The organism is Kitasatospora sp. NPDC008050 (assembly GCF_042957465.1).
Classification (GTDB): Bacteria; Actinomycetota; Actinomycetes; order Streptomycetales; family Streptomycetaceae; genus Kitasatospora.
In genome coordinates this window covers 112,054-169,724 of sequence record NZ_JBIBIJ010000006.1, presented here as the reverse complement: position 1 = coordinate 169,724, position 57,671 = coordinate 112,054, and the positions used below count along the sequence as shown (strand labels likewise).

The 57,671-nt window shown below is 69.8% G+C and carries 45 protein-coding genes and 4 pseudogenes (2 of these 49 only partly in view); 23 read left to right on the top strand and 26 right to left on the bottom strand.

Translation table 11 applies throughout. From position 1 onward, the window contains the following. Positions 1 to 871, bottom strand: the beginning of a protein-coding gene (gene uvrB, locus ACFZB9_RS14575; RefSeq protein ID WP_391446993.1) for an excinuclease ABC subunit UvrB. The gene continues 1,220 nt to the left of window position 1, outside the view; the window shows 871 of its 2,091 coding nt (coding positions 1-871); it begins with the start codon at positions 869 to 871; its stop codon lies off the left edge, out of view. A gap of 71 nt (positions 872 to 942) precedes the next feature. After that, positions 943 to 2,052 (bottom strand): cell division protein ZapE, encoded by a 1,110-nt coding sequence (zapE, locus tag ACFZB9_RS14570; protein ID WP_391446991.1) that lies wholly within the window; start codon positions 2,050 to 2,052, stop codon positions 943 to 945. Here zapE and ACFZB9_RS14565 point away from each other — a divergent pair. From ACFZB9_RS14565 to ACFZB9_RS14535, 7 genes are all read left to right on the top strand, one after another. After that, the gene (locus ACFZB9_RS14565) at positions 2,051 to 2,863 is read left to right on the top strand and encodes a dihydrofolate reductase family protein (RefSeq protein WP_391446989.1); all 813 of its coding nucleotides are present in this window, start codon (positions 2,051 to 2,053) and stop codon (positions 2,861 to 2,863) included. The two genes, zapE and ACFZB9_RS14565, sit on opposite strands and share 2 nt — an antisense overlap. A 174-nt stretch (positions 2,864 to 3,037) precedes the next feature. After that, entirely contained in the window at positions 3,038 to 3,496 is a 459-nt protein-coding gene (locus tag ACFZB9_RS14560) for an indole-3-glycerol phosphate synthase (RefSeq protein WP_391446987.1), read from the top strand. A 127-nt stretch (positions 3,497 to 3,623) separates the two neighbouring features. Further along, on the top strand, positions 3,624 to 5,021 hold the full coding sequence (gene murC, locus ACFZB9_RS14555) for a UDP-N-acetylmuramate--L-alanine ligase (RefSeq protein ID WP_391446985.1): 1,398 nt from the start codon (positions 3,624 to 3,626) through the stop codon (positions 5,019 to 5,021). Between the two features lie 46 nt (positions 5,022 to 5,067). Then, positions 5,068 to 5,475 carry a peptide-methionine (R)-S-oxide reductase MsrB gene (gene msrB, locus ACFZB9_RS14550; RefSeq protein ID WP_391446984.1) on the top strand — a complete coding sequence of 136 codons (408 nt, stop codon included), beginning with the start codon at positions 5,068 to 5,070 and terminating at the stop codon, positions 5,473 to 5,475. A 130-nt stretch (positions 5,476 to 5,605) separates the two neighbouring features. Further along, on the top strand, positions 5,606 to 6,400 hold the full coding sequence (locus ACFZB9_RS14545) for a hypothetical protein (protein WP_391446982.1): 795 nt from the start codon (positions 5,606 to 5,608) through the stop codon (positions 6,398 to 6,400). 91 nt (positions 6,401 to 6,491) lie between these two features. Continuing rightward, complete coding sequence (locus ACFZB9_RS14540; RefSeq protein ID WP_391446980.1) at positions 6,492 to 7,055, top strand: SigE family RNA polymerase sigma factor; 564 nt, start codon at positions 6,492 to 6,494, stop codon at positions 7,053 to 7,055. 80 nt (positions 7,056 to 7,135) lie between these two features. Beyond that, positions 7,136 to 7,906 (top strand): TIGR04222 domain-containing membrane protein, encoded by a 771-nt coding sequence (locus ACFZB9_RS14535; RefSeq protein WP_391446978.1) that lies wholly within the window; start codon positions 7,136 to 7,138, stop codon positions 7,904 to 7,906. A gap of 58 nt (positions 7,907 to 7,964) precedes the next feature. Here the strand turns inward: ACFZB9_RS14535 and hemQ are convergent, their stop codons facing one another. Genes hemQ through hemE form a run of 3 tightly spaced genes read right to left on the bottom strand, consistent with a single transcriptional unit; the run spans position 7,965 to position 11,242 of the window. Next, a complete protein-coding gene (gene hemQ / locus ACFZB9_RS14530) occupies positions 7,965 to 8,678 on the bottom strand; it encodes a hydrogen peroxide-dependent heme synthase (protein ID WP_391446976.1) in 714 nt (237 codons plus the stop codon). Beyond that, positions 8,675 to 10,117, bottom strand: a complete 1,443-nt coding sequence (hemG, locus tag ACFZB9_RS14525) for a protoporphyrinogen oxidase (protein ID WP_391446975.1) — start codon at positions 10,115 to 10,117, stop codon at positions 8,675 to 8,677. Before hemG ends, hemQ begins: the two co-directional genes overlap by 4 nt. A 54-nt stretch (positions 10,118 to 10,171) precedes the next feature. Further along, entirely contained in the window at positions 10,172 to 11,242 is a 1,071-nt protein-coding gene (gene hemE / locus ACFZB9_RS14520) for a uroporphyrinogen decarboxylase (protein WP_391447391.1), read from the bottom strand. A gap of 181 nt (positions 11,243 to 11,423) precedes the next feature. On the opposite strand from hemE, the gene ACFZB9_RS14515 reads away from it, so the two are divergent. The 6 genes from ACFZB9_RS14515 (at position 11,424) to ACFZB9_RS14490 (ending at position 18,708) form a co-directional block, all read left to right on the top strand. Next, entirely contained in the window at positions 11,424 to 12,074 is a 651-nt protein-coding gene (locus tag ACFZB9_RS14515) for a DUF3000 domain-containing protein (RefSeq protein ID WP_391446973.1), read from the top strand. A gap of 344 nt (positions 12,075 to 12,418) precedes the next feature. Next, a complete protein-coding gene (locus ACFZB9_RS14510) occupies positions 12,419 to 13,135 on the top strand; it encodes a response regulator transcription factor (protein WP_327066716.1) in 717 nt (238 codons plus the stop codon). 114 nt (positions 13,136 to 13,249) lie between these two features. Continuing rightward, positions 13,250 to 14,497, top strand: a complete 1,248-nt coding sequence (locus ACFZB9_RS14505; protein WP_391446970.1) for an HRDC domain-containing protein — start codon at positions 13,250 to 13,252, stop codon at positions 14,495 to 14,497. 190 nt (positions 14,498 to 14,687) lie between these two features. Further along, on the top strand, positions 14,688 to 15,905 hold the full coding sequence (locus ACFZB9_RS14500; protein ID WP_391446968.1) for a thiolase family protein: 1,218 nt from the start codon (positions 14,688 to 14,690) through the stop codon (positions 15,903 to 15,905). A gap of 2 nt (positions 15,906 to 15,907) precedes the next feature. After that, complete coding sequence (locus ACFZB9_RS14495) at positions 15,908 to 18,055, top strand: 3-hydroxyacyl-CoA dehydrogenase NAD-binding domain-containing protein (RefSeq protein ID WP_391446966.1); 2,148 nt, start codon at positions 15,908 to 15,910, stop codon at positions 18,053 to 18,055. Positions 18,056 to 18,258: 203 nt separating this feature from the next. Next, positions 18,259 to 18,708, top strand: a complete 450-nt coding sequence (locus tag ACFZB9_RS14490; protein ID WP_327066720.1) for an SPW repeat protein — start codon at positions 18,259 to 18,261, stop codon at positions 18,706 to 18,708. A 24-nt stretch (positions 18,709 to 18,732) separates the two neighbouring features. Here ACFZB9_RS14490 and ACFZB9_RS14485 read toward each other — a convergent pair whose 3' ends face one another. The 6 genes and pseudogenes from ACFZB9_RS14485 to ACFZB9_RS14460 form a co-directional block, all read right to left on the bottom strand. Continuing rightward, positions 18,733 to 20,244 (bottom strand): ArnT family glycosyltransferase, encoded by a 1,512-nt coding sequence (locus tag ACFZB9_RS14485; protein WP_391446964.1) that lies wholly within the window; start codon positions 20,242 to 20,244, stop codon positions 18,733 to 18,735. 130 nt (positions 20,245 to 20,374) lie between these two features. Then, positions 20,375 to 22,306, bottom strand: coding sequence for a 1-deoxy-D-xylulose-5-phosphate synthase (gene dxs / locus ACFZB9_RS14480; protein ID WP_391446962.1), 1,932 nt, complete (start codon positions 22,304 to 22,306; stop codon positions 20,375 to 20,377). A 207-nt stretch (positions 22,307 to 22,513) separates the two neighbouring features. Beyond that, complete coding sequence (locus ACFZB9_RS14475) at positions 22,514 to 23,764, bottom strand: sugar ABC transporter permease (RefSeq protein ID WP_391446960.1); 1,251 nt, start codon at positions 23,762 to 23,764, stop codon at positions 22,514 to 22,516. Positions 23,765 to 23,877: 113 nt separating this feature from the next. Continuing rightward, a pseudogene (locus ACFZB9_RS14470) lies at positions 23,878 to 24,654 on the bottom strand (ATP-binding cassette domain-containing protein); the annotation flags it as partial. 117 nt (positions 24,655 to 24,771) lie between these two features. Further along, positions 24,772 to 25,866: a sugar ABC transporter substrate-binding protein gene (locus ACFZB9_RS14465; RefSeq protein ID WP_391446958.1), complete on the bottom strand. Its 1,095-nt coding sequence runs from the start codon at positions 25,864 to 25,866 to the stop codon at positions 24,772 to 24,774. Positions 25,867 to 26,075: 209 nt separating this feature from the next. Next, positions 26,076 to 27,272, bottom strand: coding sequence for an ROK family protein (locus tag ACFZB9_RS14460; protein ID WP_391447389.1), 1,197 nt, complete (start codon positions 27,270 to 27,272; stop codon positions 26,076 to 26,078). Positions 27,273 to 27,790: 518 nt separating this feature from the next. Between ACFZB9_RS14460 and ACFZB9_RS14455 the strand changes: the two genes are divergently transcribed. Together ACFZB9_RS14455 and pepN are read left to right on the top strand one after the other, a co-directional pair. Continuing rightward, entirely contained in the window at positions 27,791 to 29,563 is a 1,773-nt protein-coding gene (locus ACFZB9_RS14455; RefSeq protein ID WP_391446956.1) for a PQQ-binding-like beta-propeller repeat protein, read from the top strand. 306 nt (positions 29,564 to 29,869) lie between these two features. Next, entirely contained in the window at positions 29,870 to 32,443 is a 2,574-nt protein-coding gene (gene pepN / locus ACFZB9_RS14450; protein WP_391446954.1) for an aminopeptidase N, read from the top strand. A 622-nt stretch (positions 32,444 to 33,065) separates the two neighbouring features. On the opposite strand, the gene ACFZB9_RS14445 is transcribed toward pepN, so the two are convergent. From ACFZB9_RS14445 to ACFZB9_RS14405, 9 genes and pseudogenes are all read right to left on the bottom strand, one after another. Then, positions 33,066 to 33,209, bottom strand: a complete 144-nt coding sequence (locus tag ACFZB9_RS14445; RefSeq protein WP_391446953.1) for a hypothetical protein — start codon at positions 33,207 to 33,209, stop codon at positions 33,066 to 33,068. Positions 33,210 to 33,463: 254 nt separating this feature from the next. After that, positions 33,464 to 33,856 carry a hypothetical protein gene (locus tag ACFZB9_RS14440; protein WP_391446951.1) on the bottom strand — a complete coding sequence of 131 codons (393 nt, stop codon included), beginning with the start codon at positions 33,854 to 33,856 and terminating at the stop codon, positions 33,464 to 33,466. Between the two features lie 113 nt (positions 33,857 to 33,969). Further along, positions 33,970 to 34,668 (bottom strand): polymorphic toxin-type HINT domain-containing protein, encoded by a 699-nt coding sequence (locus ACFZB9_RS14435; RefSeq protein ID WP_391446949.1) that lies wholly within the window; start codon positions 34,666 to 34,668, stop codon positions 33,970 to 33,972. Between the two features lie 12 nt (positions 34,669 to 34,680). After that, a pseudogene (locus ACFZB9_RS14430) lies at positions 34,681 to 35,121 on the bottom strand (IS30 family transposase); the annotation flags it as partial. Positions 35,122 to 35,194: 73 nt separating this feature from the next. After that, positions 35,195 to 35,899, bottom strand: a complete 705-nt coding sequence (locus tag ACFZB9_RS14425) for a group II intron maturase-specific domain-containing protein (RefSeq protein ID WP_391447387.1) — start codon at positions 35,897 to 35,899, stop codon at positions 35,195 to 35,197. 306 nt (positions 35,900 to 36,205) lie between these two features. After that, positions 36,206 to 37,195, bottom strand: a complete 990-nt coding sequence (locus tag ACFZB9_RS14420) for a tyrosine-type recombinase/integrase (RefSeq protein WP_391446947.1) — start codon at positions 37,193 to 37,195, stop codon at positions 36,206 to 36,208. Next, positions 37,192 to 38,121: a tyrosine-type recombinase/integrase gene (locus ACFZB9_RS14415; protein WP_391446945.1), complete on the bottom strand. Its 930-nt coding sequence runs from the start codon at positions 38,119 to 38,121 to the stop codon at positions 37,192 to 37,194. The genes ACFZB9_RS14420 and ACFZB9_RS14415 overlap by 4 nt, the downstream gene beginning before the upstream one ends. After that, a complete protein-coding gene (locus tag ACFZB9_RS14410; RefSeq protein ID WP_391446944.1) occupies positions 38,118 to 39,347 on the bottom strand; it encodes a tyrosine-type recombinase/integrase in 1,230 nt (409 codons plus the stop codon). The genes ACFZB9_RS14415 and ACFZB9_RS14410 overlap by 4 nt, the downstream gene beginning before the upstream one ends. A 173-nt stretch (positions 39,348 to 39,520) precedes the next feature. Next, positions 39,521 to 40,327 (bottom strand): annotated as a pseudogene (locus tag ACFZB9_RS14405) (reverse transcriptase domain-containing protein); the annotation flags it as partial. Positions 40,328 to 40,990: 663 nt separating this feature from the next. On the opposite strand from ACFZB9_RS14405, the pseudogene ACFZB9_RS14400 reads away from it, so the two are divergent. Further along, a pseudogene (locus ACFZB9_RS14400) lies at positions 40,991 to 41,239 on the top strand (tyrosine-type recombinase/integrase); the annotation flags it as partial. Between the two features lie 302 nt (positions 41,240 to 41,541). Here ACFZB9_RS14400 and ACFZB9_RS14395 read toward each other — a convergent pair. The 5 genes from ACFZB9_RS14395 to ACFZB9_RS14375 all read right to left on the bottom strand — a co-directional run bounded on the left by ACFZB9_RS14395 (position 41,542) and on the right by ACFZB9_RS14375 (position 45,952). Next, positions 41,542 to 41,835, bottom strand: coding sequence for a hypothetical protein (locus ACFZB9_RS14395; protein ID WP_391446942.1), 294 nt, complete (start codon positions 41,833 to 41,835; stop codon positions 41,542 to 41,544). A gap of 570 nt (positions 41,836 to 42,405) precedes the next feature. Further along, positions 42,406 to 42,657: a hypothetical protein gene (locus ACFZB9_RS14390; protein ID WP_391446940.1), complete on the bottom strand. Its 252-nt coding sequence runs from the start codon at positions 42,655 to 42,657 to the stop codon at positions 42,406 to 42,408. Positions 42,658 to 42,747: 90 nt separating this feature from the next. Continuing rightward, the gene (locus tag ACFZB9_RS14385) at positions 42,748 to 43,110 is read right to left on the bottom strand and encodes a hypothetical protein (RefSeq protein ID WP_391447385.1); all 363 of its coding nucleotides are present in this window, start codon (positions 43,108 to 43,110) and stop codon (positions 42,748 to 42,750) included. A gap of 134 nt (positions 43,111 to 43,244) precedes the next feature. Beyond that, positions 43,245 to 44,492 (bottom strand): helix-turn-helix domain-containing protein, encoded by a 1,248-nt coding sequence (locus tag ACFZB9_RS14380; RefSeq protein ID WP_391446938.1) that lies wholly within the window; start codon positions 44,490 to 44,492, stop codon positions 43,245 to 43,247. A gap of 617 nt (positions 44,493 to 45,109) precedes the next feature. Next, positions 45,110 to 45,952: a GntR family transcriptional regulator gene (locus tag ACFZB9_RS14375; RefSeq protein ID WP_391446936.1), complete on the bottom strand. Its 843-nt coding sequence runs from the start codon at positions 45,950 to 45,952 to the stop codon at positions 45,110 to 45,112. 220 nt (positions 45,953 to 46,172) lie between these two features. On the opposite strand from ACFZB9_RS14375, the gene ACFZB9_RS14370 reads away from it, so the two are divergent. The 7 genes from ACFZB9_RS14370 (at position 46,173) to ACFZB9_RS14340 (ending at position 51,985) form a co-directional block, all read left to right on the top strand. Beyond that, positions 46,173 to 46,463, top strand: coding sequence for a hypothetical protein (locus tag ACFZB9_RS14370; RefSeq protein WP_391446935.1), 291 nt, complete (start codon positions 46,173 to 46,175; stop codon positions 46,461 to 46,463). Beyond that, a complete protein-coding gene (locus tag ACFZB9_RS14365) occupies positions 46,460 to 46,657 on the top strand; it encodes a hypothetical protein (RefSeq protein ID WP_391446933.1) in 198 nt (65 codons plus the stop codon). The genes ACFZB9_RS14370 and ACFZB9_RS14365 overlap by 4 nt, the downstream gene beginning before the upstream one ends. After that, entirely contained in the window at positions 46,654 to 48,057 is a 1,404-nt protein-coding gene (locus tag ACFZB9_RS14360; protein ID WP_391446931.1) for a cell division protein FtsK, read from the top strand. The genes ACFZB9_RS14365 and ACFZB9_RS14360 overlap by 4 nt, the downstream gene beginning before the upstream one ends. 40 nt (positions 48,058 to 48,097) lie before the next feature. Continuing rightward, positions 48,098 to 48,880, top strand: a complete 783-nt coding sequence (locus ACFZB9_RS14355; protein ID WP_391446929.1) for a DUF2637 domain-containing protein — start codon at positions 48,098 to 48,100, stop codon at positions 48,878 to 48,880. Between the two features lie 137 nt (positions 48,881 to 49,017). Next, complete coding sequence (locus tag ACFZB9_RS14350) at positions 49,018 to 50,466, top strand: replication initiator (RefSeq protein ID WP_391446927.1); 1,449 nt, start codon at positions 49,018 to 49,020, stop codon at positions 50,464 to 50,466. Beyond that, positions 50,463 to 50,657, top strand: coding sequence for a helix-turn-helix domain-containing protein (locus ACFZB9_RS14345; RefSeq protein ID WP_391446926.1), 195 nt, complete (start codon positions 50,463 to 50,465; stop codon positions 50,655 to 50,657). Before ACFZB9_RS14350 ends, ACFZB9_RS14345 begins: the two co-directional genes overlap by 4 nt. Beyond that, on the top strand, positions 50,657 to 51,985 hold the full coding sequence (locus ACFZB9_RS14340) for a tyrosine-type recombinase/integrase (RefSeq protein WP_391446924.1): 1,329 nt from the start codon (positions 50,657 to 50,659) through the stop codon (positions 51,983 to 51,985). Before ACFZB9_RS14345 ends, ACFZB9_RS14340 begins: the two co-directional genes overlap by 1 nt. Before the next feature lie 582 nt (positions 51,986 to 52,567). On the opposite strand, the gene ACFZB9_RS14335 is transcribed toward ACFZB9_RS14340, so the two are convergent. Continuing rightward, positions 52,568 to 57,671, bottom strand: partial view of a polymorphic toxin-type HINT domain-containing protein gene (locus ACFZB9_RS14335; protein ID WP_391446922.1) — the 3' portion only. It continues 2,438 nt past the right edge of the window; only the last 5,104 of its 7,542 coding nucleotides appear in the window; its start codon lies off the right edge, out of view — the gene reads right to left on this strand; its stop codon occupies positions 52,568 to 52,570.

Here is a 57,671-nt window from a genome sequence, read left to right as displayed (position 1 = left end):
CCTCCAGCAGCTTGCCCTGCTTCTCCAGCACGGCCAGCCGCTCCGCCAGCTCCTGCTCGATGCCGTTGACCGCGCGCTCCATCCGCTCCGGACCCGCGACGTAGTGGGTGGCGGGGAAGACGTGGATCGACTCGTGCTGGCTGATGATCTCACCGGTGAGCGGGTGCAGCGTGTAGAGCGACTCGATCTCGTCGCCGAACATCTCGATCCGCAGCGCCAGTTCCTCGTAGACCGGGAAGATCTCCACGGTGTCGCCGCGCACCCGGAAGGTGCCGCGGGTGAAGGCCAGGTCGTTGCGGGTGTACTGGATGTCGACGAAGCGGCGCAGCAGGGCGTCCCGGTCGATCTCCTCGCCGACGCTCAGCCGCACCATCCGGTCCACGTACTCCTGCGGGGTACCGAGGCCGTAGATGCAGGAGACCGAGGCGACCACGATCACGTCACGCCGGGTGAGCAGCGAGTTGGTGGCCGAGTGGCGCAGCCGCTCGACCTCCTCGTTGATCGAGGAGTCCTTCTCGATGTAGGTGTCCGTCTGCGGGACGTACGCCTCGGGCTGGTAGTAGTCGTAGTACGAGACGAAGTACTCGACCGCGTTGTTGGGCAGCAACTCGCGGAACTCGTTGGCGAGCTGGGCGGCCAGCGTCTTGTTCGGCGCCATCACCAGCGTGGGCCGCTGAAGCTTCTCGATCATCCACGCGGTGGTGGCCGACTTGCCGGTGCCGGTGGCGCCGAGCAGGACGACGTCCTTCTCGCCCGCGCGGACGCGGCGCTCCAGCTCGGCGATGGCCGCCGGCTGGTCGCCGTTGGGCTGGTAGGGGCTGACGACCTCGAAGGGCGCCGTGGTCCGCTCAATGTTCGTGATGGGTCGCACGAGACCACCGTACGACCCGGCACCGACAAAGCAGGGACGGTCCCGACGAGCGGTCGCCTGCCGGGCAGGCCCTACCGCGCGGAATCCCGGGCCAGCGCCACCAGGCGGGAGATCGCCCGCAGGTACTTCTTGCGGTAGCCGCCGGTCAGCATCTCCTCGGAGAAGACCTGGTCGAACGGGATGCCGGAGGCCGTGATCGGCAGCTCCCGGTCGTACATCCGGTCGGCCAGCACCACCAGGCGCAGCGCGGTGGACTGGTCGGTCACCGGGCAGACCCCGCGCAGGAAGACGGCGTGCACATCGTCGAGCAGCGCGCCGTAGCGGCTGGGGTGGACCACCGAGAGGTGCGCGAGCAGGGCGCCGAAGTCGTCCAGCGCGGCGCCCGGGGTGCCGGCGGCACGCTCGGCCACCTGCTCGTCGGTGTACGGCGGCGGGGCGGCCGGCAGCCCGCGGTGGCGGTAGTCCTGCCCGTCGATCCGCACCGGGTGGAAGTGCGCGGAGAGCCCCTGGATCTCGCGCAGGAAGTCGGCGGCCGCGAACCGGCCCTCGCCGAGCTTCTCGGGCAGCGTGTTCGAGGTGGCGGCCAGCTTGACCCCGGCCTCCACCAGGCGCGAGAGCAGGGTGGAGACCAGCACGGTGTCACCCGGGTCGTCCAGCTCGAACTCGTCGATGCAGAGCAGCTTGTGCTCGGAGAGGGTCCGCACCGCCTGCTGGAAGCCGAGCGCGCCCACCAGGTTGGTCAGCTCCACGAAGGTGCCGAAGGCCTTGGGGCCGGGCGCCGCGTGCCAGAGCGAGGCCAGCAGGTGGGTCTTGCCCACGCCGTAGCCGCCGTCCAGGTAGACCCCGGCCGGGCCGGTGGGGGCCGCCGCCTTGCGGAACCAGCCGCGCTTGGGGGCCGTCGTCGCGTTCAGAGCGGTCGCGAACTCCTCCAGCACCCGCACCGCCTCCAGCTGGCTGGGCTGGGTGGTGTCCGGCAGGTAGGAGCCGAAGCTGACGCCGGCGAACCGCGGCGGCGGGACCATCTCCGCCACCAGCCGCTGCGCCGGGACCACCGGGCGGCGCTCGGTCAGCGCGATGGGGGCGCCGGTGACCGTAGCGGTCGCTCCGGTCGCTATGGCATCAGGGTGGGAGGCTGCGGACACGGTAATAAAGCCTACTGGCCGTGGAAGACTGCCTGGCATGCGCCAGCTGATCCGTCCGTCACACTCCCCGGTCGACCAGGCCGACCAGGCCGACCCGGCCGACGCGGCCGACGCGGCCGACGCGGGTCTCGACTCGCTCGCCGCCCTGGCCGAGGTCTACGCCTACCCCGATTCGGTGTGGGCGGGACGGCCCTGGCTGCGCGCCAACATGGTCGGCTCGCTGGACGGGGCGGCTCGGCTGGCCGGCCTCTCCGAGGGCCTGTCCAGCGAGGCCGACAAGCGGATCTTCGGCGTGCTGCGCGCGCTGTGCGACGTGGTGATCGTGGGCGCCGAGACGGTCCGTGCCGAGGGCTACCGCCCGGCCCGGGCCCGGGCCGACTTCGCCGCCGCCCGCGCCGCCGCGGGACAGGCACCGGCCCCGGTCATCGCGGTGGTCAGCCGGAGCCTGGCGCTCGACCTGAGCGCCCCGCTCTTCACCGAGCCGCTGGTGCGCACCGTGGTGATCGCGCCGGTGGACGCGCCGGCCGAGGCCCGCGCCGCCGTCGCCGAGGTGGCCGACCTGATCACGGTGGGCCACGGCGCGGTCGACCTCGTGGCGGCCCGGGCCGCGCTGACCGCCCGCGGCTGGACCCGCCAGCTCACCGAGGGCGGCCCGCGCCTGCTGGGCCAGCTGGCCGCCGCCGGCCTGCTGGACGAGCTCTGCCTCTCGCTGGCACCACTGCTGACGGCGGGCGAGGCGCCACGGATCATGCACGGTGCGGAAATGGCAGACGCGCAGCAGATGCGGCTGGTCTCATTGATCGAGCAGAAAGGTTTCCTCTTCACCCGCTACTGCCGTACCCCCGAGTAACCATCCCTTGAACCGCCGCTGAACCGCCAGGGAACGCACCGGCGTCAGCGGCCCGATTCGGCGATCACTCCCCCGTGGCCCGAGTGCCGCGTGTGCCGCGTGAGGAAAGCTTCCTCCGGGCACTATGGGAGGGGACACCGGACCCCGGGGGCCTGCAACACGGAAGGGACTCTTGTGTTCAAGACCGTACTGATGATCGAAAAGGCACTCTCCGACGCGGACGTGGAGCTGGTCACCACCCTCCACGGCGAGGAGAAGGTCTCTTTCGTCGTCCTGATGCAACCCCGCGGCAAGCAGGACGAGCTGCTGCGCGCCCTTGACGACGTGGCCCTCGGACACCTCGACAAGGTGGCGCACGAGCACGAGGAGGCGAACGGTCCGGCCGTGGCGGCCGAGTCGCTGGAGCACAGCCTGCGGCACCTGCGCCAGGCCGGCGCGGAGGCGGTGGGCCGGGTGGTGGAGACGGACCCGCTGGACAACCTGCGCTCGGTGGTCGAGGAGACCTCGGCGGACGAGGTGCTGGTGCTCACCGCGCCGCACTTCGTCGAGGAGTTCTTCCACCGCGACTGGGCCTCCAAGGCCCGGCACAAGGTCGGCGTCCCGGTGCTCAAGCTCTTCGCCAGCGAGGCCTAGACCGAACCGCCCCCGCGCCCGCGTGGTGCAGAATCGTCCTTGCGGTCCCAGGTGGCCATCTGGGCACTCCCGGGTCGGCCCCGGGCTCCGCGAGGACGATTCGCCTTCCCAGCTACGGAGAACTCCCTTGAACGACGCCGCCCACGACCTGCACGCCCCGCACTTCATCGGAATCGGCGGGGCCGGCATGTCCGGTCTGGCGAAGATCCTCGCGGTCCGCGGCGCCAAGGTCTCCGGCAGTGACGCCAAGGAGTCCGAGACGGTGCTGGCGCTGCGCGAGATGGGCGCGGCCGTGCGGATCGGCCACGCGGCCGAGAACGTGCCGGCCGGGGCCAGCAGCATCGTGGTCTCCAGCGCGATCCGCGCCGACAACCCGGAGCTGGTCGCCGCCCGCGAGCGCGGCATCCCGGTGGTGCACCGCTCGGACGCGCTCGCCGCGCTGATGGGCGGCCGGCGCGCGCTGGCGGTGGCCGGCACGCACGGCAAGACCACCACCACCAGCATGCTGGCCGTCGCGCTCGACACCCTGGGCCTGGACCCCTCCTACGCGATCGGCGGCGACCTGGACGCGCCGGGCAGCAACGCGCACCACGGCACCGGCGAGATCTTCGTGGCCGAGGCGGACGAGAGCGACCGCAGCTTCCACAAGTACGCCCCCGAGGTGGCGATCATCCTCAACGTGGAGCTGGACCACCACGCCAACTACGCGTCGATGGACGAGATCTACGACTCCTTCGAGACCTTCGTGCACCGCGTCCAGCCCGGCGGCACCCTGGTGGTCTCCGCCGACCACCCCGGCGCCCGCGAGCTGACCGCCAAGGTGGCGGGGCGCGAGGGCCTGCGCGTGGTCACCGTCGGCGCCGCCGACGACGCCACCGTCCGGGTGGTCTCGGTGGTCCCGCGCGGCATGACCAGCGAGGTGACCGTCGAGCTGGACGGCGCCCCACTGACCTTCACGGTCTCGGTGCCCGGGCGGCACTACGCGCACAACGCGGTCGCCGCGCTGGCGGCCGGTGTCGCGCTCGGCGTCCCAGCGGAGCAGCTGGCCAAGGCGCTCGGCTCGTACACCGGCGTGCGCCGGCGCCTGCAGCTCAAGGGCGAGGCCCGGGGCGTGCAGGTGATCGACTCCTACGCGCACCACCCCACCGAGATGACCGCCGACCTGGAGGCCATCCGGGAGGCGACCGGCGGCCGGGTGCTGGTGGTCTTCCAGCCGCACCTGTTCAGCCGCACCCAGCAGCTGGCCGAGGAGATGGGCCAGGCGCTGGCGCTGGCCGACGCCTCGGTGGTGCTGGACATCTACCCGGCCCGCGAGGACCCGATCCCGGGCGTGACCAGCGAGCTGATCATCGACGCGGCGCGGCGCGCGGGCGCCGAGGTCACCGCCGAGCACGTGTTCGCTGCCGCCCCCGCGCTGGTGGCCGACCTGGCCCGGCCGGGCGACCTGGTGCTCACCATGGGCGCCGGCGACGTCACCAACCTGGGGCCGGAAATTCTTTCCCGGCTCGCCGCTGTTGCTGTCTGAGCGCGGTTCGCGCCCAGGAGGGCCCAGGAGGCCTAGGAGGAATGGCATGAGCTACGAGATCGAGAAGTCCGAGGCCGAGTGGCGTGCCCAGCTCAGCCCCGCCGAGTACCAGGTACTGCGCGAGGCCGGCACCGAGCGCCCGTTCGTCGGCGAGTACACCGACACCAAGACGGTGGGCGTCTACAGCTGCCGGGCGTGCGGGAGCGAGCTGTTCAGCTCGGAGACCAAGTTCGAGAGCCACTGCGGCTGGCCCTCCTACTACGCGCCGCTGGCCGAGGACCGGGTCGAGTACATCGAGGACTCCACCCTCGGCATGCGCCGGGTCGAGGTCCGCTGCGCGCGCTGCGGCGGCCACCTGGGCCACGTCTTCGACGGCGAGGGCTACCCGACGCCGACCGACCAGCGGTACTGCATCAACAGCATCTCGCTGACCCTGCGTCCGGCCGAGGGCTGACCTGGTGGAACAGTGGTTCGGCAGCGCAGTGCGACCGAACCGGCACTCCAGCACGTCTAGCTGAGCAGAGCCCCGCGCAAGTGCGGGTCCGCATGGCCGGCGTGCGGGTGACCTTAGAGGAACCATCCGAATGAACGACGAGTTCGAAGAACTCCCCGACGACGAGTTCCGCTTCACCCTCAGTACCGAGCTGGCCGCACTCACCCCGCCGCCGCTGGGCGACCTGGTCGCCCAGGCAACCCATCGCGGTCGACGAGCGCGGCGGCGGCGCACCATCGCCGCGGTCGCTGGCTCGGTCACCGCGGTGGCCGGCATCGCCGCGCTGCTGGCCGGGACGATGGCGGGCAGCGGCCCGGGCAGGCCGGTCCAGAACCAGGTGGCCGCGGCCCCGAGTTCACCCCAACCCGACACCTCACCGAGTACCGGCGACACCACGCTGGTACCGGCCGACGGACCCGCACTGCTGGCCGCCGCGCTGAACGCGCTGCCGATCGGCGGTGACAGCAGCGGCTACTACGCCAGTTCCGGGGCCAACGATCTGACGACCAGGTTCAACCTGACCACCAGGCAGGGCTCCGGTCTGGTCCAGGTCAGCCTCAGCTCGGGTTCGCTCAACTGCACGAGCACCGGCAGGACCTGCGGGACCTCCCCCGACGGCGAGCGCTACCAGATCACCAACGGGGGCAACTGCATCGAGTCGGTCCTCGTCAAGGTGCAGCGCCAGGACAACCTCCTGGTGACCGTCCAGCTCGGCACCTGCCTGTCCTGGGACCCGCAGCAGGGAACCAATCCGCCCGGCATCCAGGTCCTGACCGAGGAGCAGGCCATCGCCATGGCCCAGGCACCCGGGCTCAGCACCAAAATGCCGGCCGGCTTCGTCCAGGCGGCCGACGCCAAGTATCCGAACCTGCCCGTCGTCGCCTGATCTTCCGTCAGTCGCCGCGACCCCGCCAGCCAGGCGGGGCCGCGGCTTCCTCGCTCCCGACCCCGCCCTCTTCCTGACCAGGAGCCCGACGGTGCGCAACGAAGCCGACTTCACCTCCTTCGCCGAGGCGAACGCGATCCGCCTGCGACAGATCGCCTACCTGATGTGCCGGGACTGGCACCTGGCCCAGGACCTGACGCAGACCACCCTGACCAAGATGTACCTCGCCTGGAACCGGCTGGCCCGCCAGAGCCACGACCCCTTCGGGTACGCGCGCAAGGTGCTGCTCAACACGCTGCTCGACCACAAGCGGCTGCGCAGCAGCTCCGAGCTGACGGTCGACCAGCTGCCGGACCGCGCCGAACAGGGCGGCGATCCGACGGCCGAGCGGCTGACCCTGCTCGACGCCCTGGAACAGCTCCCCCGCCGGGACCGCGCGATCGTCCTGCTGCGTTACTGGGAGGACCAGAGCGTGGAGTCGACCGCCGAGATCCTCGGCCTGAGCACCTCGGTGGTGAAGTCGCAGAGCATGCGCGCGCTCGCCGTGCTCCGTCGGCACCTCGGCGACCGGACCCTGCTGGGCGGGGCGGACGGCGACACCTCGGCCACCGACCCAAGACTCGGCGCCCCGACGGGCAGCCGCACACGCTCCTGAGGCGATCGCTCCGGTCACGATTGGATATCGTGACCCGGGTCTGTTCCCAGCCGGCGCCCAGGGGGTCTAGAACAAGGCCCATGTGGTTGCTCTTCCTGGTCCCGTCCTGCGTCGTCGCGGTGCTCGCCTGTCTGCGCCTGATCCGCGCTGCCGCGGCCGCCGACACCCTGGCGGAGCTACCGGACGAAGAGGTGGACCGGACGGCGATCGGGCTGTACGAGACGGCCTACCTGGCCGGCGGTCCGAACCGGGTGGTGGACCTCGCCCTGGTGCTGATGAGCGGACGCGGCCGGCTGCACCTGGCACACACCGGCTGGACCACGGTGGTCGACCCGCAGGGCCGAAACCGCCTGGAGCGGGCCCTGATCGAGGAGATCGGCCCCGAGGGGCAGTGCCGCACCACCGAGCTGCGCGAGGCGCTGACCGAGCATCCGACGGTGGCCGAGATAGGGTCACGGCTCTCGCTGGCCGGACTGGCCACGCCGGTGGCGATCCGGGAGAGCACCCAGCTGGCGGTGCGCCAGGTCCGTCAGGCGCTGCTGCTCTCGCTGGTGCTGCTGCTGGCGGCGCTGACCCTGACCGGACCGGGCGGGCAGGACACCGGCGCCACCCTGGCCTGGTTCTCGCTGCCGCTGATCCTCACCACCGGGACCCTGCTGATGGCCCGGGTCGACGTGCACCCCTACACCCGCTGGGCGGCGCCGGCCGGTGCCGAGGTGCTGGCACAGCTGCGCCGCCCACGCCGTTCGGGCGGCGAGGGCGACGCGGAGCGCCGGCTGCTGACCGCCGTGGCGATCGACGGCGCGGACGCGGTGCCGGACGCCCGGCTGCGGGCGGCGCTGCGCGGCTGAGCCCTGGTCGGGGCACGCTCGGCAGATCACCGCCCGCCGGCGCGGGCGACGGGTCGGCTCAGGCCAGGCCGTTCAGCAGCTCGCTGATCGGCTTGCGGCGCCCGGTGAAGAACGGCACCTCCTCGCGCACGTGCAGCCGCGCGCGGGACGGGCGCAGGTCGCGCATCAGGTCCACGATCCGGTGCAGCTCGTCCGCCTCGAAGGCGAGCAGCCACTCGTAGTCGCCCAGCGCGAACGAGGCGACCGTGTTGGCCCGCACGTCGGGGTAGCCACGGGCCATCTGGCCGTGCTCGGCCAGCATCGCCCGGCGCTCCTCGTCGGGGAGCAGGTACCACTCGTAGGAGCGGACGAACGGGTAGACGCAGACGTACTCGCGCGCGTGCTCGTCGGCCAGGAAGGCCGGGATGTGCGACTTGTTGAACTCCGCGGGGCGGTGCAGCGCCATGTTCGACCAGACCGGTGCCAGCAGGCGGCCCAGGCCGGTGCGGCGGAAGCGGTTGTACGCCTCCTGCAGGTCGTCGGAGGAGGCGGCGTGCCACCAGATCATCAGATCGGCGTCGGCCCGCAGACCCGAGACGTCGTAACTGCCGCGCACGGTGACGTCCTTGGCGTCGAGCTGCTCGAACAGCTCCTCGACCTCGGTGGCCAGCGCGGCGCGGTCCTCGGGGAGCGCGTCCTTGAGGCGGAACACCGACCACATGGTGTAGCGGATGACCTGGTTGAGGTCCCGGGCCTTCTTCTTCTGGGGCGTCTGCTCTGCGGTATCGGTCATGCCCTCATTGTCCCTTCCATACCTGGACCTCCTGATTGCGGGGTCATCAGCTCGTCGGCGGCCCGGCGGGCGCTCGCCACACAGGCCGGGATGCCCACCCCGTCGTAGGCCGCACCGGCCAGCGCCAGTGCGCCCAGCCGGCGGGCGGCTTCCCGGATCCGGGCGACCCGGTCCAGGTGACCCACCGGGTACTGCGGCAGCCCGGCGCGCCAGCGGGTCACGGCGCTCGCGTACGGGCTGGCGGTCAGGCCCACGGCCGCGCGCAGGTCGGTGAGCGAACGCGTCACGAGCTCGGCGTCATCGAGGTCCAGCGCGGCCTCGTCACGGTGGCGGCCCAGCGAGGTGCGCAGCACGAAGGCCTCCGGCGCCGAGCGCTCCAGCCAGCCCCACTTCTGGCTGGAGAACGTGGCGGCCTTGATCGAACGGCCGTCCACCGGGGGGACCAGGAAGCCGCTGCCGGGCGGCGGGCTCGGCAGTTCGGCGCGCCGGAAGGCGAGGGTGACCAGCGCCATCCCGGCGTACTCGACATCGGCCAGCTCGGCGGCGGCGGCCGGGGCGTCGGCGGCCAGCAGCGCGGCCGCCGCCGGGGCGGGGACGGCCAGCAGCACCGCGTCGGCCTCGATGACGCCTTCGGCGGTGACCACCTGCCAGCCGGTGGCGGTGCGCCGCAGCGCGCTGACGGGCGTGCGCAGCCGCAGCTCGACGCCGGCCCGCTCGCAGGCGGCGGCCACCGCGGTCGGCAGCGTGCCGATCCCGCCGCGCAGGCCCTGGAAGACCGGGCCGCCGGCCTGCGGGCGGTCCAGCAGCGCGTGCACGCCCGCCACCAGCGAGCCGCCGCCCTGGGCGATGGCGAGCAGTTGGGGCACCGCGGCGCGCAGCGAGATCTCCTCGGCCCGGCCCGCGTAGACGCCGCCGAGCAGCGGCTCCACCAGTCGGTCCACCACTTCCTGGCCGACCTGCTCGGCCACGTACGCACCGATCGCTGTGTCCCCGCCGCGGTCGGCCACTGCCCACGGCTCGGCCGGGCGTTCGGCCCCGGCCCGGGCCAGGCCCTCGGGGGTGAGCACGCCGGAGGCGGCCAGCGCGGCCAGATCACCGGGGACACCCATCAACTGGCCACCGGGCAGCGGGTGCAGCGCGCCGCGGGTCCAGACGGCAGCCTTGGCGGTACTGGGCGGTTCCAGGAAGTCGGCCAGGCCGACCTCCCGCGCGAGTTCGACGGACTCGGGGCGGCGGGCCAGCATCGACTCGGCGCCGAGGTCCACCTGGATCCCGCCGACCTCACCGGTGAGCAGCTTGCCGCCGACCCGCTCGCCGGCCTCCAGCAGCGTGACCGCCGCCCGGGCCGGTCCACCGGCCGCGCCGCCGAGGTGGGCGGCCGCGGCCAGGCCCGCGATGCCGCCGCCGATCACAACGACCTTCGGTAGTACTTCTGCCATGTCCCGCAGTCTCGCAGAGGGCGGGCGGCCGGCCACCGGCCGCCCCGCCGCGGGTCAGCGCGCGCTGGCCTCGTGCACGAAGGCGACCAGCCGGGTCAGCGCGTCCGGGTCCATGCTCGGCAGCACCCCGTGGCCGAGGTTGAAGATGTGGCCGCTGGTGCCGAGCGCGTTGGCCGCGTGCAGCACCTCGCGGGCCTTGGTCTCCACCACCTTGGTCGGGGCGAAGAGCACCGCCGGGTCGAGGTTGCCCTGCAGCGCCTTGCCCGGGCCCACCCGCAGCGAGGCCACGTTCAGCGGGACCCGCCAGTCGACCCCGACCACGTCGGCGCCGGCCTCGCCCATCAGGCCGAGCAGCTCGCCGGTGCCGACCCCGAAGTGGATCCGCGGCACGCCGAGGTCGGCGACCGCGTCGAAGACCTTGGTGCTGGCCGGCATGACGGAGCGCCGGTAGTCGTCGGGGGCGAGCGAGCCGACCCAGGAGTCGAAGAGCTGCACGGCCGAGACGCCCGCCTCGATCTGCACCTTGAGGAAGCCGGCGGTGATCACGGCGAGCCGGTCCACCAGCTCGGCCCACAGCTCGGGGGCGCCGTACATCATGGCCTTGGTGCGCTCGTGGTTCTTCGAGGGACCGCCCTCGACCAGGTAGCTGGCCAGCGTGTACGGCGCGCCGGCGAAGCCGATCAGCGGGGTGGCGCCCAGCTCGGCGACGAGCAGGCCGACCGCCTCGGTGATGTAGGGGACGTCGTCCGGCTCCAGCGGGCGCAGCCGCTGCAGGTCGGCGGCGGTGCGGATCGGGTCGGCGATGACCGGGCCGACCCCGGGCTTGATGTCCACGTCGATGCCGATCGCCTTGAGCGGCACCACGATGTCGCTGAAGAAGATCGCCGCGTCCACCTTGTGCCGGCGCACCGGCTGCAGGGTGATCTCCTTGACCAGCTCGGGCCGCATGCAGGAGTCGAGCATCGCGATGCCCTCGCGGACCTTCAGGTACTCGGGCAGCGAACGGCCCGCCTGCCGCATGAACCAGACCGGAGTGTGCTCCACCGGCTCGTGCCGGCAGGCTCGCAGGAAGACGGAGTCGTGGGCCGGGCCGTGCTCGGCGGACGGGGCTGCGGGGGTCGGCACGGCAGGCTGGGCTGCGGTCTTCTCAGTCACGCCGACATACTCCCACGCGTGTCGGTGATCACCGCCGCGGCCCACTGGTGCGATCCTCCAAGGGCTCCGGCCCGGCCTGGCACGGGCGCCGGCGCCGGGGTCTGCGTGCCGCTCCGCCGGGAACTGTCGGACAGGGCCTAGTCTTCAGCTCATGGCAGCGGTCGGCGGGAACCCCGCACAGCAGGGCGGAACGAGCAAGGAGTCGGCGCCCATCGGGTTCCGCAGCGCCGTCGAGGCGCTGACGGCGGTTCGGCTGCGCCCCGAGGTGCGTCTGTCCGCGACCCCGGCGCCGCGTCGGCTGGCCCCGTTCAGCTGGGCGGTCACGGCCGAGGTGGAGCTGGAGGGCGAGGAGCTGGCCGACGGCCGGTTCGTCCTGCTGCACGACCCGGCCGGGCAGGAGGCCTGGCAGGGCGAGTTCCGGGTGGTCACCATGACCAGGGCCGAGCTGGAGCCGGAGATCGCCGGCGACCCGATGGTCGGCGAGGTGGGCTGGGCCTGGCTGATGGACGCGCTGCAGACGCACGGTGCGGGCTTCACCGCCCCCGGCGGCACGGTGACCAGATGCGCTTCGCAGTACTTCGGCGCGCTGGCCGAGCGCCCGGCCTCCACCGAGATCGAGCTGCGCGCCTCCTGGACGCCCACCGGCGGCCGGTTCGAACGGCATCTGACGGCCTGGGCCGACCTGCTCTGCGTCTGCGCGGGGCTGCCGCCGAGTGCGCCCGCGCCCCTGTCGACGTCCGACGCGCCGTCACTCGGCGGAGTGGTCCCGATGCCGGCCCGGCGGCGGCCCCGCTCACACTGAAGACTGACGGGGCCTCGGCGCCCCGCCACCGACCCGCCGACCCCCACGGCGGGCCATTGGCCTGCTCAGAGCCTCGCGAGCGGATTCACGCCACCTCAGGGACCGTCAACTGACCACGGGCGACTGACCGTTTTCGCTGTTTTTCGATCGATTTCCACCGTCCTGATGGCATGTCGGGCCATTCGCCCGAGCGATTTGTCCGTATTGTGACTCACTAGATCGTGATCATTCGCTAAAGCCGGGCACGGATGATGCCGAAGCAGTCTGTGACCCTTTCCACACGCGGAACACTCCGACTCCTTCGCCCATCGGGGTTCCGTCCGCCACTCCCCTCAGGAGGCACGGTGTCGGTCCTGCTAGAGCACCCCGCTAACGTGGTCGCCTACCGCCCGACCAAGCCCACGGCGATGGTGGTGATCGCCGACCCCCGGGTCCGCAACACCGTCACCCGCCATCTGTGGGCGCTCGGTGTGCGTGACGTCATCGAGGTGTCCTCGATCGCCGAGGCCCGCCCCCGGGTCTCCACCCCCCGCGACATCTGCGTGGCCGATGTCCACCTGCCGGACGGCTCCGGGCTGACCATCCTGGCCGAGACCCGCGCCGCGGGCTGGCCCAACGGCCTGGCCCTGTCGGCCGCCGACGACATCGGCGCGGTGCGCAGCGCGCTGGCCGGCGGCGTCAAGGGCTACGTGGTCACCGGGACCAGGACCAATGTCGCGATGCCGGGCCGCCCCGGCCTGCCGCTGGGCGCGGCGGGTCTGGCCGGCCGGATGCGCCGCCCGGGCATGCCCGGCACCCCCGGCCACCTGGGCGCCCCCGGGGCCGGCGGAGCCCCCGGCGCCCCCGGTACCCAGCCGGCCGCCTACCGCGAGCTGTCCGGGCGCGAGGTCGAGGTGCTGCGGCTGGTGGCCGAGGGCCAGTCGAACAAGGCGATCGGCGTGGCCATGGGCCTGTCCGCGCTCACCGTGAAGAGCCACCTGGCCCGGATCGCCCGGAAGCTGGGCACCGGCGACCGGGCCGGCATGGTCGCCGTCGCGTTGCGGACCGGCATCATCCACTGAGTGACCGCGTGGTGGCCCGGAGGAACGTTTCATCCGGGCCGCCACTGCCATTGGGCCAGGTCCCACCCCCGCCGACCAGGGTCCCGCCGGCGGGGGTCGTCGTACCCTTGGTGGGTGACCGACGCCGCAGAAGCCATCGCCCTAGAGACCACCCCGGTGCCGCTGCTCGAACCGCGGGAGGGCCTGCCACCAGTGGTGGCGGACGAGACGGCGCTGGCCGCGGTGGTCGAGGCCTTCGCGGCGGGCACCGGCCCCGTCGCCGTCGACGCCGAGCGGGCCTCCGGCTACCGGTACGGCCAGCGCGCCTACCTGATCCAGCTGCGCCGCTCCGGCGCCGGCACCGCCCTGATCGACCCGATCGCCTGCCCCGATCTGAGCGCCCTGGGCGCGGCCCTGGCGGACGCCGAGTGGGTGGTCCACGCCGCCACCCAGGACCTGCCCTGCCTGGCCGAGGTCGGCATGCGCCCGGCCCGGCTCTTCGACACCGAACTCGCGGGCCGGATCGCCGGTTTCGCCCGGGTGGGCCTGGGCCCGATGACCGAGAACGTGCTCGGCTACACGCTGGCCAAGGAGCACTCGGCGGTGGACTGGTCCACCCGGCCGCTGCCCGAGCCCTGGCTGCGCTACGCGGCACTGGACGTCGAGGTGCTGGTCGAGCTGCGCGACGCGCTGGAGCAGGAGCTCGCGGGCCAGGACAAGCTCGACTGGGCCCTGGAGGAGTTCGCCGCGATCGCCGCGGCCCCCCGTCCGGCCCCCCGGGTCGACCCCTGGCGGCGGACCTCCGGACTGCACAAGGTGCGCCGGCGCCGCCAGCTGGCGGCGGTGCGGGAGCTGTGGCAGGCCCGGGACAAGCAGGCCCAGGAGCGCGACGTCTCGCCGGGCCGGGTGCTCTCGGACGCCGCGATCGTGGCGGCCGCGCTCGCCATGCCGACCAGCGTGCCGGTGCTGCAGAGCGTTCAGGGCTTCGGGCCCCGGGTGCACCGCCGCCAGCTGGAGCTGTGGCTGGCCGCGCTCGACCGGGCCCGGGCGATCCCCGAGGCGCAGCTGCCGCCCGCCGCCGCGCCGCACGAGGGCCCGCCGCCGCCGCGCGCCTGGGCCGAGAAGGACCCGGTGGCCGCCGCCCGGCTCGCCGGGGCCAAGGCCGCGGTCGGCGAGCTGGCCGAGCAGCGCAACCTGCCCGCCGAGAACCTGATCACCCCCGACCTGGTCCGCCGGGTCTCCTGGGAGCCGCCCGCCGAGGCCACCGCCCCGGCCGTGGCCCAGGCGCTCAGCGCGCTCGGCGCCCGGCGCTGGCAGGTCGAGCTGGTCGCCCCGGTGGTGGCCGAGGCCTTCCGGGCGGCGGCGAGCGCGGCCACCCCGTAGGCAGCTGCCCGGAGCCGGCCGCGGACGGGGCGCGGGAGACATCCACCCACGTGGCGCGGGACACACCCGCCCCGCCGGACCCGGCCCTGGGCAAGTTGGTTACCGACCAGTAGCATGGCGGTGAAGCAGCGTCGCCTCGTGAGAGTGCACGTCTGCGCACCATGCCATGTCCCCTGGGAGGAGAGCCCCCGTGCCTCGTACCGCGAGGGACGTCGTCTTTGTCGACGGCGTCCGCACCCCGTTCGGCAAGGCCGGCCCGAAGGGCATCTACCACGAGACCCGTGCCGACGACATGGTCGTCAAGTGCATCCGGGAGCTCGTGCGCCGCAACCCGAACCTGCCCGTCGAGCGCATCGACGAGGTGGCCGTGGCCGCCACCACGCAGATCGGCGACCAGGGGCTGACCATCGGCCGCACCGCCGCCCTCCTCGCCGGCCTGCCGAAGTCGGTCCCCGGCTACGCCATCGACCGGATGTGTGCCGGCGCGCTGACCGCCGTCACCACCACCGCCGGCGGCATCGCCTTCGGCGCCTACGACATCGTGGTGGCCGGCGGTGTCGAGCACATGGGCCGCCACCCGATGGGCGAGGGCGTGGACCCGAACCCGCGCTTCGTCTCCGAGAAGCTGGTCGACGAGTCCGCCCTGTTCATGGGCATGACCGCCGAGAACCTGCACGACCGCTTCCCGCACCTGACCAAGGAGCGCTGCGACGCCTACGCCGTGCGCTCCCAGGAGAAGGCGGCCAAGGCCTACGCCAACGGCGACATCCAGCCCGACCTGGTGCCGATCACGGTCCGCAACACCAACCCCGAGGTCGGCGAGACCGGCTGGGGCCTGGCCACCGTGGACGAGCCGCTGCGCCCGGGCACCACGATGGAGTCGCTGGCCAACCTCAAGACCCCCTTCCGCCCGCACGGCAACATCACCGCGGGCAACTCGGCCGGTCTCAACGACGGCGCCACCGCCTCGCTGCTGGCCGCCGAGGACGTGGCCGAGGAGCTCGGCCTGCCGATCAAGATGCGCCTGGTCTCCTTCGCCTTCGCCGGCGTCGAGCCCGAGGTGATGGGCATCGGCCCGGTGCCGGCCACCGAGAAGGCGCTGGCCAAGGCCGGTCTGACGATCGATGACATCGGCGCGTTCGAGGTCAACGAGGCGTTCGCCGTCCAGGTCCTCTCCTTCCTGGACCACTACGGCATCGCGGACGACGACGAGCGCGTCAACCCGTACGGCGGTGCGATCGCCTTCGGTCACCCGCTGGCCTCCTCCGGCGTTCGCCTGATGAACCAGCTGGCCCGCCGCTTCGAGCAGCGCCCGGACGTCCGCTACGGCCTGACCACGATGTGCATCGGGTTCGGCATGGGCGGGACCATCATCTGGGAGAACCCGCACTTCGAGGGTGGTAAGTGATCATGAGCAACACCACTGAGCTCCTCAAGCGCGGCGCCGAGCTGTTCCCGGGCGAGGTCGTCACCACCGCGCACGTCCGCCACCTGGACCTGCCGCTGCAGGCCGGCAAGCTGGCGCTGATCACCCTGGACAACGGCTTCGACCACACCAAGCCGACCACCTTCGGCCCGGGCTCGCTGCTCAAGCTCGAAGAGGCGCTGGACCAGGTCGAGGCGGAGGCCGCGGCGGGCAAGGTGGTCGCGGTCGCGATCACCGGCAAGCCGTTCATCTTCGCGGTGGGCGCCGACCTCAAGGGCGTCGAGCTCCTCAAGGAGCACGGCGACGCGCTGGCCATCGGCAAGGGCGGCCACGAGGTCTTCAAGCGGATCGCCGCGCTGCCGGTGCCGACCTTCACCTTCTACAACGGCGCCGCGATGGGCGGCGGTGTGGAGATCGGTCTGCACTGCAGCTACCGCACCGTCAGCTCCGGCCTGCCGGCCTTCTCGCTGCCCGAGGTCTTCCTCGGCCTGGTCCCCGGCTGGGGCGGCTGCACCATCCTGCCGAACCTGGTCGGCCCGGCCAACGCGGTCAAGGTCATCATCGAGAACTCGATGAGCCAGAACAAGCAGCTCAAGGGCAAGGAGGTGTTCGAGCTCGGCATCGCGGACGCGATCTTCGAGCCGGCCGACTTCCTGGAGCAGTCGATCCTGTGGGCCGCCAAGGTCCTCAAGGGCGAGGTCACGGTCGAGCGCCCCGAGATCGACCGCGGCGACAACTGGGACCAGTGCATCGCCTGGGGTCGCGCGGTCGCCGACGCCAAGGTGCACGGCGCCGCTCCGGCCGCCTACCGGGCGCTGGACATCATGGCCGCCGCCAAGAACGCCAGCCTTGGGGATGCAGCCAGTCTGCAGCAGGGCTTCGACGCCGAGGACGCCGCGCTGGCCGACCTGATCATGGGCGGCGAGCTGCGGGCCGGCATCTACTCCTTCAACCTGGTGCAGCGCCGGGCCAAGAAGCCCTTCGGCGCGCCGGACAAGTCGCTGGCCCGCCCGGTCAGCAAGGTCGGCGTGGTCGGCGCCGGTCTGATGGCCTCGCAGCTGGCGCTGCTCTTCGCGCGCCGCCTGGAGGTGCCGGTGGTCCTCACCGACATCGACCAGGCGCGGATCGACAAGGGCGTCGGCTACGTGCACGCCGAGGTCGACAAGCTGCTCGCCAAGGGCCGGATCGGCAACGACAAGGCCAACAAGCTCAAGGGCCTGGTCAGCGGCCACCTGGACAAGGCGGCGGCGTTCGGCGACGCGGACTTCGTGATCGAGGCCGTCTTCGAGGAGATGGGCGTCAAGCAGAACGTCCTGGCCGAGCTGGAGGCGGTGGTCTCGCCGACCACCATCCTGGCGACCAACACCTCCTCGCTGTCGGTCACCGAGATGGCCTCCAAGCTCCAGCACCCGGAGCGCGTGGTCGGCTTCCACTTCTTCAACCCGGTCGCGATCCTGCCGCTGCTGGAGATCGTCCGGGCCGAGAAGACCGACGACGCCTCGCTGGCCACCGCCTTCGGGGTGGCCAAGAAGCTGAAGAAGACGGCCGTGCTCACCAAGGACGCCCCGGCGTTCGTGGTGAACCGGATCCTGACCCGCTTCATGGGCGAGATCCAGAACATCATCGACGAGGGCACCTCGTTCGAGACCGTCGAGAAGGCCGTGCAGCCGCTCGGCCTGCCGATGTCCCCGATCGCGCTGCTCGAGCTGGTCGGCCCGGCCATCGCGCTGCACGTCTCGGAGACGCTGCACGGCGCCTTCCCGGAGCGGTTCACCGTCTCCGAGAACCTCGCCGAGGTGGTCAAGGCCGGCAAGCGCGGCTTCTACATCTGGCAGGACGGCCAGCAGGTCCTCGACCCCGAGGTGCTGGCGCTGCTCACCTTCGGCGACAGCGCGCTGTCCGAGGAGCAGGTCCGCGAGCGGGCGCTGAACGCGGTCGCGCAGGAGATCGGCCTGATGCTGGACGAGGGCGTGGTCGGCGAGGCGCAGGACATCGACCTGTGCATGATCACCGGTGCCGGCTGGCCCTTCCACCTGGGCGGGATCACCCCGTACCTGGACCGCGAGGGCGTCTCCGAGCGGGTGAACGGGAAGAAGTTCCTGGCCCCCGGCCTGGCCAGCGTCCCGGCCTGATCCACGGCTGAGCCCACGAGGGCGGCCCGCTCCCCACCGGGAGCGGGCCGCCCTTCGGCATGTCCGGGGCCCTTCGGCGGGTTCGGACCCTGCGGCGGGTTCGGGGTCAACAGCCCGCTGCGGTATACACCAAATCAGGACAAAGCGCATAATACCGTTAGGCCAAGAGGATCAGACTTGCAGATCTGAAGGAGGCGAGTCGTATGGCCGACGTCTCACATCGAACCGGTGACATCTCCACCCACCCGGACATCTCGGAGATGCGGACCCGGTACGCGCGCATGATGGACGGACCCCAGGGGGTCGCCGTGGACGGGCTGGTCGTGCTGACCGGCCTCTACCTGGCCATCTCGCCCTACGTGGTGCACTTCAGTGCGGCCAGCCACGAGTTGGTGATCTGCAACCTGATCCTCGGGATCGGGATCGCCGCCCTCGGCCTGGGTCTGACCATCGCTCCGGCCCGGATGTTCGGGCTGACCTGGGCCATGGCTGCCACCGGCGTGTTCCTGATCATCTCCCCCTGGGTGGTGACCGTGGGACACACCGCGACCCGGGGCATGATCTGGAACCAGGTGATCGTGGGCGGACTGACCTGTCTGCTGGCCTTCACCGCGGCAGGGATGGTGCTGGGCGCGAGCCGACGCCGGATCTGACGCCTTGCCCGACGGTCTACCGGCTCACTTCTTGAGCCGGTAGACCACTGTGTCACCGTAGGCGCCGACCACCTCGTAGTGGTCGTCCAGCAGGTTCTCGATCTTGGGCACCAGCAGCGGCTGGTACGGCGCGCGTCCGGAGTCGTCCACCACGATCTCCGGCAGGCCGTTGGTGGCCAGTTCCTTGTCGAAGGTCTGCCAGGCGTCCGGCACGCTGTACTGCTCGCCGACGTCCTGGGTGCCCTTGCCGCCGCTGAAGTTGGTCAGGAAGCCGGCCGTCAGGTAGCGGGTGGCGGGCTTGCGGTCGGAGAGCCAGTAGAGCTCGGGGTGCATGCCCCAGACCAGCACGGTGTCCTGCGCCGTGCTGCGCTCGGCGACCGCGGTGGCCACCTGGGTGGTCTGGTTGAGCTGCTCGCCGGGCCAGGCCATGGCGAGCACCCAGAAGGCGCTGGCGGCCACCGTGCTGTAGACCAGCACCGGCTTCCAGCGCACCGCCGAGACCGAGACCGCGCCGACCCCGAGCAGCACCAGCGGCGGCATCAGCTGCAGGTAGTAGTGGCCGAAGAAGTGGAAGCCGGTGGCCACCGCGACCACCGAGGAGATCAGCCACACCCACAGGTCGCTGGCCGCGCCGTGCGCCTCGCCGCGGGTCGGCAGCGAGCTGCCGGTGCGCAGCCGCACCCAGAGCCGGTGGCCGAGCGGGAAGAGGAAGCCGAGGCCGGCCGCCAGCAGGATCGCCGAGTTGCCCAGCGCCCGGCCGATCATCTGCAGCCAGTCCCCGCCCAGCGAGGCGTAGTCGCCGCTGCCGGTCACCACCCAGAACAGGAAGCCCTTGGGCTTGGTGAGGATCGCCGCGACCACGGCTATCGGCAGCGCGAAGCCGAAGCCCACCTTGAGCAGCGCGCTGCGCCACCGCACGCCGCGCAGCCGGGCGTCCTGGAAGAGCATCCAGAGCACCGGCAGCAGCACCGCGCCGCCGGTCTGTTTGGTCAGCGAGCAGACCGCCACCGCGATCCCGGCGGCCAGCCAGCGGCGCCGCTCGGCGTAGCGGAAGGCGGCCACCATCGCGGGCAGCATGAAGACCTCGAAGGTCGCCGCCTGGGTGTCCTCCGGGGAGAGCCCGATCGAGAGCAGCAGATAGAGCACGCCGGCCGCGCCACCCGCCCGGTTGCCCCAGCGGCCGCGCGCGATGGAGACCAGCAGCACGGCGGTGACCACGTGCGCCACGATCGCCAGGGTGCGCAGCGGCCAGAGCGAGAGCGAGCCGAACACCGAGAAGCAGGCCTCGTAGAGCCAGGGCAGCAGCGGCGGCTTGCGGTCCACCACGGTGTCGTAGAGCACCCCGCCGCTGGCCAGCATCCGGGCCTGGGTGGCCAGGTACCCCTCGTCCGGGCTCCACACCGGGCGCATGAACGAGGGGATGTGGGTCAGTGCGGCCACCACGGCCAGCACCGGGACCAGCCGGGTCCAGTACCCCGAGCGAAGCCGGGCAACGAGCATGGCAAAGCGCTTGGGGGTCGAGGTCGAGGTCGGCACGAGGGACAACCTACCGGGCGGGACCGGCGGAAGCGGTGCCGGTCCCGGATTCAGATATGAATGTCATATTGTCCTGAACGTCAGAGAGTCACACGTGGTTGCACTCTGCCTCGTCGTACTCCCCGGCCGTTCAGGCCTGGACGACCGCTCCGCTGTCCAGCCGGGAGACCAGCGCGGTCACCTGGCGGGCGATGTCCGGCGCGGTCAGGCCGATCTCGGCCATGATCTCGTCGCGCTTGGCGTGGTCCAGGAACTCCTGCGGGATCCCGAAGTCGCGCAGCGGCAGGTCGACCTCCGCATCGCGCAGCGCCTGGGCGATCGCCGAGCCGACGCCGCCGGCCCGTCCGTTGTCCTCGACCGTGACCACCACGCGGTGCTCCGCGGCCAGACCCGGCAGTGCGGCGTCCACCGGCTTGACCCAGCGCGGGTCGACCACGGTGGCGCTGATCCCCTGGGCGTCCAGCAGCGCGGCCGTCTCCAGGCAGATCGGGGCCAGCGCGCCGACCGAGACGATCAGCACGTCCGCCCGGCGCTCGCCCGCGGCGGCCTGAGCCGGGTCCAGCGGCTCGGCGCTGCCGTGCAGCACGTCCATGCCGCCGATCCGGCCGAGCGCGGCGACCGCCGGGCCGACCGAGCCCTTGGAGTAGCGCAGCACCGTCGGCGCGTCCTTGACCTCCAGCGCCTCACGCAGCTGAGCCTTGACCTGCTCGGCGTCGCGCGGGGCGGCCAGTCGCAGCCCCGGCACCACCTGGAGGATCGACATGTCCCACATGCCGTTGTGCGAGGCGCCGTCGGTACCGGTGACCCCGGCCCGGTCCAGCACGAAGGTGACGCCCAGCTTGTGCAGCGCGACGTCCATCAGGACCTGGTCGAAGGCCCGGTTGAGGAAGGTCGCGTAGACGGCGACCACCGGGTGCAGCCCGGCGGTGGCCAGGCCCGCCGCCGAGACGGCCGCGTGCTGCTCGGCGATGCCGACGTCGAAGGTGCGCTCGGGGAAGGCCTTGGCGAAGTCGGCCAGGCCCACCGGGTGCAGCATCGCGGCGGTGATCGCCACCAGGTCCTCGCGCTCGCGGCCGAGCTGGACCATCTCCTCGCTGAAGACCGAGGTCCAGTCCTTGCCGGAGGTCTTCACCGGCAGGCCGGTGTCCGGGTGGATCACCCCGACCGCGTGGAAGCGGTCCTCCTCGTTCTGCAGCGCCGCATGGTAGCCGCGGCCCTTCTCGGTGATGACGTGCACGATCACCGGGCCGCCGAAGCCGCGCGCCTTGCGCAGCGCGGACTCCACGGCGGTGATGTCGTGGCCGTCGATCGGGCCGAGGTACTTCAGGCCCAGGTCCTCGAACATGCCCTGCGGGGCGATGAAGTCCTTCAGGCCCTTCTTCGCGCCGTGCAGGGCGTCGGCCAGCGGCTGGCCGACCACGGGGGTGCGCTGCAGGGTGTCGCGGCCCCAGGTCAGGAAACGCTCGTAGCCCTGGGTGGTGCGCAGCGTGGAGAGGTGGTTGGCCAGGCCGCCGATCGTCGGCGAGTAGGAGCGCTCGTTGTCGTTGACCACGATCACCACCGGGCGGTCCTTGCCGTCGGCGATGTTGTTCAGCGCCTCCCAGGCCATGCCGCCGGTGAGCGCACCGTCACCGGTGACCGCGACCACCGGGCGGTCGGTGTGACCGAGCAGCTGGTTGGCCTTGGCGATGCCGTCGGCGTAGCCCAGCACGGTGGAGGCGTGCGAGTTCTCGATCACGTCGTGCTCGGACTCGGCCCGCGAGGGGTAGCCGGACAGGCCGCCCTTCATCTTGAGCCGGCTGAAGTCCTGACGGCCCGTCAGCAGCTTGTGTACGTACGACTGGTGCCCGGTGTCGAAGAGGATCCGCTCACGCGGGGAGTCGAAGACCCGGTGCAGCGCGATGGTCAGCTCCACCACACCGAGGTTCGGGCCCAGGTGTCCGCCGGTCTTGGCGACCTCTTCGATCAGGAAGCCGCGGATCTCCTCGGCCAGGGCAGTCAGCTGCCCCGGGGTGAGCCGGTCGAGATCGCGCGGTCCCCGAATGCGGGTCAGCAACGGCACCCGGTCCTCCTCAGTCAGTTACGTGTCCGGCTCGTCGGGACGTTCGTGGGCGGTGTCGCGCCCGTACCCGGCGGTCGAGTCTAATCTCCGCCCGTGCGGCGCATCGCGGCGCGGGGCATTCGGCGGGCTTTGACCAGGCGCGCGAAGGCCCGGGGCGCGCCCCTTGGGTCGGGCGCGTCCCGGGCCTGCCTGGCAACTCTTGAGCGTTCAGCCCCGGCCGGTGGACTTCTGGGTCCGGCGGGAGACCGAGTCCAGCACCACCGCGCCCAGCAGCACCGCGCCGGTGATCATGTACTGGATCGACTGGCTGATGCCCTGCAGGTCGAGACCGGTGACGATGGACTGGATCACCAGCATGCCGAGCAGCGCCGACCAGGTCTTGCCGCGGCCGCCGAAGAGGCTGGTGCCGCCGATCACGGCCGCCGCGATCGAGTTCATCAGCACGTTGCCGCTGCCCAGCGACTTGTCCGCGAAGCCGGACTGGGAGGCGATGAACAGACCGCCGACCGCGGCCAGCCCGGCCGAGATCATGAAGACCGAGATCCGCACCCAGGCCACGTTGATGCCGGCCCGGCGGGCCGCCTCCACGCCGCCGCCGACCGCGAACACCTTGCGGCCGTACGAGGTGCGGCGCAGCACGAAGTCCGTGACGATGACCACACCGAGGAAGACCACCAGCGCCAGCGGCAGGCCGCGGTCCTGGTTGAGGGTGTAGGCGGCGCCGAAGGCGAGCACCGCGAGCAGCGCGGTGCGCAGCGCGATCTCGCTCACCGGGCGGGCCGGCAGCCCGGCCTCGCGGCGGCTGCGGGCGCCGAGCAGCGCGGCCACCAGGTAGCCGGCCACGCCGATCGCGGCCAGACCGTAGGCGGCGGCGACATCGTCGAAGAAGTAGTTGTCCAGGTGGGCGATGAAGCCGTCGGGGAGGTTGTTGAGCGTCCCGGTGTTGCCCATCACGTAGCCCTGCAGACCGCTCCAGCCGAGCAGGCCGGCCAGCGTCACGACGAAGGCGGGCACGCCGATCTTGGCGAAGAAGAAGCCGTGCAGCGCACCGATGGCCAGCGCGCAGAGCACCGCGATGCCCGCGGCCGCGTACTCGTTGACGCCGTGCTGGATCGAGAGCACCGCGGAGATCGCGGCCGAGACACCGGCCACCGAGCCGAGCGAGAGGTCGATCTCACCGAGCAGCAGCACGAAGACGATGCCGACCGAGATCAGGCCGGGCCCCGCGATGTAGAGGGTGATGTTGGACAGGTTGCCGGCGGTGAGGAACTTGCCGGTGATCGCCTGGAAGACGGCCGCGATCAGGATCAGCCCGAGCACCACCGGCACCGAGCCGAGGTCGCCGGAGCGCATCTTGCGCTTGAACTCCGCCAGGTAGCCGGCCAGGCCCTGCTCGCGCACCAGCAGCCGCGGGTCGACGGCGGGGATGGGCGCCGCGCTGTCGGATATCTCGGTCACCGTTTCAGCCTTCGGGGTCGTGGCGTGCTTGCTCACTTGGTCGCCTCCGCGCTCGCCTGGTTGGTCGCGTCCGCACTCGCCTGACCGGTCGCGTCCGCACTCGCCTGACTGGTCGCGTCCGCGACGCGGGCCTGGCGCCGGGTCACCGCGTTGTCGGTGGCGCCGGTGATGGCCGAGATGATCGTCTCGTGGCTGGTCCCGGCCACCGGGAAGACGCCGTTGTTGCGGCCCAGCCGCAGCACGGCGACCTGGTCGGCCACCGCGCGCACGTCCGACATGTTGTGGCTGATCAGGATCACGCCCAGGCCCCGGTCGCGCAGCCGCTCGACCAGGTCGAGCACCTGGGCGGTCTGCTCGACGCCCAGCGCCGCGGTCGGCTCGTCCAGGATCACGATCTTCGGCTCACCGATCAGCGCGCGGGCGATGGCCACCACCTGGCGCTGGCCGCCGGAGAGCGCGGCCACCGGGATCCGCACGCTGGGGATCCGGATGGAGAGGGTGTCGAGCAGCTCCTTGGCGCGCTTCTCCATCGCCACCTCGTCCAGCCGGCCGCCGCGGATCAGCTCACGGCCCAGGAAGAGGTTGGCGACCACGTCGAGGTTGTCGCAGAGCGCGAGGTCCTGGTAGACCGTCGCGACGCCGAGCGCCTGGGCGTCCTGCGGGCGGGTCAGGTGGACCTGCTTGCCGGCCCACTCGATGGTGCCCTCGTCGATCGGGTGCACCCCGGCGATCGTCTTGACCAGAGTGGACTTGCCGGCGCCGTTGTCGCCGACCAGCGCGACCACCTGGCCCGCGTGCACCTCCAGGTCCACGCCGGTGAGCACCTGGACCGCACCGAAGCGCTTGGAGACGCCCCGCAGAGCGAGGACGGGTATGTCTGACTGAACCATCGATGGCTCCTTCGGAAATCAAGGGGCGCACGTGGCTCGAGCCCGCACGCCGAGATGCCGGCGAGGCGGCCGGGCCCGCTGGCCCGGCCGGCTCGCCTCTTGCTGAAGGCCCGTCCGTTACTGGATCTGCGCGGCCTTGCAGGCGTCGGCGTACTGGGCGGTGCAGATGTCCGAGACCTTGTACAGGCCGTCGGCGATCACGGTCTCCTTGATGTTGTTCTTGGTCACCACGACCGGGGTCAGCAGCAGGGACGGGACGTCGACACCGCCGCTGTTCGTGCTGGCGGTGGCGGTGCCGGTGACGCCCACGCCGTTGACCAGGTCCACCGCGATGGTGGCGGCGCCCTCGGCCTCCGGCTTGTAGGCCTTGTAGATGGTGTAGGCCTGGTCGCCCGTCAGGATCCGCTGGATCGCGTCGGGGGCGGCGTCCTGGCCGCCGACCGGGATGTTGTTGATGCCGGCCGCCTTGAGGGCGGTGATGATGGCGGCGGCCATGCCGTCGTTGGCGGAGTAGACGGCCTGGAAGCCGTTCTTGCCCAGCGCGGTGATCGCGGCACCGATCTTCTGACTGGCCACGGTGGGCTGCCACTCACCGGACTGCTCGTAGACGATCTTGCCCACGCCGGTGTCCAGCACCTTGTGCGCGCCGGCCTTGAACTGACCCGCGTTCGGGTCGGTCTCGGCACCGTTGATCATGACGACGTTGGCGGACTTGGCGTTCGCGCCCAGCGCGTCGACCAGGGCCTGGCCCTGCAGCTCACCGACCTTCTCGTTGTCGAACGAGACGTAGGCGGAGACCGGGCCGGAGGCGAGGCGGTCGTACGCGATGACCTTGACGCCCTTCTTCTGGGCGTCGGTGACCCAGGAGGCGGTGCCGGGGGCGTTCACCGCGTCCAGCAGGATCACCTTGATGCCCTGCGACACCATCGTGTCGAACTGCTGCTTCTGGGTCGCCGCATCGTTGTTGGCGTTGTTGTACTGAACGGAGCACTCGCTGCACAGGGCCTTGACCTTGGCCTCGATCAGCGGCTTGTCGAAGGACTCGTAGCGGATGGACGAGGAGTTCTCCGGCAGGAGCAGGCCGATGGTCTTGTTGCCACCCGAGCTCGCGGAGTTCGAGCTGCTGCCACCGGCCTTGCCACAGGCGGCCATGGTGAGGGCCATCGAGACCGCGGCAGTGCCGATGACGACGCGACGCATCATTGCGTTCATGGTGGGGGTGCCTCCCTGACAGAGCCGCAACGTCGCGGCGAGGTGGAGGGAGTCAAACCCGCCACCCCGCTTGTCGTCAACAAGTAAAGCCAGCGCTCTAAGGATTCAGACCCTTTCGTTATCTTCGTGAAGCCTAAGCCGAGACCAAACACTCGGCTACCACCCAGCAGGTGTCCCTTTCGTCCCTTTGTTCCAAAGGACTTCGCGACTCAGCCGCGCGCGCCGACCGCCTGCGAGTTGTGCCCGATTGCACCGGTTTCGCCCATCTCGCTCATCACCAGCGCGAGCGAGCCGAGCACCTCGGCCCGGCCACCCAGCGTGCCCGGAACGATCGACAACTGCCGGGCGGCGGACGGGATCGCGTACCGCGCCACCGAGTCACGGATCGGAGAAAGCACCAGCTCACCGGCCTCGGCCAGGTCACCGCCGAGGATCACCCGACGCGGGTTCAGCAGGTTGCACAGCGTCGCCACGCCGGTCCCGATCTGCCGGCCCGCGTCCGCGATCACCCGGCGGCAGCCCAGATCGCCCTGCTGAGCCAGCTGCACGATCGAGGAGAGCGTCAACTCGCGCTCATGGCTCGCGTTCAAGAGGTTGAGCAGGTAGCGCGAACCGACGAAGGTCTCCAGGCAACCGCGGTTGCCGCAGCGGCAGACCGGGCCCGACTCGTCCAGCGTGATGTGTCCGATCTCGCCGGCCGTGCCGCCCTGGCCCCGGTAGATCTGGCCGTTGATCACCAGGCCGGAGCCGACGCCGCTGGCCACCTTGATGTAGGCCAGGTCGCTCACCCCCCGGCCCGCACCCCAGACCAGCTCCCCGAGCGCACCGAGGTTGGCGTCGTTGTCGACGTAGACCTCCATGCCGAGCCGCTTGGACAGCTCCCGGCCCGGCGCGATGCCGGTCCAGCCGGGCAGGATCGCGGTGGACCCCAACGCCCCGGTCTCCACGTCGATCGGGCCCGGCACGCCCAGGCCCACCCCGATCACCTTGTCCGGGCGGAAGCCGGCCTGCACCAGCAGCCGCTCCACCAGCGCCTCGGCCCGGGCGAAGCCCTGCTCGGCGGAGACGTCCACGTTCATCGGCTCGCTCTCCTCGGCGAGCACCCGGTGCGCCAGGTTGCCCACCGCCACCCGCAGGTGCGAGTGGCCGAAGTCGACCCCGACCACGATCCCGGCGTCCCCGCTGAGCGAGACGCTGCGGGCCCGGCGGCCGCCGGAGGAGGTGTCGGCCACCACCACCGTGCCGCCCTCCTTGAGCTCGCGGACGATGTTGGAGACCGTCGCCGCCGAGAGTCCGGTGGCCCGGGCGATCTCGGCCTGGGTCAGCGAACCCGCCATCCGCACCGCGCGCAGCACCCGTTCGAGGTTGGCGCGGTGCAGTGAGGACTGCGAACCCGGCGTGTCCATGGACATGAAATACCCTCCTTCGGGCGCGGGAACCCGACGGTTCCCGCCCCTCACCGCGCCGTTGCGGTCGGCTCCACACTGCCGTCGACTGCCGCTGCCGTCGGCACCGGTGGCCGACAAGGTCACCTTCAACTTCTGAACTCTATGCCGAGCGGCCTCCGCGCGGCTTCGTCAAGGCTGCCATCGGGTGGGCGGGAAAGCTCAGCGGCTGCTCAACCGTGCCGTCACCGCCGACGGCGGAGCCGGGCGACGACAGCCGGTGACGACAGCGGGTGACGACAGCGGGTGACAACGCCGGCGGCCCGCTGCGGCGGGGCGCGGGCGGGCGGCGGGGCTGGCGGTGGGGCGGGCGGCGGGGCTCGCCGGCAGCGGAGGCGAGGCGCGCCGGGCGGGACCTGGGAGTGTCCGAAAATGCCGCGCCCTTACGATGTCCTGTAATTCTCAACCGTCCATCCAGTATCCCGAGCCACAACGGGCAGGGCGGACGGCCTTCCGAACGCACAATGACGGGGCATCACATGGCAGGGGATCAGCGCGGCTCGGGTGTCGACCCGCAGGACGCGGCGGCGGTCGCGGACCAGATGACGCAGCTCGACGGGGCGCCGGTGCCGGCCCAGGCACCGCCCGCCGCCGTGCCGCCGCAGCCGATGGGCGCACCGGGCGGTGTGCCGGGATCCGTAGGGGACGTCAGCTACCAGCCGACCGCCGCCGCCTTCCCTGCCCAGAGCCCCACCCCGCCGCCGGGCGCGCCGGTGGGCCCGTACGACCCGCAGGGCGGGGCGTACGGCTACCCGCAGACCGCCCCGCAGCAGCCGCCCGCGCCGCCCGGTCCGCCCGCCTTCGGTGCGCAGCAGGGCGGTTACGCCCACCCCACGCCGCCGGCCTTCGGCGCCCAGCAGACCGGCTACGGCCAGCAGGCCGCCCAGGGCTACGGCTTCCCCGGCCCGACCGTCCAGATCGCCCCGGTGCCGACCAAGCAGCGCAACCCGGTGATGGTCTTCGGTGCGATCGCCGGCACCGTGCTCTCGATCGCCATCGTGATCGGCCTGGTGGTGCTGTTCAGCGGCAACTCACCGGTGCACAACACCAGTGGCGGGAGCACCGCCGGGTCCACCGGTGGCGGCGGCGGGGGCGGCGGCACTGACGCCGGCAAGCTCACCGTCGCCTGGACCGTCCCCAAGGTCGACGGCAGCGCCAGCGACCAGCGCACCATCGGCCAGTGGACCACCGACAAGCTGCTGGTCCGCGGCGATGCCACCGGCCTGGCCGGCTACAACCTGAGCGACGGCAAGGTCGCCTGGACGCTGAAGGTGCCGGACGGCGCCAAGTCGTTCTGCAGCATGTCCAAGGACGTCAACAAGAACAACATCGGCGGGGTCAGCTTCAACCTCGGCGACGACGACTGCGCGGCGGTCGGCGCCATCGACGCCACCACCGGGCGGTTGATCTACAAGGTCGGCTCGCCGCTCAGCAGCAAGAGCTTCCAGACCCAGGTCACCGTCACCGACACCACCCTCGCCGCGGCCAGCGGCTCGCTGCTGGCCGGCTTCAACCTGACCGACGGAACCTCACTCTGGTCCTACAAGGACCGCGCCCAGTACTGCACGGACAACGCGGACGCGGCCGGCGCCGTGGTGGCGATCAGCGACGACTGCGCCGGGGCCTCCCCCGAGCAGCAGTTGATGATCCTGGACGCCAACACCGGCAAGACCACCCAGACCTTCAACCTCGGCAGCAACGAGCGGCTCACCAACATCCTGTCGGCCTCGCCGCTGGTGCTGCAGATCTCCTCGGGCTACGACAACGACTACTTCGTCGGCGTGGACTCCTCCGGCAACGCGATGGCCAAGATCCCGCTGAAGGTCACCGGGCAGGACCGGCTGCAGCTCTCCTCCGACTCGGACCCGATGACCAAGAGCCTGGTGATCGGCAACAACCTCTACGTCGAGGTCAACCAGAACAGCAAGACCGCGATCCGGGCCATCGACCTGGTCGGCGGCAAGACCCTGTGGACCGTCGACGGCGGCGCCGAGAACGGCCTGCGCCTGGTGGACCGCAAGTCCTCGCTGACCGCGATCGCCATGGACGGCTTCGAGAAGGGCGGCCGAGTGGTCTCGCTGAACCCGGCCGACGGCACCGTCACGCAGCTCGCCGCCTTCAGCAGCAAGGCGAACAGCACCAGCTTCATGCCGTTCCAGGGCGCGGAGGTCTTCTACTCCGCCGACGGCCGGGTGCTGACCATCCCGCAGCTGCCGATGGACAACAGCGCCACGATGTACACCAAGAGCTGAACACGAAGAGCTGAGTACCAAGCGCTGAGTACGAAGCGCTGAACACGAAGCGCTGAGTACGAAGCGCTGAACACGTAGAGCTGAGTACGAAGCGCTGATCGGACGTCACAGCAGGTCCGATTCGGGAGGCGGCCGGGGGTGTCCCGGCCGCCTCCCAGCTGTTTCCGGGACCTCCGGGCTGCCCGTGCGGTGCCAAGGAGGCGCCAAGGAAGCACCCGTGAGATGTCCGTGCGGTCAAAGCACTCGGGCTCTGCGAGGGCGGCGTGGGAGGATGCGCCCAAGAAGCCTGACGAAGGAGTCCTGCGAGTGCCTGGCACCAACTTGACCCGTGAGGAGGCCCGCACCCGAGCGGCTCTCCTCCATGTGGATGCGTACGACATCGAGCTCGACCTGAGCTCGGCCCGTGACAGTGCTACGTTCCGGTCCACTACCGTGGTCCGGTTCACGGCTCAGGAGCCCGGCGCCACCACCTTCATCGACCTGGTCGCACCCGAGGTGCGCGAGATCGTGCTGAACGGCGAGCAGGTGGCACTGTCCGCCTTCGCCGACAGCCGGATCACGCTGACCGGCCTGGCCGCCGAGAACGAGCTGCGGGTGGTCGCCGACTGCGCGTACACCAACACCGGCGAGGGCCTGCACCGGTTCGTCGACCCGGTGGACGGCGAGACCTACCTGTACAGCCAGTTCGAGGTACCGGACGCCCGACGGGTGTTCACCTCCTTCGAGCAGCCCGACCTCAAGGCGAGCTTCACCTTCACCGTCACCGCCCCGCGCGGCTGGGTGGTCGTCTCCAACTCGCCCACCCCGGAGCCGAGTGGCGACGGCGACACCCAGGTCTGGTCGTTCTCCCCGACCGGCCGGATCTCCAGCTACATCACCGCGATCATCGCGGGCCCCTACGTCGGCGCCTTCGACTCGTTCACCGACGGGGACCAGGTCGTCCCGCTGGGCATCTACTGCCGCCCCTCGCTGCGGGAGTTCCTGGACGCCGAGGCGATCTTCGACGTCACCCGGCAGGGCTTCACCTACTTCCAGGAGAAGTTCGACTTCCCCTACCCGTTCGAGAAGTACGACCAGCTCTTCGTCCCGGAGTTCAACGCCGGCGCGATGGAGAACGCGGGCGCGGTCACCTTCCGCGACCAGTACGTCTTCCGGTCGAAGGTCACTGACGCCTCCTACGAGGCCCGGGCCACCACGATCCTGCACGAGCTGGCCCACATGTGGTTCGGCAACCTGGTCACCATGGAGTGGTGGAACGACCTCTGGCTCAACGAGTCGTTCGCCACCTACGCGGAGATGGTCGCGCTGGTCGAGCCGGCCGACACCAAGTGGCCCAACGGCTGGACCACCTTCGCCAACCAGATGAAGACCTGGGCCTACCGGCAGGACCAACTGCCCTCCACTCACCCGATCATGGCCGAGATCAACGACCTGGAGGACGTCCAGGTCAACTTCGACGGCATCACCTACGCCAAGGGCGCCTCCGTCCTCAAGCAGCTGGTGGCCTATGTCGGCCAGGACGCCTTCTTCGAGGGCGTGCGCGCCTACTTCAAGCAGCACGCCTGGGGCAACACCACCCTCGCCGACCTGCTCGGCGCGCTGGAGAAGGCCAGTGGGCGCGACCTGAAGGCCTGGTCCAAGGCCTGGCTGGAGACCGCCGGGATCAACATCCTGCGCCCCGAGATCGAGACCGACGCCGACGGCGTCATCACCTCCTTCGCGGTCCGTCAGGAGGCGCCCGCGCTGCCGGCCGGCGCCAAGGGTGCCGCCGCGCTCCGCCCGCACCGCATCGCCATCGGCTGCTACGAGCTCACCGAGGGCAAGCTGGTCCGCACCGACCGCGTCGAACTGGACGTGGACGGCGAGCTGACCGCGGTGCCGCAGCTGACCGGCCGGCCGCGTCCGTCCGTCATCCTGCTCAACGACGACGACCTGTCCTACGCCAAGCTGCGCCTGGACGCCGACTCGCTTGCCGTGGTCACCGAGCACCTGGGTGCCTTCACCGAGCCGCTGCCGCGCGCCCTGGTCTGGGCCGCCGCCTGGGACATGACCCGTGACGGCGAACTGCCCACCCGCGACTACCTCGCGCTCGCCGTCGCCGGCCTGCCCAGGGAGTCCGACATCGGCGTGGTCCAGTCGATCCACCGCCAGGTCAAGCTCGCCCTCGAGCTCTACGCCGACCCGGACCGGCGCGAGCAGGGCCTGCTCACCTGGGCCGCCGCCACCGAGGAGCAGCTGCGCGCCGCCGCCCCCGGCAGCGACCACCAGCTCGCCTGGGCCCGCGCGCTGTCCTCCGTCGCCCGCACTGAGGGGCAACTCGCCCTGCTGGCGGGCCTGCTGGACGGTTCGGTCGAGCTGGACGGCCTGGCCGTCGACACCGACCTGCGCTGGGACCTGCTCGTCCGCCTGGTCTCGGTCGGCCGCGCCGACGAGGCCGCCATCGAGGCGGAGCTCGTTCGCGACAACACCGCCGCGGGCCAGGAGAAGGCCGCCACCTGCCGCGCCGCCCGCCCCACGGCGGACGCCAAGGCGAAGGCCTGGGCCTCGGTCGTCGAGTCCGACACCCTGACCAACTACGTCCAGGACGCGGTCATCACCGGCTTCAACGTCGCCGACCGGCGCGAGCTGCTGGCGCCGTACGTCAGCCGCTACTTCGACGCGCTGAAGGAGGTCTGGGAGACCCGCAGCCACGAGATCGCCCAGCAGATCATCGTGGGCCTCTACCCCAGCTACCAGGTCTCGCCCTCGACCCTTGAGGCCACCGACACCTGGCTCACCACCGCCGACCCGGCCCCGGCCCTCGCCCGCCTCGTCACCGAGTCCCGCGCCGGCGTGGAGCGCGCCCTCAAGGCCCAGGCCGCAGACCGCGCCGCGGGCTGACGGCTGACGGCTCGGACTGGTTGCTTTTGGCAGAAGCACCCTGTGAACGCCGTAGGTCTCCTCCCGGGCGGGAAGAGACCTACGGCGTTTCGCCTATCACCGATCTCCAGCGTGACGTTGCCACGTGTGCCCTCGCCAAGGGGCGTCGCGCTGATATCGCATACATGCCTGTTGCCGCCCGTGTTGTACACCCGCACCGGAGTCGCCCACTACAGCACACAGTGCGTGCGGCAGGCGCCCCCCTGACCGCGTTTTCGCGGGTGTTCGGCAATCTACCGGCCAGACTGGGGTACATGGAGGCGCGCTGCAAGCCGCGCTGTTGCCGTCAGCGTTGTTATCGGTGGTCGACACCATGACGGACCATCAGACGTGATCGCGGCCGGTCGTCAGTATCCCCTTATGGCTCGATCCATGTTGCCCACCCGACCACGGGGCTCGCCGACCACTGACAACACCCCTGCAGGGGCGACGATTATGTTCAGTTCCGGCATCGGGTTGCGGCGGTGCGTAACAGGGCCTCTCCTGTAGATATCACGGATTTGACCGGTGCTCGGACAGTGAGGTTGCCCATATCGGGCCTGTCCAATCCAGGGATCGGACAGGCCCGCAGACGTCCTGGCCGCTATTCAACCTGCGACTTCAGGAAGTCCAGGAATCCACTGTCGAGGTCGAGCAGGCCGCGAATGTTTTCGAGGTCGGCGATATAGGATGAACCGATTGGCACTTCGAGCTCATAGATCCAACTGCAAACCGCATCAAATGTCATCTCCGGCTCTCCGGCCGCAATATTGGCACGGAGACTGTCGCACGTCCCATCGGGAATATTGGCTAGGCATTCCTCTCCTGCTCATGAATAACGATCCCGATGCGCCCCTTTGCGCCTACATCCGACTCCGCCTCCAGCACCAGGCCATCGACACCCTGAGTGATGTACTGGCTGAGGGCGGCGACTCCGAAGAGCCGCCGCCCTCAGCGGTGGCCGTCCGCTGACGTTGCCGTCAGCGTTGCCGTCAAACGGCGTTATGCAGGACTCTGGCCATCGGCTTCCACAGGAATATGGGCCACAGTCACTACGCCAGAGAACGAACTCTCCACCACAATGCGGTCACCGGGTGAATATACCCAGAGTTCCGGTACAGATTCCATGATGTCCGGCAGGTGAGAGATAGCGGATTCAAGCCCCATCTCTACACTCGGAACTGCCAGACTCTCCCAGAAAAAGATTAGGCTGCTAGCTTTCGAGGTGAACTGTTGGATTACGGTACTCAGCTCGGTGGAACCCGACTCCATCGAGCTGAGTACCAAGCCATCGGCCACCGCGCCCCACGCGATCGCACCGTCGGAGCTGCGCGGGTAATTATCGAGGCTTTCACGCTCGTACTGGAGATGCTGATCCAGGTTCAGCAACTGCACGCCCGGCCGCCCAACCCAAGTCAGCCGTCGGTCATCCTGCTGATCTGCGCGAACCACTCGAACCATAGATCGCGGCAGGAGATCCGGCCTGGTTCCGTATACACCGTCGAGCGTCACGAATTACCGCCAAGCATTCTCGCAAAATCGTCTTCTGTTCCATTCCATGGCACTGCCCATTTACGTGCAGAGTCACCCTTGCCGACTTCCACGTTGACATGAGGACCCTTCACCGGATCGTAGTCCATCCTAAACCTCTTGAATTCGCCATTCACCCGAGTAGTGAATCCCACTACCTTGCCGTAGGTCGTCGACGCAGATTCGAGACGGCCGATGTACGGCTGCCGAGTAGCTGGATCAACCTCACCCAGCAGATCGAGCGCCTTGTTGCGAGCTTGTTCGAAGCTGTCAAAGCTAGGCAGGGTTACTTCCTTGCACGCTCCTCCGGAATTGTGAACCAGAACCGGAGTCTGCCCCGCCAGCACATAGTACGTGTGGAGCTGGTCGACCGTCAGATTGAACGTGGTCTGCGGCGCTGTGTGGTAGTTGCGCACCGCCTGGACGACAACCGTTGAACCGTCGGCCGCTCGAAGCTGGTCGCCCTGGTGCAGGTCCGCTGCGTCGGTCCACTTCTGGGTGGTGACATCCCAGTAGGGGTGGTGCTGGGTCGAGGGTGAGGATGGCAGGCGGGACGGGGTTCCGACTCGGGTGATTTGGCTTGGTGCTGACGACGCCTGTTTCTCGGACCGATCGTGAATCCCATCAAGCGAAGGGGCGCCCCACGGCGAGGCGGTTTCTAGGGGTCTTCGCAACACGTGGTCGGTTGTCTAGGCCGCGAGCAGTTTATGCAGGCGCTCGGCTGGGGTTTCCCAGCCGAGCGTTTTGCGTGGGCGGCGGTTGAGCTGGTCGGCGACGGTGGCCAGGTGATCGGGGTCGTGGACGGACAGGTCGGTGCCCTTGGGGAAGTACTGCCGCAGCAGGCCGTTCGTGTTCTCGTTCGAGCCTCGTTGCCAGGGGCTGGCCGGGTCGCAGAAGTAGGCGGGGATGTCGGTCGCGAGGGTGAACTCGCCGTGCCGGGCCATCTCGCTGCCCTGGTCCCAGGTCAGCGAGCGCTTGAGGTGGGCGGGAAGGGTCCGGGCGGTGGCCGTCAGGGCGTCGAGGACGGCTTCGGCGCCGTGGTCGGCGGGCAGGTGCAGGAGCATCACGTAGCGGGTGGCGCGCTCAACGAGGGTGCCGATCGCGGAGGCGCCGTCCTTGCCGATGATCAGTCGGGTAGGTGCGGCGCATTACTGCGCCGCACCCCCCTCAGAACCGTGCAAGCAGCTGTTCACCGCACACGGCTCAAGCAAGCCCCATGGGCTCGCGGGCAGGCGAAGGTGCTGGACTCGTCAGCTCGGCGGCTCCGCTCCGCCGTTGACATTGGGTGTGGAGAAGACGGATTCGTTGATCGCCCGGCGTGCTTCCGCCCAGGAACGCGACGTACTGCTTGGAGATCGCCTTCTTGATGACGGCCCGCCATACCTCCCATTCCTGGGGGCTTCGCGGCGGGTGGTCGGCGTGCAGCAGGAGCCCTCCGCAGACCGGGCAACGACCGCGCTGAGCCTGAAGCAGGCGCACGGTCATGCCGTCGACCGGCGGAGGGGGTCCCTTGCGACGCCGCTCGGCCCAGTACGACTCCAGGGCCGGGTCGTCCGGGGACGCCCTGCCCTTGACCAACTGGTGCCGGACGATCTTCGTCCAGGAGAACTTGAGCAGGTAGGCGCCGCTGTCGCGGTCGCCGAACACCCACCGGTCCTTCCTGGCCTTGTTGAACCTGCCGAAGTACTTGCTGGAGACCCAGTGCTTCGGCTTGTTCGGGTGGCTGTGCTTGGCCCACTTGTAGGCGAGCTTCCACATGTAGTTGTACAGCGCCGTGAAGACCTCGCTGGACACCACCATCCGGTAGTAGGCCGACCAGCCCCGCACGATGGGGTTGATCTTCTTGAGCACGGCCGCGGCGTTGGCCCCTCGCAGGGCCAGCATCTCGGCGTGCAGCCGTTCCCGGATCCGTCGTTGGGCCGCTGTGCTCGGCTTGATCAGCAGTTTGCCGTGATACCGGCGGACGTTGAACCCCAGGAAGTCGAACCCGGCCTCCGCGTGGACGATGCGTGTCTTGTCCTCGTGGAAGGCGAGCCCTCTGGGCGTCAGCCATGCGGCCAGCCGTTCCTTGACCTGTTCGGCCTGCTCACGACTGGTGCATATCGCGACAAAGTCGTCTGCTTATGCCGCAGTGCGGGTTATGCCGAGGGTGGGAGTGCTGGCCTGACGTGGCGCCAGATCCGCCCGGACTGTGCGGCATAACCCATTGGTCGGTCAGAGGGTGTCGAGGAAGGCCAGGAGCGTGTCGGGGGCGTTGTAGCGTCCGGGCGGGCTGCCGGCGGGGGCGGTGCGGGCGAGTGCGCGTTCCTTGATGGTCATGTCGGCGTGAAGGTAGATCTGGGTGGTTTCGGTCGATTCGTGGCCGAGCCAGAGTGCGATCACGGAGATGTCGACGCCCGCGTGAAGGAGTGCCATCGCTGTCGAATGCCGCAGGGTGTGCGAGGTGACGTGCTTGGCGGCCAGGGACGGGCAGATCACGGCGGCGGACTTGGCGTGCTTGGCGACCAGGTGCTGGACCGCATCGCGGCTGAGCGCGGTGCCGCGGCGGGTGGGGAAGAGGGGGTCGGCATGCTGGCCGCCGCGTTCACGCATCCAGGTCCGCAGGACCTTGGCGGTGGCAGTGGTCAGCGGGGTGCACCGGTCCTTGCGGCCCTTGCCGTGGCAGCGCAGGTGCGCGCCGACGCCGAGTTGGACGTCCTGGAGCCGCAGCCCGGTCAGTTCGCTGACGCGCAGTCCGGTGTGGACGGCGACCAGCAGCAGCGCGTGGTCGCGCCTCCCGGTCCAGGTGGACCGGTCGGCGGCGGCGATCAGGGCGTCGCTCTCGGCCTGGGTGAGGTAGGAGACGATGGCGCGGTCGAAGCGTTTGGGTGGGATGGCCAGGACACGCTGGATGACGGCGGCGTGGTCGGGCGCGCGGTGGGCCGCGTAGCGGAAGAAGGAGCGGATCGCGGCCAGGCGGGCGTTGCGGGTCGCGGTGCTGTTGCCGCGCTGGGTTTCCAGGTGGGTCAGGAACGCGCCGATGGCGGGGGCGTCGAGGTCGGCCAGGCTGAGGCGGGCCGGCGGGCGGCCGGTGCGGCGGGTGGCGAAGCCGAGCAGGAGCTTGAAGGTGTCCCGGTAGGCGGCGATGGTGTGGGTGCTGGCCTGGCGCTGGAGCATCATCTTGTCGGTGAAGAAGCTCTGCAGCAGGGGTGCGAGATCGTTCACAGCCGCTCTCCGAGGGAGTGCTCGAGGCGGGTGGCGGCCAGGGCGAGGAGTTCCGGGGACCCGGACAGGTACCAGTAGGTGGACTTCGGGTCGGCGTGGCCGAGGTAGGTGGACAGCAGCGGCAGCCGGGCCTGCACGTCGGCGCCGTCCGCGTACCAGGTCAGCAGGGTCGCGACCGTGAAGGAGTGCCGCAGGTCGTGCAGGCGTGGACGACGCCGTCCGGCCGGAGTGGTGATGCCGGTCGCTTGAAGGAGCGGGACGGAGGAGTGGGAGAGGTTGTGCGCGTCCACCCGGGTGCCGCGGGTGTTGAGGAAGAACGCCTCGCTGCGGGTCCGCGGGTGGTGCTCGTCGCGCAGAGCCGCGTAGGCGCGCAGGGCTGTGGTGGTGCTGGGATGCACCGCGACCTGCCGGGACTTGTCGAACTTCGAGTTGCGGATGGTCAGAACTCCGTCGTCCAGGTCGACGTCGGCGCGGTCCAGGCCGCATGCCTCGCTGGTGCGCATGCCGGTGACGGCCAGCAGCGCGATCAGATGGTGCCAGGTTCCCGCCCGGAAAGCAGGGCGGAGTGCATCGGTCGCGGTCAGAATCGCCTGGAGTTCGCCAGGTGTGAACAGGTGCGGGGTGACGCGGCGGTAGTGGTGGGGCAGCGCGTCGTCGGGCGGGATCTCGGTCGCCGGGACCAGGGCCTGCAGGTGCCGGGCGAAGATCCGCACGACCATCAGGCGCCGGCTCCAGTGGACCTGGTCGGTGCTGCGTTCGGTGCTCGTCGCCCAGGCCAGTGCCGCGTCCGTGGTCAGGGTGGTGGCGCCCGTGCGCTCGAGGTAGTCCACGAAGCTCATCAGCTTCTGGCCGAAGGTGGTCAGCTGGAACCCGAGGCGGCGGCGCATCGCCAGGTACTCCTGCGCGTGTTGGCGGATCGTGGTCATCGTGCACCGCCGTGGGGCCAGGGTCGGGCCAGGGTGCGGAGCGCGGCGTGGTCGACCTTGGCGTAGACGGTCGTGCTCAACTGGCTGCGGTGCCGCAGGACCTGGCCGACCTCGACCAGGCCGGCTCCGGAGCGGAGGATCTCGGTGGCTACCGAGTGCCGCAGCCGGTGTGCGCCGAAGCGGGGCAGCCCCGCCCGCGTGCAGGCCCGTCCCATGATCGCCCGGATGCAGGTGCCGGTCAGCGGCTGGTAGGGGGCCCGGCTGGTGACGAACACCGTGGTTGCCGTGCAGCGCGGACGCGCCTGGGTGAGGTAGGTGGCCATCGCCTGGCCGACCTCGACCGGCAACGGCAGTGCCTCGACCCGCGAGCCCTTGCCCCGCACCGTGAGCTCCCCGGCCCGCCAGTCGACGTCGGCCAGGTCGAGGGCGGCGACCTCCGCGCCGCGCAGTCCCAGCCGGGCCAGCAGCACCAGCACGGCCCGGTCCCGCAGGCCGGCCGCGGTCCCGGTGTCCGGCGCGGCCAGCAGCGCGCCGACTTGAGCGGATGTCAGGCCGCGGGGCAGCGAGCCGAGCCGCCAGCCCGCCACCGCCGGGACGGCCGCGGTCAGCGGCAGCGGTATCCGTCCCGTCACGTGCAGGTAGCGCAACAGCGAGCGGGCCGCGGTCACCAGCGCCTTGGCCGACCACACACTCGCGGCCCGCGTGCACTGCTCGACCATGAACGCCGTGACCCGTGCGGCGTCCAGAGCGGCGAGCTCCTCATCCAGCGGCTCCGGCAGCCACTCGAGCAGCTTCCTGGCCTGGAGGGCATGGCAGCGTACTGACTCCGCGGCCAGTCCACGTTCTCCGGCCAGGTAGGCGCGGTAGTCCCCGAGCAGTACCTCCACCGGCGTCCCGCCGGAGCCGGCGCGCGGGGGCACGGCTCCATCGGCCCTCAGGACGCGCAGGACCGCACCCAGCGAGCGCCGAGCCACCGCCTCCGAGCCGGTCACCCGCCGGCGCATGGTCAGGAACTTCTCCACCGCGTCGGGCGTCAACTCCGGTGCGGTCAGGCCCCGTTCCTCCATCCAGCAGCTCAGGCGCCTCATCGTTCTCACCGCGTCGCGGACCGAGGACTGGGCATAGCCCGTCCGGGCCAGCTCCGTCCGCAGCAGGCCCTCGCACCTGGCCAACGGGCCCGTCATCGCCTTCGGCGCCGGTCCTCGACGCTGTCCTCCACCGTCCATGATCTCCTCCTGTCTGGGAACCAACTCACCCATACAGAGGGGACGATCACCGGATCCTTACCCGGGTTATGCCGCACAGTTCGGGCGGATCTGGCGCCACGTCAGGCCAGCACTCCCACCCTCGGCATAACCCGCACTGCGGCATAAGCAGACCTATGCCGAATTCGGCATAGGTCTGCGTAGCGGACCAGCCGCCACGTCGGCCGCCCCTTGCGGTGCCGGTAATCGCGCTTGCCGTGGGTCGACATCGCCCCGCCCGGCTTCCACGGCCCCATCACGTGCTCGTCGAGCACGCTCAAGGCGATGTTGGCCAGCAGCGGGGACAAGATGCCGCCCTGCGGTGTGCCGGTCATGGTGTCCCGACGTTCGCCGAGTTCCGTGAGGATCCCGGACTTGAGGAACGCCTTGACCAGCGCCAGGACACGTTTGTCCTTCACCCGTCGACGCACCCGGTCCATCAGGGCCGCATGATCGATCGAGTCGAAGCACGCCTCGATATCCGCATCCAGCACCCAGCGGTAGCCGCGGGAGCCGAAATGGTGAATCTCGGCGATCGCGTCCTGGGCACGCCGCTTGGGCCGGAAACCATACGAGCACGGCAAGAACTCCGCCTCGAAGATCGGCTCCAGCACCAGTTTCAGCGCCGCCTGGACGACCCGGTCCGCAACCGTCGGGATCCCGAGCTTACGGACCTTCCCCGACCCTCCCGGCTTCGGGATCTTGCGCTCCCGCACCGGCAGCGGCCGGAACGAGCCGTCTTTGAGACCGGCCCGCAGATCGTCCAGGAACCCGGACACGCCCACCTGTTCCGCGACATCGGCGACCGTGAGGCCGTCCACGCCAGCGGTGCGCGCACCCTGGTTCCCCGCAACCCGGTCGAACGCCACGATCAGCGTCGCCGGGTCACACACGAAGTTGAACAAGTCATCGAACCGGCGGCCAGGATCGGCCACCGTCCAACGGTGAAGCTTGGCCTGCATCTCCGATACCCTCGCTCCCGGCCCGGGCGGACCAGGACGAGGAGCACCGCCGTTCGGCGACGCGTCTTCCGGCATTGCAGCATCCCTCCCTTCTCGAAACCGCTGCCGCCCTTCCCCATGTGGCCGGCTTTCCCGACCTCGGAGTACTACGGCGGCTCCGCCCCGTCCCGGACCGATCGGCGGTCGACGCGCCCAACCCCACCCCTCACCGCTGGACGCGACGCGGAGGGCAAGACCCGGGACGGTTCCCGTGTTCACTGTGGTTCGCTCAACGAAGTAGGAGCCCGACTATGCCCCTGCGGCATCGCCACGAGTACGCCGCAGACCTTCCTCGTGGCCTCCTGGACGGCTCGTGCCTACCGTCCTGGGAGTTACCCGCCCATCCTGCTCAGCGGGATACGCACCGCTCCCGGCCCAGATCCGCCAGATTCGAGCCGGTGCCTAATCAAGGGGGTGTCACACGCCGGTTCCTCGCGTACTCCTCTCCGTCCCGCTCGCCGGACCCGAACCATCTGGCAGTACTGGACCGTCCCGGCTTTGTCAGGGCTGCTCCCACCCTCCCCGGCGCCACCCGGATCAGGCTGCCCTCAGCTCCACCGTCCTGCTGCGACAGGATCAGCGGCGAAGGTCTCTCACCTCCACTCGAACCACAGCGCCTCACGGCGCACCCACGATCTCCGGCATTCGGCGGCCACCCTCCTCCTGGAGCAGGGTGTCGAACTCGTCGTCATCAAGGAGCTGCTGGGCCACGCCCACATCGGCGTGACCGCATCGGTCTATGCCCACGTCCGGCTCCGCCTCCAGCGCGACGCCATCAACCTCCTTGGCAACGCCCTCCGCAACCCCGCCCAGCCCGCCACCCGACCCGACGACGGCGACGAACCACCGCTTTGTGCAGCACCTGTCCGCTGACGTTGCCGTCAACTACTGCCGTCAAGGCGCCGAGAGCCCCGCCAGAATTTGATTCTGGCGGGGCTCTCGGATTATTCAGACCTCAACAAGGAAGGTGACGCCAAGCCTTCGCACAGCTCGCCCGTGACTTCTCGCAAGACAGAATGGGTGTACGGGGGCCGAAATCAACGCTACTCCCAGCTTTAGAGAGAAGTCCCGGAGTCGAGATCCGGATAGAGTCGGGCCGCCCTGCACGTCCGTAAACACGCCGAATTTCAGCGCATCAGATAGCCGCCGAAAACCGATGACATCACCCCGCTCACTCACTGAGCACGACGCTCTTCCAGCAACTTCACCCACTCATTCTCAGAGTTTCGAGAGTAATCGGCACTCAGCGCACTGGGAGCACTTTCGATCAGATGTAGAACAAACCAGCCAAACCCAAAGCACCCGTCAGGCCCGAAGGTACCCAGGAGGGCCTGGGCCTCCTCGTCTGTCACGGGCTCTTCAATGGCCTTGAGCAGGCCTTCAAGTGCCTCGATGGCCTCCTGGGTCGCACCGTCCTCGGCAGGAAGGGGGCCCATTTCGACAAAGTCTGCGACTGTCCGACGAATCATCTTCTTATCCCTCAGCTAGAGCTGGCCAGTCCTTCGATAGAAGGCAAGGAGACCTTGAATTCCGGAATTGAAGTAGCTGGGGTCACCGTATTGCTGCTGCCCAATCCTCCTGAGATCCCAGATGTCCCTGGCGAGCACGGTCCGGAACGGAAGACCAGTTTCGGCGGCCTTGGTAGCCACACCCCTAGAACCCCAGGTCCGTGTGAGCATGTGATCGGCGCGCGTCAGCACGATTGCACCGCCATCGGCCCTCGGCGCAAATCCCAGTCCATCTTGAGGCATGTGGTGAGCCTCAAGACCATCTCCCACCACACCCTTCAGGTCTGCATAACGTCCAGCGTCATTTACCGAGACTGGGCAGTTTGCATTGTGGACCAAGATCGCCGTGCCGCCCGCCACAACATAGTACGTGTGCTACGCGACCCCTCTCCACCTGCTTTTTCGCAGGTCAACGGTGATTTGACGGCCCATCGGCGTCCGTGGATGTGCGCCGAAGTCCGTGGTTGTTGCCGTCGCCACTGCCGTCAGAGGTATAGACCAATCACCCTTCCGCTGGCTGCGCGCGTGATCTTACTGCCATGCTCCGGGCTCGGCGCGGACGATGGTCCGCGCGGTTTGCTCGTACGACTGATGACCAGTCTGCGCACAGTGTCCGGCGATCCAGCGCGTCAGTTCCTCCGGGGTGTGCACCTCACCTGACGCGGCGCCACAGTCCTGTTCTTCGCCCGTGACGCAGATGGCCTCGAAGGTCGGCAGCGCCAGGAAGTCAGCGACGGTGGTCACGTGGTACTCGCGGAAGCGGTAGCGGCTGGTCGTGCCCATCAGCGCGCCCCTTGCCCGAGTCGTGCCATCTGATCCCCCGGGTCGTTCGTCTCGCTGAGGTTGCCTGCCAGCGTGCTGATGCTTACGGCGTCAGGCATCCTCGGCCCCCTCCTGTGGGGCCGCGATGCGCTGGCCGCGCGAGTCCGCGACCCTGAGGGCGTCCGACAGCGCCTCGGCCAGCCAGCAGGCCAGCCAGCGGTATTCGAGGGCCGGCAGCGCCCGCGCTCCGGGGGCCAAGTCCTTGCGGGCGTATTCCAACAACTCCTGGCCCATGCTGAGCTGCACCGCCTCGATGCCGTCGGCGAGCGTGGAGAGGTAGCCCCTGCCGTCAGTGCTCAGGTAGCACGGGTTCCCGTCCGGGGTGGTCCACGGCAGCAAGCGGGGGCCCGTCACGCCCGACGCCGCGTCGTACAACTCCCTGCGGCGCAGACGATCCGCGTCGCTCCTCGGCATGCTCACAGTGGGCTCCCGGCCTCGGTCGCTGGATGGGGACTCGGCGACCGTAACCGTCTGACTACTCGTCACTCCATGGATGCGGCAGCGCAGATCGCAACGCTGGGTCGGCAAACTGCCACGCTGCGTGGCACCTATCCGACGACGCCCAGGTAGGCGGCCATCTCGCGCATGTCGCTGGTCAGGGTGCGCTTGCGCTTGCTCAGGATCTCCTGCATGGTCTCGGCGGCGGAGTTCTGATGCCTCAGCCACTCCGGTGCGGCTTCGCGGGCGAGGGCCAGTTCGTCCATGGCGGCCGACAGGTCACCCGTCCGCGTGTGGGCGCGTGCCATGTCGAGGGTGAAGCGGTTCCCGTCGTTCGTGCTGGGCCTGCCCAGACGCTTCCACGCCTTCGGCGACAGCTCCGCCTCCTCCCCCACCTTGCGCACCACCGCGCGGGCGTCCCCGATGACCATGGGATCTTCGAGCGCCTTCAGGGCCACGGTCACCGGTCCGAAGACGGACCAGTGCCGGGAGACGTTGCGGTGCGCCGTGCCGACAGCAGTCGCCGCCACCCGCGCCGCCTTGCGGTACTCCTTGGCCTCGTCCGGGCGGTTGTTCCGCGCCGCTGCGGCGGCGGCCTCCATCGCCAGACCGCCCCACACCGCGTAGTGGTCGGGCTCGGCCCCGGTGATCTTCGGCTCGACCACGTCCATGCTCTGGGTGGCGATCCGTTCCGCCTCGTCCAGCCGGCCTTGCCGCACCAGCAGCCAGCACATGCCGCCGACGCCGGACCCCGCCGCGAGCATGTCCCCGGCCCGTCGGGCGTCCGCGATGGCACCGCTCAGGGCCGCGTACGCGATGTCATACTGCCGGACCTGAGTCAGGTACGTGCCGGCCAGGCGCAACGTCTCGGCGCGGGCCAACAGGGCCTGCCGGTGCTCTTCGCCGCCGTCGTAGTAGGCAACGGCCCGCGCGGCATCCCGCAGCAGGCCCGGCAGTTGAGCGGCGACGCTCTTGTAGCTGTCGGAGAAGTACAGCACCCTCGCATCTCGAACCGTTCGAGCGTAGGCGCGAAGGTTCGGTTCCTCGCCCGCGGCTTCGGCCTCCTGGTCGACGAGCCCGACGGCCGGGGTGAGCGCGGCGCGGAGCTGAATGAGGTTGACCCGGTTCGGCTCCTCGGTCCGCCCTACAGGTTCTGGGGCGTCGGAGGCGATCAGCGCCGCTGTGGTCACGCCCAGCGCCCGTGCCAGGGCGTGAAGCGTCTCCATGCGGACTGTTCCGCCCTGCTCCACCTTGCGTACCGTGGCCGGCGACATGCCCGCCGCGTGGGCCAGTTCCTCCTGGCTCATCCCGGCCCGACGCCGGTACTTCCGCACGTTGTCCGCGAGTTCCGTAGTCATCTGCTCACCTACCTTCAGCGCCACGGTACGCCGGGCGGGCGAACTGACCGAGGCTAACCGGCAGATACCCACCCCAGGCGGTGAACCACCCGCCGCGCGCCGCGTCGGCCACGAGGCCGGTCGAAACGGCGCGGGGCCGGGGCCTCCGGCAGGATCGGGGCCTGAGCGGGGTTGGTCCCTCGTCGGTCGGGCAGCTTCGCCGGACCAGGGTTCCCCGGGGGCCGCCAACGCTGCTCCCGGCACGCTTGCGCGCAGACCCTGGCGGCCCCCGGGGGTTCCTGGTACGCCTCCGGGGACCGACCGGCGAGGGGCCTGTCCCGCGACCCGCGACCACTCACCACGACGGTGCCGCACCGGTGCTCGGCCCCCTGCTCCCTCGGAGGGAGGGCCCGGGGTGAGGTAGAGCCGACGGACTTCCCTGCTGCCGCCGGTGTTGCGCGCCCGGACCGGCGGGGCCGTCGCTGAGCGGGGCGGAGACAGGAGCGGGCGGCGGCCCCGCCGGGCCGGAGCGCGCGCGGCCCGCGACAGCGGGCCGCCTTGATCCAGTAAAGAAACTTGTAACAGCTCGACCCGTTGCCGATGCCCCTGCCCCGTCTGAGCTGACCGGACTCGTGAGGCTACCGGCGCTTGCGAGCGGCCTCGTCGAGCCTGTCACGAAGTCGCTGGGCAGCGTTCTCGTCCGGCTCGCCCCGCAGGCGTTTCCGCTGCTGCACGACGGCGGTCATAGCCTGGACGTCGGCCATCGCGGCTTCGTACTCGGCGCGAACCTTCGCCAAGTGGTCTTCCGCGCTTTCTAGTTCGGCGGCAACCTCTTCGTCGGATTTGCCGCTGAGCCGAACAGCTTCCTCGTCGGCCCGGCGCTGAGCCGCCATCTCTTCAAGGCCTTCGTGGTAGCGCTTGATGAACTGTTCACGGGGGCTGGGGGTCCGGACGAACACGCCCCGGCCCTGTACGGAGTAGATCAGCCCTTCGTCCTTGAGCTGCCGAAGCGCGTTCTGCGCGGTCGAGTTGGCGATGCCGAACCGGTCTTGCAGCTCGCGCGCGGAGGGCAGCTTGCCACCGGGTGGCAACCGCCCGTCCTGGATCTCCTTGCGGAGGGCGTCTGCGGTCTGGACGTACGGCGGGCGGGGGTCGTCCGGGGCGGGTTTCCAGCCGGTGAGGAGATCGCCAAGCCCGACGTATGCGGGATCGGACACGTCGGCGCTGGCCTTAGGGGACTCCTCCTTGGCGGCCCGTACGTAGCTGCCCCGACCCAGCACGGAGTAGATCAGGCCCTCGTCCTTGAGCAGGCGAAGCGCGTTCTGCACGGTCGAGCTGGCGATGCCGAAGCGTCGTTGCAGCTCGCGGGCGGAGGGAAGTTTCTCGCCTGGACGCAGCTCACCCTTGCGGATCGCGGCACGCAGAGCCTCTGCGGCCTGCACGTACGGCGGCCGGGGGTCCTCTTCCAGGGGCAGCGTCATACACCGAGGGTAGCGGCCCTCCCGCACCCACGGCATACCCGCGCACCCGCGCGTGCCCAGACACCCGAGCATGCCGCACCGTTCCAGGTGTGCCGATGCGTTGCGGGTGTGACGATTCGTATCGTATGGTTCTGGCAGGTCGAACAAGCGACCCCCGAACAAGGGAACTGCCATGGGTATGACCAGGATTCGCGTCGGGCTGCTGGCCTCTACCGTCTGCATGACGGGCACTGACGCAACCCCGAAGATCAAGGATCCGCAGACCGGCGAGATCGCCACCGACCGCGAGACGGGCGAGCACCTGTTCACGGTCACGGTGATGCTCATGGAGGAGGGGCGCGCGGAGATCATGAAGCTCACCGTTGCCCAGTCCGGTCTTCCCGAGGGGCTGAAGCCGGGCGTCATGGTGCGGCCGGTGGACCTGTTCGCCACGCCGTGGGCGCGACTCTTCAACGGTCAGCTCTCGGAGGGCATCGCCTACCGGGCGGGCCGCCTGGAGAAGGTCAAGTGACCGTCACCGTAGGGCAGTCGGTGCACCCGCTGCCCGTTCCGGCTGACACTGATGGCCGGTTCTCCCCGGTCTTGATAGATGGGGTCGCCGCCGTCCTGGTAGCGCTGGAGTATCCGGCGCCCGGCCGCGCGGTCCGCTTCGACCTGGAGACGACGCTCCTCGGGTTCATCTACGACGTGGAAGGCATGAAGTGAAGGCTGTAAACGAGATCGCCCCGGTCCTGATCGGGGCGATCCTCGCCCTGGCGACCGTGTGGGCTGTGGTGGCCGTCGTCCGCTACCTGCGGGTCGATCGTGAGACCCGGGCGAGCATCCGGCAGGGGGTGCGCATCCGGTTTGGGTGGGAGCGGCTGGCCAAGATGGCGGGCCTGTCGGTGACGGACAAGACGCCGACGTTCCTGGCAGAGCTGGTCAGCCGTGAGGGCGAGGTGCCCAAGCCCCGGGTCCTGGTCCCTCGGATCAAGGTGAAGCCGGACCGGTTCGGGGTGGTGGTGCGGGCCAAGTGCCTGCCGAAGGTGGGATTGGAGGAGTTCCAGCGCTCGGCGCGCTTCCTCGCTGACGCCTGGCGCTGCACGCGGGTATCCGTGCTGCCGGACGGCCCCGGGCGGGTGGTGATCCGGGCCGTGCGCCTGGACCCGCTCACAACGGCGACTGAGCACGTCCCCACGGGCATGGCGCCGAAGAGCCTGGACACGTGGGGCCTCGGGCTGGACGAGTACGCCGACGACGTCAGCCTGCCGCTGGCGAACGTTCCCGGGGTGACCGTGGCCGGCCTGCCCGGCTTCGGCAAGACGTCGCTGATCAACAAGCTCGTCTGCGACCTGGCCCCCTCCGACGCGGTTCAGTTCGCCGTGGCGGACGGCAAGGTCTCCACCGCCCACGAGGGGGACTACGCCGATCTGACGCCCCGCCTGTTCGCGTTCGCGGGTGACGATCTGGCGGAAGCCAACGCGCTGTTCAAGCGCATGGTGAAGCTGCGGCGGGGCCGTTCCTCGTCCATCCGGGCCGTGCTGGGCGTGAAGAACATGTGGCACGTCGGGCCGTCCCGCATCTGGCCGCTGACGATCCTGATCATCGACGAGGCGCACACCTACTTCCGCGAGTACAAGGGCAGCGACGCCGAGACGAAGAAGCTGGCGGCCCTGTCGGCGGAGAACGCCCGACTCGTCGAAGACCTGGTGAAAAAGGGACGAAGCGTCGGAATCATGGTTATCCTCGCGACTCAGAAGGCGACCGGCGACGCGATCCCGACGTTCATCCGGGACGTGTGCCCGCTGGGGCTGTCCTTCGCGCAGAAGACGGCGGAAGCCTCCGTGGCCGCGCTTGGGGACGACATCCGCAACTGGCCGGACGCGAACCCGGTCAACCTCCAGGACCCCTCCTATGTCGGGGTGGCGTCGATGGGGGTGCAGGGCCGTCCGGGCTTCATCCGCGTGCGCACCCCGTACGTGTCCGACGCCGACGCGGCCCGGATCGCCGACGACACCGCCCACCTGACCGAAGACCCGGCCGCGTACCTCGACGTTTACCCGGGCCCGGCCGACTGGAAGCCCGACTTCATGGACGACGACGCCCTGATGACCGAAGCAGCCTAAGTGCCCTTTAACTACCCATCAAGAAAGGAGAGTTGACACGATGGCTGAAGACCGCCTCACACAGCGCACCGTGACCGTGGTCATGGCGGTCATCGCCCTGCTGGCCTTCGTCTTCTCCTTCGGCAACGTCTGGGCATTGGCTCTGCGACTGGGGGTGCCCCGCCCGGTCGCACCGCTGATCGCCCCCATGGTTGACCTGTCCGTGGTCGGGCTCCTCGTGGGCCTGCGCTTCCTGTCCCTGCGCGGCGTCCCGCAGGAGGAGTTGACGGCCGCAACCCGCTTGATGCACCTGTGCGGCCTGCTGACCCTGGCCCTGAACGTCGCAGAGCCCTTGGCGGCCGGACACTACGGCCGTGCGGCTGTCGATGCGGTCGCCCCGCTGCTGCTGCTCGGTTGGGGACAGGTCGGCCCTCAATTCCTCCGCCACTTCAACACCCTGACCGCTCCGATCCCGGCGGAAGCCCCCGAGCCGACTCCGGCACCGGCGCCGGCCTTGGAGTCCCTGCCGGAACCTCTCCAGCTCCCGTCGCTCGACGTCGAACCGGAACCCGCCCCCGCTCCGGCCGCCGAGCCCGCGCCCGCCCCGGCTGTGATCCTCGCTTCCGAGCCCGCGCCTGCTCCCGTGGCCCGTCCTTTGCCGGCCAAGGCGACGGTGTCCGGCTCGCGCCTGGCCGTCCCTGAGGCCCTGATGAACGCTGCCCGGCGCATCGCCGAGACGCACCATGCCGAACAGGGCGAGCACATCACGCCCGGTCAGCTGAAGGCCCGTCTGGGCGTCACGCTGCCGCTGGCCACTGCCGCACACGCTCAGCTCTCCGCCTGAGCCCTGCTGGCCGATTCCCCACCCGATCGACCCTGCCCGACCGGGCTCGGTTCGCCATGCCCTGAGCATCAACACGCCTACATTCCGGCCCTGTTGCTGCTCGGTGCGCTCACCTCTGCACGAGAGGACCCGCCCCCATGACTCCGCTGCTGGACCTGCGCCACATCGTCAGCCCCACCGTGCGGGACCTGGTCGAGCTGGTCAACCTCGACAACTTCGACCGCCTCCGCGAACAGATCGAACGGCTCGGTGGCTGCACCGAGCCCGTACGCCTCATCGGCCAGGCCGCCACCGTGGACACCGCCACCGGTGAAGTCCTGCGCTCCTACAGCACCGCCGACGAACCCACCGGACGCCTACTGACCGCCTGCGGCAACCGCCGTGCCTCGCGCTGCCCCTCCTGCTCCCGCATCTACGCTGCCGACACCTTCCACCTGATCCGCGCGGGCCTGTCCGGCGGCAAGACCGTCCCCGACAGCGTGCGCACGCACCCCCGCGTCTTCGCCACCCTGACTGCCCCGTCCTTCGGCCCGGTCCACAACCGCGCCAAGGACGGCAACCAGGCGTGCCGCTGCGGCAAGCACCACGCCAAGGACGACAAGACCCTCGGCACGCCCCTCAACCCGAAGACGTACGACTACTGCGGCGCGGTGCTGTTCAACGCGCACGCCTCGGACCTGTGGCGACGCTTCACGATCTACCTGCGCCGCGAGATCGCCGCTGCCCTCGACATGACGCAAAAGGCCCTGTGCGAAGAGCTGCGGGTGTCCTTCGCCAAGGTCGCCGAGTACCAGAAGCGCGGCCTGGTCCACTACCACGCCGTGATCCGCTTCGACGGCCCGGACGGCAGCACCCAGCCCCCACCCGCGTACGCCACCGCCGAAGTCCTCACCGGTGCCATCAAGGCCGCTGCCGAGCGCGTCACCCTGACCGTCACCTCCGACGTCGTGGGGGAGCGCGAACTCACCTGGGGTGAGCAGATCGACGTACGCGAGATCGCGGCCTTCGACACCGACGCCGAATTCACCGATCAGGCCGTCGCCGCGTACGTGGCCAAGTACGCCACCAAGTCGGCCGACGCCTCCGGCGCCCTGGACCGCGCGCTGTTCTGCCACGCCTGCCATGGGCGCGGGATGGCCCCGTCCGCACAGACCGGCGTGCCCGTCGAATGCCAGGCCTGCGCGGGTACCGGCCAGTCCCGCCCGCTGCCCCGCCTGGCCGTGGAACGGCACGTGCGGCAGATGATCCGCACCTGCTGGGACCTGGGCCAACACCCGGAGTTCGCCGGCCTCAAGCTCTGGAAGTGGGCACACATGCTCGGCTTCCGGGGCCACTTCTCCACCAAGTCCCGCTGCTACTCCGTCACCCTCGGCCAACTGCGCGACGCCCGCCGCACCTGGCGCACAGAACAGGCCCGCGCACACACCGACCTGCCCGACCTGGACCCGAGCACGACCCTCGTCGTCGGCCACTGGGCCTACCACGGCTCGGGCTACAGCCCCGGCGAAGAACTCCTCGCCGCCGCGGTCCGCCACAACCGCGCCCACGAACGGCAGTTCAGGCACGAAGGCGAGGACCGCCCGTGATCCCGCCTACGTCGGCGGAGCTGCTGACGGTCCCCCAGGTCATGGCCCGCCTCCAACTCGGCCGCTCGGCCGTCTACGACCTGCTCCGCACCCGGCAGCTCGGCTCGATCACCCTCGGCCGCTCGCGCCGCATCCCGACTCTCGCCCTCACCGATTTCATCCGCACCCGACTCGAACAGGACGCCGCCTGATGACCACCCCCCGCGACACCCCCGCCTCCCGCCGCAGCCGCGCCAACGGGGACGGCACCGTCTACCAGCGCAAGGACGGCCGCTGGGAAGCCGCCGGATACGTCCTGGCCGTCGGCGACACCCGCAAGCGCGTCCGCGTCTACGGCAACACCCGCAAGGACGCCCTCGCCAAACTCACCGAGAAGATCGCCACCAGCAACCGCGGAATCCCCGCCCCGACCGCGCAGGGCAGCCTCGCAGCGTTCCTCACCTACTGGTTGGAGAACGTCGCCGTTCACCAACTCCGAGAGAACACCCACACCCGCTACACCGCCTGCGTCAACCGGTACCTCATCCCCGGTCTTGGCAAGAAGAAGCTCGCCAAACTCGCCGCCAAGGACATCCGCACCTGGCTCAACGAACTCCGCACCGTCTGCCAGTGCTGCGCACGCGGCATCGACGCCGGCCGCAAGCCCGACGCGCAGGCCGACCGCCGCCCCCGCTGCTGCGCCATCGGGAAGTGCTGCGGCAAGCGGCTCTCCCCGCTGACGCTCGCCTACATCCACTCCGTACTGAAGTCAGCGCTGGAACACGCGGTGCGCGAGGAAGAGATCCCGCGCAACGTCGCCCGCAACGTCCGCACCGGCACACCCCGGCCCCGCCGCTTCGAACCCCTCACCGCCGACGAAGCCCGCACCTTCCTCTCCGCCGTGCAGGGTCACCGCCTTCACGCCCTGTTCGAACTAGCCCTCCGCACCGGACTCCGCAAGGGCGAACTCCTCGGCCTGCGCTGGGAAGACCTCGACCTGGCGGGCGGCACCGCCAGCATCCGCCGCACCCTCCAGCGCACCCGCACCGGCGGCCTGGCCACCCTTCCCACCAAGACCCTCAGCTCCGAACGCCGTATCGCTCTGCCCACTCCCTGCCTGCGCTCACTTCGCACCCACCACGACCAGCAGGTCCAAGAGCGAGAGACGGCTGGCCGGAACTGGAAGGAGAGCGGCCAAGTCTTCACCCGGCCCGACGGCCACCCGATCGAACCCGCCACCCTCACCCGACACTTCAAGGCACTCCTCCGCCGAGCGGGACTCCGTCAGATCCGATTCCACGACCTCCGACACTCGACCGCGACCCTCCTCCTGGAACAGGGCGTCGAACTCGTCGTCATCAAGGAAATCCTCGGCCACGCCCACATCGGCGTCACCGCCACCGTCTACGCCCACGTCCGCCTCCGCCTCCAGCGCGACGCCGTCGACCTCCTCGGCCGTACCCTCGGCAAGACCTCCGTGGCTGTCACCGACCCCGGCGACAGCGACGATCCGCCCCTTTGTGCAGCGTCCGTCCGCTGACGTTGCCGTCAACTACTGCCGTCAGACACTGCAGAAGCCCCGCCAGGACGAACCTGACGGGGCTTCACTTTGCAGTGCGAAATAGCACAGGAAGGTCGAGGTACCTCAGTGGAACGTTGACCTCATGTCACGTGCGAGAAATTCGCGAGATGCACTGGTAGCCCCCGCTCGCTCCTTCAGCTTAAGAAGCTACTTTCCCTTCTTCGCGCAACAAGATCTGCACCTTTGATGGAAATTGTGGATCATCCACCGTTACCGAGCAGATGACTGAGCCGCGGAATCCCGCAAATTGCATTCGGGCATACTCGTTCGGGTCGTGCAATACGAGCCACCCAGACGGGCATGGGAGTGACGTTTCGAAGAGGTTCGCAGGAAGTGTCGCAGGAGGCGTCGACTTCCACACCTCGCATTCGACAGGACCGTCAACACTGGCCTGAACGCCGAAGATGAGCGAACTTCCCTCTCGATACCAGCTGCTCGCCGCCGGGTCCCAGTCGCTGACGTCATCGCCACTTCCCGAATCTCGCAAGATCAGGCATCCGTGCTCGATTTTCGCCAGGAATGCAACTACTGGGCTGTTAGCTACCATTCCTTCGTGCTCCTTTCTTGGAAAAGTTGCGATACGACCCCACCCTGCCTCCTGGCGCAGGGCAGGCAGTGAGGATACGCCGTCTGAGGAGATCCGGGAGGGACGAGGCTGGACGGCGGCTGGTGATCTGGGATCCAATCGCCGTGCTTGGTGCCGGGGGTCGTGGCGGGGCAGGTGTGGCAGCCGTGCGCATTTCCTGATTCATTGATCAGATCTCGAACGCCATCTGCTTCAATGTCACCGTTTTCTAGGGCTACTCCCGCTCGGGCATTCGGACCAGCGCCCAGCGTAAGATCGCACTTCTGGCCTGGCGTTGCATTGTGAACGAGTACCGGAGTCTCGCCCGCCAGCACATAGTACGTGTGGAGCTGGTCGACCGTCAGGTTGAAGGTGGTCTGCGGCGCTGTGTGGTAGTTGCGCACCGTCTGGACGACAACCGTTGAACCGTCGGCCGCTCGAAGCTGGTCGCCCTGGTGCAGGTCGGCTGCGTCGGTCCACTTCTGGGTGGTGCCATCCCAGTAGGGGTGGTGCTGGGTCGAGGTTATGGCGATCAGGCGGGATGGGGTGCCGGTTTCGGGGGACTTGGCCGTGGTGCTCACCAGGGTGAGGTCGGTGAAGTCCTTGTCATCCGGGGTGACGATGGTGTCCGTGATCGGCTCAGCGGTGGTGAGACCGCTCTGCGGGTCGGTCGCCGTGACCTTGTCGCCGACGGCGAGCTTGTCGATCGCCTTGGTTGCACCATTGGCCAGCAGGACTAGCGTGCCGGGGAGGAAACTGTTCGGGACCGGGCAATCACCGAATAGGGCCGAGCCATCGTCAGCGAGCGCCGGTACGAACTTCGACGCGAGTGGGCGCAGTAGAGTTCCCGCGCCCTCCCCGACCAATGCGCCGGCGGCGCCATCAGCCGCACCGCCCAGCAAGCTCTGGTGCTTGTTCTTGGGACTGAACTGGTTGTGCCAGGCTGCTCCCGCCGCACCAGCGGCCGCACCACACCCGGCCGCTCCGAGCGCGAGAGATGCACCACCGGTTTCCGGCGCTCCCAGTCCGGCTGCGCTCCAGCAACCCACGAAGGTCACACCGGAGGCCACGTCCGAGGCGATGGTTGCCTTGTGCTTGTTGACCCAACTCGCACCCGTGGAGATAGCGCTACCGATACGCCCCCAGAGGCTCGGGGTCTTGTGGCCTCCGCCGTTGCCCCCGCTGCCCGAACCGTTCCCGGAGGTGGTCGGCTGGCTGTCCACAACGGGCCGGTGCGTCAGGTAGTCAGCCGGTATGCCCGCTTGGCATGCCTGGTCACAGGCGCTGTCGCCGCGGTCGCCGCCGTTGAAGTCCGGCCCGTACTTCTTCCCCGAGGGGTCGGAGCTGCTGACCGGGTCATTGTTGCTGTAGGCGTAGCCGTTCCACTGCTGCGGGTCGGCGGTGTCGAGGAGTGGGTCGGGGTTGAGGAATCGGCCTGTGCTGGCCTGGTACTCGCGGGCTCCGAGGTTGGTCAGCTCCGTTGCCGTATCGGCGGTGCCCCCGACGAAGCCCTTGTCGCCGGCCCAGGCACTGGTGGGCGTGGCCTTGCCGCGGGTGTTGCCGAACGGATCGGTCATCCGCCGGGTCACGCTCTGGTTCGGGTCGGTGCCGATCTGCACACCGTTGGTGCCGTGCGGGTCGGCGGCGTCGACGAAGACCGTCCCGCCACCGACTGCGGCCGTGACGCGGGTCAGGCTCAACCCGCCGACCGCGGCGAGGGTGCGCACATCGGACAGCGACTTGGTGTTGGTGTTGAGGGTGAGCTCGTCAGCGCCCAGGTTGATCGTGGTGCTGCCCGGGTCGCGGCGGATCAGCTGGTTGCCGTCCGCGTCGTAGAGGTACGACGTCGCCGCACCGGCCACGGTGGTGCTTGCGAGCCTGTTCTCCGCGTCCCAGGTCAGCGTCGCGCCGTTGGCGGCGTCCGGGAAGTTGGCGGTGTTGGCGTTCCACAGCGCGGACTTCGCCCCCGCCGAGTAGACGACGAGGTTTCCGTCGTCCTGCACCACCGCGTACGCACCGCTGTTGCCCCAGGTGACCGAGGACCACAACGGGCTGTGGTTGGCGTCGTAGACGACCAGGTTCCCGTCCGGCTGCATGGTCGCCCACGAACCCGGGTGGCCGTAGGAGTTGTTGTCCGCCCACAGCACGTTCCCGGTCCGCTTCGAGGTCAGGACCAGGTTCCCGTCCGTCTGCATCATCAGGGTGGCCGCGTTCGACGACACACTCTGACCGGCAGTCAGCGTCGTACCGGCCGGCATCACGAGGTTCCCGACCGGGTTGCTCACCTGTGTGGTGTTTCCGGCCTTGTCATAGGTGTCCGTGCTGGCTGCACTGGCTCCGGCACTGGTGCTGCGCTGACTGCTCTGCAGAGCGTGAGGGCCACCCGAACCGCTGTTGACCGTCCCGGCAGCGGGGAAGGTCTGCGTGGTCGTCAGGTCCTTGCTCAGGTCGCCCGTGACATCGTGCTGGACGAGCTTCGTACGGTTGCCCGTCTGGTCGTAACTGTAGGACTGCCAGTACGGTGCGGGTCCGCCCACGCTGGTCTTGCCCACACTGACCGCAGGGCCACCCACGTTGTTGCAACCGCCGATGCCGGGAACAGTGTTGGAGCTGCCGGTGCCGTGGACGGTGCCGGTGGAGTCGGTCCAGTCCGCCGTGGTGTTCGTACTGCCCGTGTCCGCCCACGCGTTGGTGAGGCGACCCAGCGGGTCGTAGGTGAAGCACTGCGTATCGGTCGCGTTCGCGTCCTGCACATCGGTCGCCGAGGTGACCATGCCGGCGGGGTTGTAGGTGTAGGAGGTCTGGTCGACCGACTTCGTACCGATCTGGCGGTCGACGAACGACTGGATCACCCGACCCGTCGACCAGTCGTACTGCTGGGTGGAGACGACCTGCACGCCGTAAGGGGAGACGGTGGTGCGCACCGGACGGGCCATCGCGTCGTACTGCATGTCCGAGATCACGGGGAGCCCCAGGCTCTTCGTGCCCTCCAGCAGCCCCGTGTCCGAGAACTTGTACCCCACCGTTTCGGCAGCCAGGCCGCCCATCGCCGGATACGACTGCGTTGCCAGCGTCCCCAGGATCGGCTCATAAGTGCTCGTGTCCGTGTAGGTACCGGCCAGTGCTCCCTCCGCTGACGGGATCGTGGTCGAGGTACCCAACGAGCGGTACGCGCTGTCGTAGCCGGTCACCGTCTCGGTGTACGCCGCACCCGAAGCACCGCCGACATAGCGGGTCGAGGAGGTCAACTGCCCCTTCGCCAGGGTGTCGTACGACCACGACGCGGCCTCGTTCGCCGGTGCCACACCACCGTTGTACATCCCTGTCTTACGACCCAACAGGTCGTAGGTGTATGCCAGGGTCGTGCCGCGCGCGTCCACGGTGTGGTCCACCCGTGAGTTCACGTCGTAGAACGTCTGCGAGGTGCCCGTGTCCGGGTCCGTCGCCGAGGTCTGCCGACCGTGCAGGTCGTACTGGTACGTCCAGGTGTTGCCCACCGCGTCGCTCCGCGTGGCCGGCTGCCCCGCTGCGGTGTAGGTGTACGAGGTCACCTCCGCGTCCGAGGCGTTCCCCGTCGGCGTGCTGCCGTGGTACTGCCACAGCGCCGTAGTTCGGCCACGCACATCGGTGAACGTACTGGTCGGCGCGGTTCCGCTCGGCGGCGTCACGTCGGTACGGTCCGTGCCCGGGTAGGCCGTCACCGTCGCCCACTGCAACTGCGCGTACGAGCGGAACTCGCTGCGCACCTTCCGGCCCTGGCCGTCGTAGCTGATCCAGGTCTCCGAGGGGATCTGGGAGTCGTTCTGCGCCGAGAAGATCGACGCACCCGGCGGACTCTGGGTCTCGTAGTACGGATCCGAGGTCTTGGTCACCCAACCGTGCGAGTCGTACACCTTGTCGGTGATCAACGCGCCCGCCGTCAACGCCGTGCTCTGCGCCTGAGTCTGGCGCAGCCGCCCCAGACCGTCGTACAGATCGGTCTGGCTCAGGTAATCGACGTCATTCGATTCGAGCTTCAGCGTGGTCACCACCGACGGACCGGTCAGACCGTTGACCGCGTACGAGTACTTCTCGTTCGGGTTCTGTCCGGTCGTCCGCCCCGGCAGCCAGACCGCGGTCAACCGCCCCAGCGCGTCGTACGCCTCGGAGGTCTTGTTGCCGTTCACGTCCGTGCTGGTCAGTGGCAGGCCCCGGCCCGGGTCCTGTGTGGTGGTCGTGGTCCAGCCGGCGCCCATCGGACCGGTGACGCTGGTGCCGGTGGGGATCGCTCCGGTGGCCGGAGTGAAGGCGGTGGTCGTCGTGGCCGGAGCCGCCACGCTAGGACCGGACAGCTGGTTACCCGAACCGTCGTACGTAGAACCGTCGGTCTCCGCCGCGGTCAGCGGTCGACCGTAGGCATCGACGGTGATGCTGCCCTTCTTCACGAAGACCGGGTTGCCGTTACCGTCGTAGTGGTCCAGGACCTGGGTGCTGGTCGGGTCACCTGCCGCACCCAGCTGTCCGAACGGCTGGCCGTCGTAGAGCGTCCGATTGTCGGACACCGTGTTCGCGGCCGTCGCCACGGCGCCGCACGGGCCGCTCACCACCTTCAGCTCGGACACCGAGTCGAGCATCATGGCGTTGCCACCCGACGCATAGCTGGTGGTGCTGCAGAGCTCCGGCGTGGTGGCGGTACCGTCACCCTGGTCATCGACCTGCAGGGTGCGGTTCCCGTGCGCCGGGTCGCTCGTGGTCACCTTCGTCGTGGTGCGTGGTGAGCCGTCGGCGCGCTTGGCCAGCGTCTTCGCGGTCGACTGGGTGGCGGCGTAGCGGGCGACCAGGTCCGGCATGCCACCGGACTGCTTGTGCGTCGAGGTGACCTGCTGCCCGTTGGTGGTGCCCGAGGTGGTCAGGACGACGTTGCCGCCGGCCTGGTCGAACGTCTGCGAAGCCAGTACCTGACCTGCGAGCCAGTTGCTGTCGGTGACGCTTGAGCCGTCCAACGGGTTGGTCACCGTGATCGAGCGGGACGTACCGTCGGACTGGATGTCCCCGTCCATGCCGCGCAGGTAGGTCACCGTGCTCTGGGTCCTGGGCGCC

What these genes read in the sequence shown, in the direction of transcription:
- ACFZB9_RS14535 (WP_391446978.1), top strand. Translation starts at nt 7,136, where the DNA reads ATGTGGTTGCTCTTCCTGGTCCCGTCCTGCGTCGTCGCGGTGCTCGCC.
- ACFZB9_RS14375 (WP_391446936.1), bottom strand. Translation starts at nt 45,952, where the DNA reads ATGACGCTGCCCCTGGAAGAGGACCCCCGGCCGCCGTACGTGCAGGCC.
- ACFZB9_RS14390 (WP_391446940.1), bottom strand. Translation starts at nt 42,657, where the DNA reads ATGGGCACGACCAGCCGCTACCGCTTCCGCGAGTACCACGTGACCACC.
- ACFZB9_RS14545 (WP_391446982.1), top strand. Translation starts at nt 5,606, where the DNA reads ATGAACGACGAGTTCGAAGAACTCCCCGACGACGAGTTCCGCTTCACC.
- msrB (WP_391446984.1), top strand. Translation starts at nt 5,068, where the DNA reads ATGAGCTACGAGATCGAGAAGTCCGAGGCCGAGTGGCGTGCCCAGCTC.
- zapE (WP_391446991.1), bottom strand. Translation starts at nt 2,052, where the DNA reads ATGCCAGGCAGTCTTCCACGGCCAGTAGGCTTTATTACCGTGTCCGCA.
- ACFZB9_RS14370 (WP_391446935.1), top strand. Translation starts at nt 46,173, where the DNA reads ATGACGGGCACTGACGCAACCCCGAAGATCAAGGATCCGCAGACCGGC.
- hemG (WP_391446975.1), bottom strand. Translation starts at nt 10,117, where the DNA reads ATGGCAGAAGTACTACCGAAGGTCGTTGTGATCGGCGGCGGCATCGCG.
- ACFZB9_RS14495 (WP_391446966.1), top strand. Translation starts at nt 15,908, where the DNA reads ATGAGCAACACCACTGAGCTCCTCAAGCGCGGCGCCGAGCTGTTCCCG.
- ACFZB9_RS14340 (WP_391446924.1), top strand. Translation starts at nt 50,657, where the DNA reads ATGACCACCCCCCGCGACACCCCCGCCTCCCGCCGCAGCCGCGCCAAC.
- ACFZB9_RS14465 (WP_391446958.1), bottom strand. Translation starts at nt 25,866, where the DNA reads ATGAACGCAATGATGCGTCGCGTCGTCATCGGCACTGCCGCGGTCTCG.
- ACFZB9_RS14415 (WP_391446945.1), bottom strand. Translation starts at nt 38,121, where the DNA reads ATGACCACGATCCGCCAACACGCGCAGGAGTACCTGGCGATGCGCCGC.
- ACFZB9_RS14350 (WP_391446927.1), top strand. Translation starts at nt 49,018, where the DNA reads ATGACTCCGCTGCTGGACCTGCGCCACATCGTCAGCCCCACCGTGCGG.
- ACFZB9_RS14410 (WP_391446944.1), bottom strand. Translation starts at nt 39,347, where the DNA reads ATGGACGGTGGAGGACAGCGTCGAGGACCGGCGCCGAAGGCGATGACG.
- ACFZB9_RS14515 (WP_391446973.1), top strand. Translation starts at nt 11,424, where the DNA reads ATGGCAGCGGTCGGCGGGAACCCCGCACAGCAGGGCGGAACGAGCAAG.
- ACFZB9_RS14385 (WP_391447385.1), bottom strand. Translation starts at nt 43,110, where the DNA reads ATGCCGAGGAGCGACGCGGATCGTCTGCGCCGCAGGGAGTTGTACGAC.
- ACFZB9_RS14455 (WP_391446956.1), top strand. Translation starts at nt 27,791, where the DNA reads ATGGCAGGGGATCAGCGCGGCTCGGGTGTCGACCCGCAGGACGCGGCG.
- ACFZB9_RS14490 (WP_327066720.1), top strand. Translation starts at nt 18,259, where the DNA reads ATGGCCGACGTCTCACATCGAACCGGTGACATCTCCACCCACCCGGAC.
- ACFZB9_RS14395 (WP_391446942.1), bottom strand. Translation starts at nt 41,835, where the DNA reads ATGATTCGTCGGACAGTCGCAGACTTTGTCGAAATGGGCCCCCTTCCT.
- ACFZB9_RS14445 (WP_391446953.1), bottom strand. Translation starts at nt 33,209, where the DNA reads ATGACATTTGATGCGGTTTGCAGTTGGATCTATGAGCTCGAAGTGCCA.
- hemQ (WP_391446976.1), bottom strand. Translation starts at nt 8,678, where the DNA reads ATGACCGATACCGCAGAGCAGACGCCCCAGAAGAAGAAGGCCCGGGAC.
- ACFZB9_RS14355 (WP_391446929.1), top strand. Translation starts at nt 48,098, where the DNA reads ATGGCTGAAGACCGCCTCACACAGCGCACCGTGACCGTGGTCATGGCG.
- ACFZB9_RS14380 (WP_391446938.1), bottom strand. Translation starts at nt 44,492, where the DNA reads ATGACTACGGAACTCGCGGACAACGTGCGGAAGTACCGGCGTCGGGCC.
- ACFZB9_RS14565 (WP_391446989.1), top strand. Translation starts at nt 2,051, where the DNA reads ATGCGCCAGCTGATCCGTCCGTCACACTCCCCGGTCGACCAGGCCGAC.
- ACFZB9_RS14460 (WP_391447389.1), bottom strand. Translation starts at nt 27,272, where the DNA reads ATGGACACGCCGGGTTCGCAGTCCTCACTGCACCGCGCCAACCTCGAA.